General features: G+C 71.1%; 40 protein-coding genes. 17 read left to right on the top strand and 23 right to left on the bottom strand.

From position 1 onward, the window contains the following. Window positions 1-324: 324 nt before the first annotated feature. Window positions 325-1,599, bottom strand: a complete 1,275-nt coding sequence (gene tyrS / locus AB0F15_RS36460; RefSeq protein ID WP_360280794.1) for a tyrosine--tRNA ligase — start codon at window positions 1,597-1,599, stop codon at window positions 325-327. A gap of 32 nt (window positions 1,600-1,631) precedes the next feature. Next, entirely contained in the window at window positions 1,632-2,270 is a 639-nt protein-coding gene (locus AB0F15_RS36455; protein ID WP_360280791.1) for a DNA-3-methyladenine glycosylase, read from the bottom strand. Window positions 2,271-2,380: 110 nt separating this feature from the next. Here AB0F15_RS36455 and AB0F15_RS36450 point away from each other — a divergent pair, with 110 nt between their 5' ends. From AB0F15_RS36450 to AB0F15_RS36440, 3 genes are read left to right on the top strand one after another with little or no spacing between them, the layout of a single operon-like run. After that, window positions 2,381-2,935 (top strand): hypothetical protein, encoded by a 555-nt coding sequence (locus tag AB0F15_RS36450; protein ID WP_360280788.1) that lies wholly within the window; start codon window positions 2,381-2,383, stop codon window positions 2,933-2,935. Then, window positions 2,932-3,600 (top strand): DUF4166 domain-containing protein, encoded by a 669-nt coding sequence (locus AB0F15_RS36445; protein WP_360280785.1) that lies wholly within the window; start codon window positions 2,932-2,934, stop codon window positions 3,598-3,600. Before AB0F15_RS36450 ends, AB0F15_RS36445 begins: the two co-directional genes overlap by 4 nt. Beyond that, window positions 3,600-4,268 (top strand): TetR family transcriptional regulator, encoded by a 669-nt coding sequence (locus tag AB0F15_RS36440; RefSeq protein WP_360280782.1) that lies wholly within the window; start codon window positions 3,600-3,602, stop codon window positions 4,266-4,268. Before AB0F15_RS36445 ends, AB0F15_RS36440 begins: the two co-directional genes overlap by 1 nt. Window positions 4,269-4,280: 12 nt before the next feature. Here AB0F15_RS36440 and argH read toward each other — a convergent pair whose 3' ends face one another. The 7 genes from argH to argC are packed head-to-tail and all read right to left on the bottom strand — an operon-like array spanning window position 4,281 to window position 11,468. After that, entirely contained in the window at window positions 4,281-5,696 is a 1,416-nt protein-coding gene (gene argH / locus AB0F15_RS36435) for an argininosuccinate lyase (RefSeq protein WP_360280779.1), read from the bottom strand. Continuing rightward, window positions 5,693-6,238 (bottom strand): arginine repressor, encoded by a 546-nt coding sequence (locus AB0F15_RS36430; RefSeq protein ID WP_360280776.1) that lies wholly within the window; start codon window positions 6,236-6,238, stop codon window positions 5,693-5,695. Before AB0F15_RS36430 ends, argH begins: the two co-directional genes overlap by 4 nt. Continuing rightward, complete coding sequence (gene argF, locus AB0F15_RS36425; protein ID WP_360280773.1) at window positions 6,235-7,161, bottom strand: ornithine carbamoyltransferase; 927 nt, start codon at window positions 7,159-7,161, stop codon at window positions 6,235-6,237. Before argF ends, AB0F15_RS36430 begins: the two co-directional genes overlap by 4 nt. Continuing rightward, the gene (locus AB0F15_RS36420) at window positions 7,161-8,372 is read right to left on the bottom strand and encodes an acetylornithine transaminase (RefSeq protein ID WP_360280770.1); all 1,212 of its coding nucleotides are present in this window, start codon (window positions 8,370-8,372) and stop codon (window positions 7,161-7,163) included. Before AB0F15_RS36420 ends, argF begins: the two co-directional genes overlap by 1 nt. Then, window positions 8,369-9,286, bottom strand: a complete 918-nt coding sequence (gene argB / locus AB0F15_RS36415) for an acetylglutamate kinase (RefSeq protein ID WP_360280767.1) — start codon at window positions 9,284-9,286, stop codon at window positions 8,369-8,371. The genes AB0F15_RS36420 and argB overlap by 4 nt, the downstream gene beginning before the upstream one ends. Next, complete coding sequence (gene argJ / locus AB0F15_RS36410; protein WP_360280764.1) at window positions 9,283-10,443, bottom strand: bifunctional glutamate N-acetyltransferase/amino-acid acetyltransferase ArgJ; 1,161 nt, start codon at window positions 10,441-10,443, stop codon at window positions 9,283-9,285. The genes argB and argJ overlap by 4 nt, the downstream gene beginning before the upstream one ends. Then, window positions 10,440-11,468, bottom strand: a complete 1,029-nt coding sequence (gene argC, locus AB0F15_RS36405; RefSeq protein WP_360280761.1) for an N-acetyl-gamma-glutamyl-phosphate reductase — start codon at window positions 11,466-11,468, stop codon at window positions 10,440-10,442. Before argC ends, argJ begins: the two co-directional genes overlap by 4 nt. Before the next feature lie 84 nt (window positions 11,469-11,552). Here argC and AB0F15_RS36400 point away from each other — a divergent pair, with 84 nt between their 5' ends. Further along, window positions 11,553-12,536 (top strand): YafY family protein, encoded by a 984-nt coding sequence (locus AB0F15_RS36400; protein ID WP_360280759.1) that lies wholly within the window; start codon window positions 11,553-11,555, stop codon window positions 12,534-12,536. 251 nt (window positions 12,537-12,787) lie between these two features. Here the strand turns inward: AB0F15_RS36400 and AB0F15_RS36395 are convergent, their stop codons facing one another. After that, a complete protein-coding gene (locus tag AB0F15_RS36395; protein WP_360280757.1) occupies window positions 12,788-13,285 on the bottom strand; it encodes a helix-turn-helix domain containing protein in 498 nt (165 codons plus the stop codon). A gap of 203 nt (window positions 13,286-13,488) precedes the next feature. Next, window positions 13,489-15,072 (bottom strand): alpha/beta hydrolase, encoded by a 1,584-nt coding sequence (locus AB0F15_RS36390; RefSeq protein WP_360280754.1) that lies wholly within the window; start codon window positions 15,070-15,072, stop codon window positions 13,489-13,491. A 193-nt stretch (window positions 15,073-15,265) separates the two neighbouring features. On the opposite strand from AB0F15_RS36390, the gene AB0F15_RS36385 reads away from it, so the two are divergent. Next, the gene (locus AB0F15_RS36385; protein ID WP_360280751.1) at window positions 15,266-15,955 is read left to right on the top strand and encodes a DNA alkylation repair protein; all 690 of its coding nucleotides are present in this window, start codon (window positions 15,266-15,268) and stop codon (window positions 15,953-15,955) included. Between the two features lie 109 nt (window positions 15,956-16,064). Here AB0F15_RS36385 and pheT read toward each other — a convergent pair whose 3' ends face one another. The 7 genes from pheT to infC form a co-directional block, all read right to left on the bottom strand. After that, window positions 16,065-18,626, bottom strand: coding sequence for a phenylalanine--tRNA ligase subunit beta (gene pheT / locus AB0F15_RS36380; RefSeq protein WP_360280748.1), 2,562 nt, complete (start codon window positions 18,624-18,626; stop codon window positions 16,065-16,067). After that, window positions 18,626-19,687 (bottom strand): phenylalanine--tRNA ligase subunit alpha, encoded by a 1,062-nt coding sequence (gene pheS / locus AB0F15_RS36375; RefSeq protein ID WP_360280745.1) that lies wholly within the window; start codon window positions 19,685-19,687, stop codon window positions 18,626-18,628. Before pheS ends, pheT begins: the two co-directional genes overlap by 1 nt. Window positions 19,688-19,820: 133 nt before the next feature. Beyond that, window positions 19,821-20,654, bottom strand: a complete 834-nt coding sequence (locus AB0F15_RS36370) for a DUF6159 family protein (protein WP_360280742.1) — start codon at window positions 20,652-20,654, stop codon at window positions 19,821-19,823. 49 nt (window positions 20,655-20,703) lie between these two features. Continuing rightward, a complete protein-coding gene (locus AB0F15_RS36365; protein WP_360280803.1) occupies window positions 20,704-21,519 on the bottom strand; it encodes an RNA methyltransferase in 816 nt (271 codons plus the stop codon). Further along, window positions 21,516-21,893, bottom strand: coding sequence for a 50S ribosomal protein L20 (gene rplT / locus AB0F15_RS36360; protein ID WP_308673448.1), 378 nt, complete (start codon window positions 21,891-21,893; stop codon window positions 21,516-21,518). Before rplT ends, AB0F15_RS36365 begins: the two co-directional genes overlap by 4 nt. 68 nt (window positions 21,894-21,961) lie before the next feature. Continuing rightward, window positions 21,962-22,156, bottom strand: coding sequence for a 50S ribosomal protein L35 (rpmI, locus tag AB0F15_RS36355; protein ID WP_360280739.1), 195 nt, complete (start codon window positions 22,154-22,156; stop codon window positions 21,962-21,964). Window positions 22,157-22,224: 68 nt separating this feature from the next. Continuing rightward, on the bottom strand, window positions 22,225-22,839 hold the full coding sequence (gene infC, locus AB0F15_RS36350) for a translation initiation factor IF-3 (protein WP_360280800.1): 615 nt from the start codon (window positions 22,837-22,839) through the stop codon (window positions 22,225-22,227). 206 nt (window positions 22,840-23,045) lie between these two features. Here infC and AB0F15_RS36345 point away from each other — a divergent pair, with 206 nt between their 5' ends. From AB0F15_RS36345 to AB0F15_RS36335, 3 genes are all read left to right on the top strand, one after another. Further along, window positions 23,046-23,405, top strand: a complete 360-nt coding sequence (locus tag AB0F15_RS36345; RefSeq protein ID WP_360280736.1) for a DUF1844 domain-containing protein — start codon at window positions 23,046-23,048, stop codon at window positions 23,403-23,405. A gap of 117 nt (window positions 23,406-23,522) precedes the next feature. Then, window positions 23,523-24,158 (top strand): GntR family transcriptional regulator, encoded by a 636-nt coding sequence (locus tag AB0F15_RS36340; RefSeq protein ID WP_360280733.1) that lies wholly within the window; start codon window positions 23,523-23,525, stop codon window positions 24,156-24,158. Next, complete coding sequence (locus tag AB0F15_RS36335) at window positions 24,155-25,150, top strand: 1-aminocyclopropane-1-carboxylate deaminase (RefSeq protein WP_360280730.1); 996 nt, start codon at window positions 24,155-24,157, stop codon at window positions 25,148-25,150. The genes AB0F15_RS36340 and AB0F15_RS36335 overlap by 4 nt, the downstream gene beginning before the upstream one ends. 36 nt (window positions 25,151-25,186) lie before the next feature. Here AB0F15_RS36335 and AB0F15_RS36330 read toward each other — a convergent pair whose 3' ends face one another. Genes AB0F15_RS36330 through AB0F15_RS36320 form a run of 3 tightly spaced genes read right to left on the bottom strand, consistent with a single transcriptional unit; the run spans window position 25,187 to window position 27,296 of the window. Continuing rightward, on the bottom strand, window positions 25,187-25,570 hold the full coding sequence (locus tag AB0F15_RS36330; protein WP_360280727.1) for a RidA family protein: 384 nt from the start codon (window positions 25,568-25,570) through the stop codon (window positions 25,187-25,189). Beyond that, the gene (locus tag AB0F15_RS36325) at window positions 25,570-26,328 is read right to left on the bottom strand and encodes an IclR family transcriptional regulator (RefSeq protein WP_360280724.1); all 759 of its coding nucleotides are present in this window, start codon (window positions 26,326-26,328) and stop codon (window positions 25,570-25,572) included. Before AB0F15_RS36325 ends, AB0F15_RS36330 begins: the two co-directional genes overlap by 1 nt. After that, window positions 26,325-27,296: a sugar kinase gene (locus tag AB0F15_RS36320; protein ID WP_360280721.1), complete on the bottom strand. Its 972-nt coding sequence runs from the start codon at window positions 27,294-27,296 to the stop codon at window positions 26,325-26,327. Before AB0F15_RS36320 ends, AB0F15_RS36325 begins: the two co-directional genes overlap by 4 nt. Window positions 27,297-27,411: 115 nt before the next feature. Between AB0F15_RS36320 and AB0F15_RS36315 the strand changes: the two genes are divergently transcribed. The 8 genes from AB0F15_RS36315 to AB0F15_RS36280 are packed head-to-tail and all read left to right on the top strand — an operon-like array spanning window position 27,412 to window position 37,313. After that, window positions 27,412-28,710: an amino acid deaminase gene (locus tag AB0F15_RS36315; RefSeq protein ID WP_360280718.1), complete on the top strand. Its 1,299-nt coding sequence runs from the start codon at window positions 27,412-27,414 to the stop codon at window positions 28,708-28,710. Then, on the top strand, window positions 28,710-30,305 hold the full coding sequence (locus tag AB0F15_RS36310; RefSeq protein ID WP_360280797.1) for a D-aminoacylase: 1,596 nt from the start codon (window positions 28,710-28,712) through the stop codon (window positions 30,303-30,305). The genes AB0F15_RS36315 and AB0F15_RS36310 overlap by 1 nt, the downstream gene beginning before the upstream one ends. Beyond that, window positions 30,302-31,690 carry a gluconate:H+ symporter gene (locus AB0F15_RS36305; RefSeq protein ID WP_360280715.1) on the top strand — a complete coding sequence of 463 codons (1,389 nt, stop codon included), beginning with the start codon at window positions 30,302-30,304 and terminating at the stop codon, window positions 31,688-31,690. Before AB0F15_RS36310 ends, AB0F15_RS36305 begins: the two co-directional genes overlap by 4 nt. Window positions 31,691-31,736: 46 nt before the next feature. Then, window positions 31,737-32,858 carry a lactonase family protein gene (locus AB0F15_RS36300; RefSeq protein WP_360280712.1) on the top strand — a complete coding sequence of 374 codons (1,122 nt, stop codon included), beginning with the start codon at window positions 31,737-31,739 and terminating at the stop codon, window positions 32,856-32,858. A gap of 25 nt (window positions 32,859-32,883) precedes the next feature. Continuing rightward, on the top strand, window positions 32,884-34,158 hold the full coding sequence (locus AB0F15_RS36295) for an extracellular solute-binding protein (RefSeq protein WP_360280709.1): 1,275 nt from the start codon (window positions 32,884-32,886) through the stop codon (window positions 34,156-34,158). A gap of 2 nt (window positions 34,159-34,160) precedes the next feature. Further along, window positions 34,161-35,105, top strand: coding sequence for a sugar ABC transporter permease (locus AB0F15_RS36290; protein ID WP_360280706.1), 945 nt, complete (start codon window positions 34,161-34,163; stop codon window positions 35,103-35,105). Further along, the gene (locus tag AB0F15_RS36285) at window positions 35,096-35,944 is read left to right on the top strand and encodes a carbohydrate ABC transporter permease (RefSeq protein WP_360280703.1); all 849 of its coding nucleotides are present in this window, start codon (window positions 35,096-35,098) and stop codon (window positions 35,942-35,944) included. Before AB0F15_RS36290 ends, AB0F15_RS36285 begins: the two co-directional genes overlap by 10 nt. A gap of 1 nt (window position 35,945) precedes the next feature. Continuing rightward, window positions 35,946-37,313 (top strand): beta-N-acetylhexosaminidase, encoded by a 1,368-nt coding sequence (locus tag AB0F15_RS36280; RefSeq protein WP_360280700.1) that lies wholly within the window; start codon window positions 35,946-35,948, stop codon window positions 37,311-37,313. A gap of 97 nt (window positions 37,314-37,410) precedes the next feature. Here AB0F15_RS36280 and AB0F15_RS36275 read toward each other — a convergent pair whose 3' ends face one another. Next, the gene (locus AB0F15_RS36275) at window positions 37,411-38,079 is read right to left on the bottom strand and encodes a response regulator (protein ID WP_360280697.1); all 669 of its coding nucleotides are present in this window, start codon (window positions 38,077-38,079) and stop codon (window positions 37,411-37,413) included. Beyond that, window positions 38,076-39,650, bottom strand: coding sequence for a sensor histidine kinase (locus AB0F15_RS36270; RefSeq protein WP_360280695.1), 1,575 nt, complete (start codon window positions 39,648-39,650; stop codon window positions 38,076-38,078). Before AB0F15_RS36270 ends, AB0F15_RS36275 begins: the two co-directional genes overlap by 4 nt. 159 nt (window positions 39,651-39,809) lie before the next feature. Here AB0F15_RS36270 and AB0F15_RS36265 point away from each other — a divergent pair, with 159 nt between their 5' ends. Then, window positions 39,810-41,174 (top strand): cation:dicarboxylase symporter family transporter, encoded by a 1,365-nt coding sequence (locus AB0F15_RS36265; RefSeq protein ID WP_360280692.1) that lies wholly within the window; start codon window positions 39,810-39,812, stop codon window positions 41,172-41,174. Window positions 41,175-41,304: the final 130 nt, after the last annotated feature.

The following is a 41,304-nucleotide window of genomic DNA, read 5'->3' as shown; positions in this document are numbered from 1 at the left end:
AATTAATGCTCTCAAAGGAACCTCAAACGAGGTTCAATACATAAGCTCTACTGGCTTAGTTCACTAGCACACTGTTGAGTTCTCAAGCAACACACCCCGAACAACACCGCCGTCAAGCGGCCCCACCCGGAGCGAGTCATTCCTAGCAGTTTTGGTGGGACACCCACTCAATCGCGATCCGCGAGAGCTTGGTTCGTGTCCCGGTGGCCACCCGGTTTCCCTGGCGACTTGGAGAACTTTACACCCCTCCGGAGGGCCCGAAACAGGGGGGTACCTTAACCTTGTTTCCGCAGGTCAAGGCCCTGTTCCGGGCCCGGAGCCCGGTCAGCTGCCGAGCGCCACGCCGGCGACGTTGCGCCGCCCGCGACGGACCACCAGCCACCGGCCGTGCAGCGCGTCCTCGCGGGACGGCTTCCACTCCTCGTCGGCGACCTTCACGTTGTTCACGTACGCGCCGCCCTCCTTGATCGTGCGGCGCGCGGCGCCCTTGCTGTCCGCCAGTCCCCCGGCGAGCAGCAGGTCGACGATCGTCGGCTGGGCCGCCGGGTCGACCTTGCCGTTGGGCACCTCGGCCATCGCCGCGTCGAGGGTGCGTTCGTCCAGTTCGCCGAGCTCGCCGCGGCCGAACAGCGCCTGGCTGGCGTTGATCACGTGCCGGGTCTGCTCCTCGCCGTGCACGAGGTTCGTGAACTCCTCCGCCAGGCGTTTCTGCGCGGCCCGCAGGTGGGGACGCTGCTCGGTGTCCTCCGCCAGCGAAGCGATCTCCTCCTGGCTCAGGAACGTGAACATCCGCAGGTAGCGGATGACGTCCGCGTCGCCCACGTTCACGAAGTACTGGTACCAGGCGTACGGCGAGGTCATCTCCGGGTCGAGCCAGAGGTTCCCGCCGCCGGTGGACTTGCCGAACTTGCGGCCCTCGGCGTCGGTGACCAGCGGCGCGGTCAGCGCGTGCACGCCTGCTCCGTCGGTCCGCCGGATCAGGTCCACCCCGCCGAGGAGGTTGCCCCACTGGTCGGATCCGCCGACCTGCAGCTTGCAGCCGTACTGGCGGTGCAGCTGCAGGTAGTCCTGGGACTGCAGGAGCAGGTAGCTGAACTCGGTGTACGACATGCCATCGCCCTCGAGCCGGCGCTTCACCGTCTCCCGGTTGAGCATGACGTTGATCGAGAAGTGCTTCCCGACGTCGCGCAGGAACTCCAGGGCGGTCTGCTGCCCGGTCCAGTTGAGGTTGTTTTCGACGATCGCGCCGGTCGGCGAATCGTCGAAGTCGACGAACCGTTCGAGCTGGCCGCGGATGCGCCCGGCCCACTCCGCGACGACGTCCAGGGTGTTCAGCGTGCGCTCACCGGTGTCACGCGGGTCGCCGATCATCCCGGTCGCGCCGCCGGCCAGCACGATCGGCCGGTGCCCGGCGCGCTGGAACCGCTTGAGCATGAGCAGCGGGACCAGGTTGCCGGCGTGCAGGCTGGGCGCGGTCGGGTCGAAGCCGCAATAGAGCGTCACGGGACCTTGGTCGAGCTCGCGCCGGAGGGCGTCGATGTCGGTGGACTGCGCGATCAGGCCGCGCCAGGACAGCTCGTCGAGGATGTGTTCGCTCACGCCTGTAGATCCTCCCGCACCAGGTCAACCGACTAACTGGCGGGGCGGATCCGGCGCTTCCCGCCACGGCGGTAGGTGGACACGGCGGGCGAGCCGTCGACCCAGAATCGCCAGGGCGTGTCCATCGCCATCGCGACGCCGACGCGCGGACCGGTGCGGATCCGCTCGGCCGGGACCCGGGTACCGACGTGCAGCCGGACCGGCGATGCCGGATCGGTCAGGTCGACGCCGTTCTGCTCGCGGTCGATGCGGAGCACCGACGTCAGGATGGCCGGGCCCTTCGCCAGCTCCCCGGTCCCGCGCGCGTGCGGACGCCGCCGTCGCACGACGTCGACGCCCTCGACGACCTCACCGGCCCGCAGCAGGACCGCGCCGGCGACGCCGTCCTGCGAGCCGACGATGTTCGCGCAGAAGTGCATCCCGTAGACGAAGTAGACGTACAGGTGCCCGGCGGGACCCCACATGACGGCGTTGCGCGGCGTCTGACCGCGGTAGCAGTGCGACGCCGGGTCGTCCTCGCCGCGGTAGGCCTCGACCTCGACCAGCCGGACGGCGACGGTGCCGTCCGGGCCGTCGGCCTCGAGGACCGAGCCGAGCAGCAGCTGGGCCAGGTCGACCGGGTCCAGCGCCAGTTCGTCGCGGGTGAACAACCGGCCTGCGTCGCCGCTCAAACGGGTTCCTCTCCTCGGCTTCCTGGCGCGACCACCCTAGCCCTTGAGCGATCGCTCAAACTTCCCTACAGTCTTTTTGAGCAGTCGCTCAAACCGAGGGGAGACCGGAGATGAGACCGAAGGCGCTCTACGTGGAGACGGTGATCCGCACGGATCTCGACACCCTGTGGCGGCACACCCAGGACCCGGGCCTGCACCGGCGCTGGGACCTCCGCTTCGCCGAGATCGTTCCGATCGACGGGCTCGACGGCCACTTCCGCTACGTTTCGCGGTTCCTCGGCGTCACGGTCGCCGGCGTCGGGGTGAGCGCGGCGTCGCGGGACTGGCCAGACGGTTCCCGGACGTCCGTGCTGCGGTTCGCCTCGGCCGACCCGCTGTCGCTGATCAGCTCGGGCGCGGGGTTCTGGCGCTACACGCCGGTCGCCGATGGCGTCCGGTTCGTCACCGGGTTCGACTACGGAACCCGCTGGGGACGCTTCGGGCGCCTGGCCGACCGGGTGTTCCGGCCGGTGTTCGGCTGGCTGACGGCGTGGTCGTTCGACCGGCTGCGGCTCTGGCTGGAGACGGGCGTCACCCCGGAGGACCAGCCCCTGACCGCGCCCTCGGCCGCCCGCTGTGGCCGGACGCGGCCCCGCGACCAGGTGATTGCCGGAGTGTCGTCGTGAGCGGCGTCTTCGAGCGCGCGCTCGGCGCGGACTTCGCGAAGCTGCACCCGAAGGTGCGGGAGCGGCTCGCGCTGTCGGGGGGCCGCGGGATGATCGGCCACGGCGTGATGGACCGGATCTGGCGCGGGCCCGGCTTCACCCGGCCGTTCCTGTGGCTCGGGTCGGCGCGGCACATCCTGTTCCCCGACTGCGGCCGGAACGTGCCGTTCACCATCGAGAACTACCCGTACGTGGACGGGCACGGCCGCGAAACGGTGTCCTTCGTGCGGACCTTCGAGTTCCCGGACCGGCGCCGCCGGTTCGACGCCCAGATGGTGTTCAGCGCCACGCGCGGGCTCGTCGACTACCTGGGGACGCACCAGCACCTGGCGGTGGACCTCGCCGTGTCGGTCCGGCCGGACGGCGGGTTCCGGATCCGCTCCGGCGAGTTCCGGCTCCGGGAGGGGCCGGTGCGGGCGCGCCTGCCGCGCGGGCTCACCGGGACCGCCACTGTCGACGAGTGGTTCGACGACGGCTGCGGGCAGTTCCGGATCGCGGTGGCGGTGGTCCATCCCCGGTTCGGGCCGGTGTTCGGCTACGAGGGCAGCTTCGCCGCCCGGTACGTCGACGTCGGCGGCGGGGTGAGCGGCGCGGTGAAGCCCCTTCGTGAGAAGGTCATGGACTGATGGGCACCGGCCGGAACTCCAGTTCGCAGGACACGAAGCAGCGGCTCGTGGACGGCGTGCTGGAAGTCGTCCGGCTGCAGGGCATCACCGCCGTCTCCGCCCGGTCGGTCGCGAGCGCCGCGGGCGCGAACCAGGCGCTGGTCTTCTACCACTTCGGCAGCGTCGAGGAGCTCGTCGCGCAGGCGTGCGTCTCCGCGACGGAGGCCCGCGTCGCCCTCTACCGCGACCGCTTCGCCGCCGTGGCCACGGTCGGCGAGCTGCTGGCGCTCGGCCGGGAAATCCGGACCGCGGAACGCGCGGAAGGCAACCTGGCTCTCCTGGCCCAGACACTGGCCGGGGCCCAGGGCAGCGAACGGCTCGCCCAGGCGACCCGCGAGGGCCTGGACAAGTGGATCACCGAGGTCCGGACGGCTCTCGAGCGCGTGCTCGAGGCGTCGCCCCTGGCCGAGCTCGCGGACCCCGATGGACTGGCCCACGCCGTGTCCACCGGGTTCCTCGGGCTGACGCTGTTCGACACGGTCGACCCCGATGGCGCCGAGCAGGCCGTCGCCGCGCTGGAGCAGCTGGCCGTGCTGGTCGACGTCCTGGACGGCCTGGGACCGGTGGCCATGCGGGCGGTGCGGGCGAAGCTGCGGAAGACCGGCCGGGCGCGGGACGACCGCGCCTAGCCGGCCGTCACGTCAGTTGAGCCACTGGCGGGCCACGGTGACGCGCTCTTCGAGCCGCGCGCGCTGTTCGGCCACGCGTTCGGGGGCCGTGCCGCCCCGGGCGTTGCGGGAACTCACCGAACCTTCGACCGTGAGGACTTCGCGCACCGCGGGCGTGAGCGCCGGGTTGATCTTCTCGAACTCTTCGTCGGTCAGCTCGTCCAGGCCGACACCGCGGGCCTCGGCGACGCGGACGCTCTCGCCCGCCGCTTCGTGCGCGACACGGAACGGGACGCCCTGGCGCACCAGCCACTCGGCGATGTCGGTGGCCAGGGTGAAGCCGGCCGGGGCCAGCTCGGCGAGCCGGTCGGTGTGGAACGTGAGCGTTTCGAGCATGCCGGCGATCGCCGGGAAGAGGAGCTCGAGCTGTTCGACCGAGTCGAACACCGGCTCCTTGTCCTCCTGCAGGTCACGGTTGTAGGCCAGCGGCTGCGCCTTGAGGGTGGCCAGGAGGCCGGTGAGGTTGCCGATCAGCCGGCCCGCCTTGCCGCGCGTCAGCTCCGCGACGTCCGGGTTCTTCTTCTGCGGCATGATCGAGCTGCCGGTGGCCCAGGCGTCGTCGAGGGTCACGTAACCGAACTCGGCGGTGTTCCAGATGATCACCTCTTCGGCGATCCGGGACAGGTTCACCGCGAGCATCGCGACGGCGAAAGCGAACTCGGCGACGAAGTCGCGCGAAGCGGTGCCGTCGATGGAGTTCTCGACGCTGGTCACGAAGCCCAGTTCCTTGGCGACGGCCTCCGGGTCGAGCCCCAGCGACGAGCCGGCGAGGGCACCCGAGCCGTACGGCGACTCGGCGGTGCGGGTGTCCCAGTCCTGCAGCCGCGAGACGTCGCGCAGCAGGGCCTGGCCGTGCGCCAGCAGGTGGTGCGCCAGCAGCACCGGCTGGGCGTGCTGCAGGTGCGTGCGGCCGGGCAGGATCACGTCCGGGTGCCGCTTCGCCTGCGACACCAGCGCGTCGACGACCTCCAGGGTGCCGGCGACGACCCGGCGGGCCGCGTCCCGCAGCCACATCCGGAACAGCGTGGCGACCTGGTCGTTGCGCGACCGGCCGGCCCGCAGCTTGCCGCCGAGTTCGGTGCCCGCGCGCTCGAGCAGGCCGCGCTCGAGGGCCGTGTGCACGTCCTCGTCGGCGATCGTCGGCGTGAACTGCCCCGAGGCGACGTCCTGGGCGAGCGTGTCCAGCGCGGCCAGCATGCCCGTCAGCTCGGCTTCGGTCAGCAGGCCCGCCTTGCACAGCACGCGAGCGTGTGCACGGGAGCCGGCGATGTCGTAGGGCGCCAGTCGCCAGTCGAAATGGGTCGACGCGCTCAGCGCGGCCATGGCTTCCGCCGGACCGCTGGCGAACCGGCCGCCCCACAGCTGCACCGGCTGCTCGTTCCCGCTCACTGTTCTCGCTTCTCCTCGGTGTGTTCGTTCGGATTCAAGCCGGTATCTCCGTGTTCGGCCGACGAGCGCTGGGCGAGGACGGCGAAGCGCTCCGCCAGCTCCTTGCCCGTCAGGGGTTCGCGCGCGATCACGGCGACCGTGTCGTCGCCCGCGATCGAGCCGACGACCTCATCCAGCGCCGCGCGGTCGATGGCGCTGGCGAGGAACTGCGCCGCACCCGGCGGCGTCCGCAGCACCATCAGGTTGCCCGACGAGTCCGCCGAGACCATCAGTTCGGCCAGCAGCCGCGAGAGCCGGGACGTGCCGCCCTGCACCCCGCGGACCGGGCTGCCGTCCTCGGGGATGACGTAGACCGGCGCGCCCGAGTCCGGCCCGCGCAGCTTGACCGCGCCCAGCTCGTCGAGGTCGCGCGACAGCGTCGCCTGGGTGACCTCGATGCCTTCGGCGGCCAGCAGCTTGGCCAGCTCGGTCTGGCTGCGGATGGTCGTGGTGGCCACCAGTTCGGTGATCCTGGCCTGTCTGCCCACCCGGCTGCCGGTCATCGCCTGCTCTCCTCGAACAGCCAGACCAGCAGCGCCTTCTGGGCGTGCAGACGGTTCTCGGCTTCGTCCCACACCGCGCTGGCCGGGCCGTCGAGCACCTCGTCGGTGATCTCCCAGCCGCGGTGCGCCGGCAGGCAGTGCAGCACGATAGCGTCGTCCGCGGCCCTCTTCAGCAGCTCGGTGTTGACCTGGAGGGCGCGGAACGGGCCCACCCGGTCGAGCCCGTCGTTCTCCTGCCCCATCGACGTCCACGTGTCGGTGACGAGCACGTCCGCGCCATCGACCGCCGCGTACGGATCGGTGTAGACGGTCGCGCTGCCGCCGGTCTCGCTCGCCAGGTTCTTCGCGTCCAGCATGACGCCCTGGTCCGGCTGGAAGCCGACCGGCGAGACGACCCGGACGTGCATCCCCGCGGTGACCCCGCCGAGCAGCAGCGAGTGCGCCATGTTGTTGGCGCCGTCGCCGAGGTAGACGAGCGTGAGCCCCTCGAGTTTGCCCTTGCGCTCGCGGATCGTCATGAGGTCGGTGAGCACCTGGCACGGGTGGAACTCGTCGGTGAGCGCGTTGACCACGGGGATCGACGCGGCCGAAGCCATCGCTTCGATTCGCTTCTGCGCGAAGGTGCGCCACACGATCCCGTCGACGTAACGCGACAAGACCCGCGAAGTGTCCTCGATGGTCTCTTCGCGGCCGAGCTGCATCGAACGGCCGTCGACGATCACCGGGTGACCGCCGAGCTGACTGATGCCGACCTCGAACGAGAACCGGGTCCGCGTCGAGTTCTTCTCGAAGATCGCCGTGATGGACTTGCCGGCGAGCGTCTTGGTGCCCAGCGGGTCGGCCTTGAGCGCGTCGGCGAGGTCGAGGATGGCCTTCTGCTCGGCGGGGCTGACGTCATCGTCGCGGAGGAAGTGGCGCAGCATCAGTCGGAGTCCTTCGATTCGGGGGTGGCGGCGTCGAGGGCGTTCGGCAGCGCGGCGAGGAAGCCTTCGGCCTGGTCACCGTCGAGCACGAGCGGGGGCGCCAGCCGGACGGCGTCGGGCGCCACCGGGTTGACGAGGTAGCCCGCGTCCTGGGCGGCCTTGGCGACCGCCGCCGAGACGGGCTGCTTCAGGGCGATGCCGAGCAGCAGCCCGGCGCCGCGCACCCCGGCGACGAGCGGGTGGCCCAGCGCCTCGACACCCGCGGTGATGTCCTTGCCGAGCGAGGCGACGTGGTCGAGCAGGCCTTCGGCGGCGATGGTCTTCAGCACGGCCAGGCCGGCCGCGCAGCAGACCGGGTTGCCGCCGAAGGTGGTGCCGTGCTGGCCCGGCTTGAGCAGGTCGCCCGCCGCGCCGACACCGATCACCGCGCCCAGCGGCAGGCCGCCGCCGAGCCCCTTGGCCAGGGTGATGACGTCCGGCACGATGCCGGCCTGCTGGTAGCCGAACCAGGTCCCGAGCCTGCCGAGGCCGGTCTGCACCTCGTCGAGCACCAGCAGCGTGCCGGTGGCCTTGGTGATTTCGCGGGCGGCCTGGAGGTAGCCGTCCGGCGCCGGGATGACCCCCGCCTCCCCGAGCACCGGCTCCAGGAAGACGGCCGCGGTTTCGGTGTCGACGGCGGCCTTGAGCGCTCCCACGTCCCCGAACGGCACGTGCTCGACCCCGGGCACCAGCGGCTTGAAGGCGTCGCGCTTGGCGGGCTGGCCGGTGAGCGTCAGCGCGCCCATGGTCCGGCCGTGGAACGCGCCTTCGGCGGCGACCACCTTGGTGCGCCCGGTCAACCTGCTGATCTTCAGCGCGGCTTCGTTGGCCTCGGCACCGGAGTTGACGAACAGCACCTTGCCGTGGCCGGTGAGGCCGGCGACGTCGAGCAGCGCCTCGGCGAGCTCCACGGCCACCGGGTTGACGTACAGGTTCGAGGTGTGGCCGAGCCGCTTGATCTGCTCGGTGACGGCTTCGACGACCGCCGGGTGCGCGTGGCCGAGCGCGTTGACGGCGATCCCGCCGACGAGGTCGAGGTACTGGTTGCCGTCGGCGTCCCACACCTTCGCGCCTTCGCCGCGGACGAGCGTCAGCTTGGGCGTGCCGTAGTTGTCCATCAGGGCGGACTGCCAGTGCGCCTGGCCATCCACATTGGACTCGAGGTCGGTCACGAGAGCTCCGTTTCGGGAAAGACCATGGTGCCGATCCCGCGGGAGGTGAAGACCTCCAGCAGCACCGAGTGGGCGAGGCGGCCGTCGATCACGTGCGCCCGGCGCACGCCGCCGCGGATGGCGCGCACGCACGCCTCCATCTTCGGGATCATGCCGCTGGCCAGCGTGGGCAACATCGGCTCGAGGCGGTCGACGCGGATGCGGTCGATCAGCGACGACCGGTCCGGCCAGTTGGCGTACAGCCCTTCGACGTCGGTGAGCACCACGAGCTTTTCGGCACCCAGCGCGGCGGCCAGCGCACCGGCAGCCGTGTCGGCGTTGACGTTGTGCACGACGCCGTCGACGTCCGGGGCGACCGTGGACACCACCGGGATGCGCCCGGCGTTGACGATGTCGAGCACCGCGTCCGGGTTGACCTCGGCGACCTCACCGACGAGCCCGATGTCGACCTGTTCACCGTCCACAGTGGCCTGTTTGCGCTCGGCGGTGAACAGCCGGGCGTCCTCGCCGGAGATGCCGACCGCGTACGGCCCGTGGGCGTTCATCAGCCCGACGAGCTCGCGGCTGACCTGCCCGGTCAGCACCATGCGGACGATGTCCATCGTCTCGGGGGTGGTGACGCGCAGGCCGCCCTTGAACTCGCCTTCGACGCCGAGGCGCTTGAGCATCGCGGTGATCTGCGGGCCGCCGCCGTGCACGACCACCGGGCGCAGGCCGGCCAGCCGGAGGAACACCATGTCCTCGGCGAAGGCGGCCTTCAGCTCGTCGTCGATCATGGCGTTGCCGCCGTACTTCACCACCACGGTGGCCCCGTGGAACCGCTGCAGCCAGGGCAGCGCCTCGATGAGCACCCCGGCCTTCTCGGCCGCCGTCGCGAGTCGTTCGTCCGCGGAAATCAGAGCCTCCTGGGTCATGAGGAGTACGCGCTGTTCTCTTCGACGTAACCGTGCGAAAGGTCCGTGGTGTAGATGGTCGCCGCGCTCGCGCCGACGCCGAGGTCGACGACGATCTCGACGGCCCGGCCGGTGAGGTCCGCCTCGGACCGGTCGGCCGCGGGCATCCCCTTGGCGAACAGGGTCACGCCGTTGATCGCGATCGACACGACGTCCGGGTCGATGCGGGCCGGGACCCGGCCGAGCGCCATGGCGATCCGGCCCCAGTTCGGATCGGAACCGAACAGCGCCGTCTTGACCAGGTTGTCCTCGGCGATCGTGCGGGCCACCGCGATCGCGTCGGCTTCGGTGTCCGCGCCCTGCACGGTGACGTCGACGTCCTTGGTGGCGCCCTCGGAGTCCGCCCGCAGCTGGAGCACGAGGTCATGGCTCACCGCGGTGAGCAGCTCGGTGAGCTCCGCTTCGGTGGGCTCGACCCCGCTCGCGCCGGACGCGAGGACCAGGACGGTGTCGTTGGTGGACGTGCCGCCGTCGACGTCCAGCCGGTCGAAGGTGACGCGCGTGGCCGCACGCAGGGCGCGGTCGAGGGTTCCGGGGTCCACCACGGCGTCGGTGGTCAGGACCGAGAGCATGGTGGCGAGGTTCGGCGCGAGCATGCCCGCACCCTTGGCGAAGCCGCCGGCGCTCCAGCCGCTTTCGTGCTTCGCGAAGGCCTGCTTCGGTTTGCTGTCGGTGGTCATCACGCCGGTGGCGGCGTTCAGGCCGGCCTCGGGGCCCGTGTCGAGGGCCTTGACCGCGGTGTCCACCCCGGAGAGAACGGCGGCCATCGGCAGCCGCTCGCCGATCAGGCCGGTGGAGCAGACGGCGATCTCGATGGCGCCCACCTGGAGGACTTCGGCGACCTTCTCCGCCGTGGCGTGGGTGTCCTGGAAGCCGCCGGGCCCGGTGGCCGCGTTGGCGCCGCCCGAGTTGAGGACGACGGCCTTCAGCCGCTGTTGCTTGAGCACTTCCTGCGACCACAGCACCGGCGCGGCCTTGATGACGTTGCGGGTGAACACACCCGCCGCGACGTCCAGCGGGCCGTCGTTGACGACCAGGGTGAGGTCGAGCGCGCCGGAGGCCTTGATCCCGGCGGCGACGCCGGCGGCGCGGAAGCCCTGGGGGCCGGTGACGGTCACGGTGCCACTCCTACGGTGGGAAGCCCGGTCGTTTCCGGGAGGCCGAGGGCCAGGTTCATCGATTGGACGGCACCGCCGGCGGTGCCCTTGGTGAGGTTGTCGATCGCGGCGACGACGACCAGCCGGCGCGCGCCGGCGTCCACCGTGACCTGCAGCTGGGTGTTGTTCGAGCCGAGTGTCGACGCGGTCGCCGGCCAGGCACCGGCGGGCAGCAGCTGGACGAACGGTTCCGCGTCGTAGGCCTTCTCGTAGGCGGCCCGGGCAGCGGCCTCGTCGACGCCGTCCTTCAGCCGGGCGCTCGCCGTGGTGAGGATGCCGCGCGGCATCGGCGCGAGCACCGGCGTGAAGGACACGGTGACCTGCTCCCCCGCGACGGCCGAGAGGTTCTGCGTGAACTCCGGGGTGTGGCGGTGGGCGCCGCCCACGCCGTATGCGCTTGCCGAGCCCATCACCTCGGAGCCGAGCAGGTTCGGCTTGAGGCTCTTGCCCGCACCGGAGGTTCCGGTGACCGCGACGATCGTGACGTCGGGCTCGATCAGCCCGGCGGCGAGCGCGGGCGCCAGTGCCAGCGATCCGCCGGTCGGGAAGCAGCCGGGCACGGCGATGCGCTTGGTGCCGGCGAGCTTCTCGCGGGTGCCGGGCAGCTCCGGCAGGCCGTACGGCCACTGGCCGGCGTGGTCGCCGCCGTACCAGCGCTGCCAGTCACCGGCGTCGGCCAGGCGGTGGTCGGCGCCGAGGTCGACCACCAGGACGTCCGGGCCGAGCTGCGCCGCGATCTCCGCGGAGTGCCCGTGGGGCAGCGCGAGGAAGACGACGTCGTGGCCGGCGAGGGTCTCCGGCGTTGTCTCGGCCAGGACGCGATCGGCGAGGGGGACGAGGTGGGGCTGGTGGACGCCGAGCTTCGTGCCCGCGCTGCTGGCGGCCGTGAGCGCGCCGATTTCGACCTCGGGATGGGTCAGGAGCAGGCGCAGCAGCTCACCGCCCGCGTACCCGCTGGCCCCGGCCACCGCGATGTTCACCGTCATACGCATGATTATGCACGCCCTTGCAAGCTTAAACAAACAGGTTTCCCCGGAAGTGGTGGCCGCCACCTTGGGATGCTGGGGAGCATGACGGACACCCCGGCGCGGCTGCTCGGCCTGCTCTCGCTGCTCCAGACACCCCGGGAGTGGCCGGGCAGCGAGCTCGCCGAACGGCTGGGTGTCAGCCCACGCACCATCCGCCGGGACATCGACCGGCTGCGCGAACTCGGTTACCCGGTCGAGGCCAGCCGCGGTGCCGCGGGCGGGTACCGGCTGGTCGCCGGCACCGCGATGCCCCCGCTCGTGCTCGACGACGAAGAAGCCGTCGCGATCGCGGTGGGCCTGCGGACCGCGGCGGCCCAGCCGGTCGATGGCATGGAGGAAGCGTCCGTGCGGGCGCTGGCCAAGCTGGAGCAGGTCCTGCCGGCGCGGCTGCGCCGCCGAGTGGGCACGATCGGCACGGCGACGGTCGCCGTGCCGGCCACCGGGCCCGTCGTCGACCCGGTGCAGCTGACGGTGTTCGCCGGGGCGATCGCCAACCACGAGACCGTCCGGTTCCGCTACCGCGCGAACGACGGGGCCGAGACCCGGCGCCGGGCCGAGCCGCTCCGCCTGGTCGCCGCCGGCCGCCGCTGGTACCTGGTCGCCTACGACCTCGACCGGGCGGACTGGCGGGTCTTCCGCGCCGACCGCGTCCGCGAAGCCCAGGCCACCGGCGGCCGCGCGGTTCCGCGCGAACCGCCCACCACGGACCTGGCCGCCTACGTCCTCGACCGGCTCTACGACCTCGTTCCGACGCACCGGGCGGTGGCCATCCTGGCCGAACCGGCGTCGGAGATGGCACCCCGCCTCGGCGGAGCCGGCTCGCTGACCGCTCTGGAGGACGGCCGGTGCCGGTGGCGGAGTCACCCCGACACCCTGGACTGGCTCGCCTTCCGGCTGCTCGGGCTGGGGTGTGCGTTCACCGTCGAAGAACCGCCGGAGCTGGTGACCCGCCTGAAGGAACTCGCGACCCGCGCCGCCGCGGCAGCGGGCTCCGGCGTCGCGGCGGGTTCCGGCGCGCAGGTTTGAGCGGAGGCGCACCGCTGGTCTCCTCTCTGAGTCCGGTTGCCCGGCCGGAACCTTGGTTTCCGGCCGGAACCACTCGCCGCGCACGACCGCGGCCGACGTCTTGCGCGTGGCGGACCGGATGGGAGGACCCCCGCTCACCACGCACCGAGCCCGGCGGACCCGTCGATTCCCGCCGGGCAACCGATTGCGGCCCACCACGACGTCCGGCGCGCTTGGTGGCCGGTCCACTGTGGACCGGCCACCCCCGCGGCCTAGGCCGGCCCGCCCGCGTCCAGGTCCGTGCGCCTGCTCGGCGGGACCGGGAGGTAGCACCCCGGGTTCTCCGGGTCGCAGCCCACGCGCGGGAGGCGGGCGCGGATACCGCCGGGAGTGCGTTCGAAGTACGCCGCGATCTCCGCAACGCTCTCCCCGGCGATCCACCGGTTCTCCAGTTCCGCGTCCATCTCCTCGCTCCACGGGCGGCCCTGCTGGGGAGGACGGCCCGCGGATCTTCGCCGCGGCGCCCGGCCCGCGCCCGTTGCGGACAGCAACTCGTCCGAGACGAGTTCGGCCACCGTGGCCGCCACCGCGACGTCCAGGTCGAGGCTGCCCTCGGCGACCGGTTCACCGCCGGGGCCGCCGGCTTCCAGGGTGATCATCAGCCGGGGCGTGGGTTCGGCGCGGTCGACGTCCGTCCTGGTCGCGACCACGATCTGGTAGGTGTTCTCCTGTGCCCGGATCTCGGTCCGGCGCTCTTCGATGATCGACATGCCACGAAGCTAGCGCGCACCCCCGACAATTTTCGGTCACGCCCTGCTCACAGCCCGCTTCGCTCCGAAATTGTCGGACCCCTCCCCTAACGTCCCCGGTGACTGCGAACCGTCACGAGGAGGCGACGATGAGACACCGGCGGACAAGACACTGCCCCGGTCCGGGCGAACCGGACCGGGGCAGCGGGATGAGGCGGTTCAGCTCAGAAGTGCAGCAGCTGGGCCAGCGTGCGCTGCTTCTCCTGGGCGGCCTTCGCGGAGTTGTCCGACTTCTGCGCCACGGCGCCGTCGGGCACCGGCGGCGGCACCGGGCTGCACTGGACGTCCGAGTGGTTGCCGGGCAGGCGCTTCGGCAGGGTGCCGGTGGCCAGGTAGTCAGCGACCTTGTCGTCCACGCAGGACACCCCGGACAGCGAACCGGCGTGCGTCGTCCCGCCCGGCGCGCTGATCAGGCTCGAGTTCGGGAACCGCTTCCGCACCTCGAGGCTGCCGGCGTACGGCGTGGCGGCGTCGAGCTCTTCGCTGATCAGCAGCGCGCCTGCCACCTTGCTGCCGTCGATGGTCACCGGCTTGCCCGCCTTCGCCGGCCAGTACACGCAGGGCGCGTTGAACCAGGCGTTGCCCCAGGTCTCGAACGGGGCCTTGAAGTAGGTAAGCCAGTTGTCGATCCGCCACTTGCTCCAGTCGGTCGGCCACTGCACGTCGGTGCACTGCACGCCCAGGTACACCGCGAAGCCGTTGTCTTCGCCCGGCGCGTTCGAGTCGTCGTAGAGCGCCTTCAGCGTCTGCCAGTCACCCTTGTGCACGTAGCCGTCGAAGGCCTTCGCCACGTCGACCCAGCCGAAGACGTAGTAGCCGGCCTGCAGGAAGATGTCGGTCCACTCGTCACCACCGATGACGCCGCCCGCCGGGTTCTGGATGAGCTTGCGCTGCGTGGCGTACCACAGCTTCTCGACGGCGTCGCCGGTCTTGCCCAGGTGGTAGACGTCGTCGTACCCGGCCAGCCAGCCGAAATAGGTCTTGATGTTCTTGTCGAACGCGACGTCCTGGTCGAGGTTGGCCTGGTACCAGACCTTCCGCGGGTCGACGTTGCCGTCCAGCACCATCCGGCGGACGTTCTTCGGGTACAGCGTGCTGTACACCTGGCCGAGGTAGGTGCCGTAGGAGAAGCCGTAGAAGTTGATCTGCTTCTCGCCCAGCGCCTTGCGCAGGCTGTCCATGTCCTGCGCGACGTCGGTCGTCTTGAGGTGGTCGAGGATCGCGCCGTTCTTGCGGCACGCGTCGGCGTACCCCTTCGAGCGGGCGAGCCAGGTCTTCTCCAGCTGCGGCGTGGTCGGCACGTAGGCGGGCCGGTTGTAGCCGGCGTAGTTCCCGTCGCAGCTGATGGCGGGCTTGCTGGACCCGACGCCCCGCGGGTCGAAGCCGATCCAGTCGTAGCTGTCCCCGGCGTGGTTCGGCACGTACTTGCCGAGCACCGAGAGGCCGAGGCCGGAACCGCCGGGGCCGCCCGGGTTCACCAGCATGATCCCCTGGGACTTCGTGGTCTTGTGCTTGATCCGCGACACCGCGAGGGAGACCTTCGCCCCACCCGGCCGGGCGTAGTCCATCGGCACCTCGAGGAAGCCGCACTGGGCGCCGGCGGCCTTGAGGCTCGCCGACGTGCAGGCGCCCCAGGCGATCGGCGCGGGGGTGAACTGCACCCCGGGTTCAGCCGAGGCGGCGGGCGCGGCGGCCATCAAGCCGGCCGCGAGCCCCGCGGCGGCAATGGCGGCAACGATTCTTTTCACAGTCGTCCTTTTCGTCCGCATTCGACAGCGTTCGCCAGATTTCGACGAAACTACCGGCAACCTTGGTCAATCTCGCTGACCGACGCGGCTTCCGCCATCCGCCTTTCGTCGGGACCTGCCCCATCCGGGGAACGCCGGAACTGTCGGTGGCCGGAAGTACGCTGCGGATCACCGGAGGACGGCAGGAGGATGGATGAGCGCGGACGAACCGCTGGTCAGGGCGATCCGCTCCGGCTTGGCCGAGCTGGCCGACCCGGCGAAAGCCCCGGCGATGCAGGCGTACATGAAGTCGGCCATGGCGTTCCGCGGAGTGGCAAAACCGCAGCGCAGCGCCCTCCTCGAGCGGGTGCTGGCCGACCACAAATTGCCCGATCGGGTGACATTCTCGGCGACCGTCCTGACGCTGTGGCGAACTGCCGAATTCCGCGAGGAGCGGTACGCGGCCATCGATCTTTCCGGATACCGGGCGTACCGGCGGTGGCAGGACGCGGAGCTGGTCCCGATGTACGAGGAAATGATCGTCAGCGGGGCGTGGTGGGACCACGTGGACGAACTCGCCATCCGCCGGATCGGGCCGATCCTCCGAGCCGACCGCGCCGGGGTCACGCCGACGATGCTCGCGTGGGCGAACGACGGCGACCTCTGGCGGCGGCGCACGGCGATCATCTGCCAGGTCGGCGCCAAGGAGGACACCGACACCGACCTGCTCACCCGCGCGATCGAGCCGGCGATCGCCGAGGCGGAGTTCTTCCTGTGCAAGGGAATCGGCTGGGCACTGCGGGACTACGCGAAGACGGCGCCGGAGTGGGTGCGGTCCTTCGTGGACGATCACCCGGGGTTGTCCGGCCTGTCCAGGCGGGAAGCTCTCAAGCACATCGGCTGAGGTGCGGACCGGCGTACCTGGAGGGCCGGCGTGCGGGCTGTGCGCAAACGCCGGGAGGGGCCGGTCGACCGGCCCCTCCTCGTGCGCGTCTGCGTCGGCGCCGTGCCGGTCAGGCGCGAAGCGTTGCGTCGAAGCGCTCGCCCGCTGCCGCCACGGCCGCGTCGCGGGCCTTGGTGGCCTCGTCGACCGTCAACGTCCGGTCCGGTGCGCGGAAGCGCAGCTTGTACGCCAGCGAACGCTTGCCCTCGCCGACCTGTTCGCCCGCGTACACGTCGAACAGCGTGATGTCCTCCAGCAGCTCGCCCGCCCCCGTGCGCAGGACCTCGGCGAGGTCCGCCGACGGCACGTCCGCCGCCGCGACCAGGGCCACGTCCAGGAGCACCGGCGGATAGCCCGACACACTGGGGGCCGGACGGGAGTCCGGCAGCGGGATCGCGTCCAGGTCCAGCTCCATCGCCACCGTCCGCGGCGGCAGGCCGAGCGCCTCGACCACCTTGGGGTGCAGTTCACCGGCGTGGCCGACCGGCCAGTCGCCGACCCTCAGCTGGGCGCAGCGGCCCGGGTGCCACGGCGGCAGGTCGGCCGCCTGCACCGTCAGCTCCACCCCCGCGGCCTCGGCGACCGTCCGGGCGGCCTGCACCGCGTCGGCCCAGTTCGCCTGCTCGCCGGCGCCCCACCAGCCGGCGCGGCGGCGGTTTCCGGCGAGGACCACGGCGACGTGCAGCGGCTGCTGCGGCACGGAAGCTTCCAGCAGGGCCAGCTCTTCGTCGCTCGGCCGCCGGTCGACGCCGAGGGCCGGGACCTTCAGCGGGTTCGGCGCCGGGAGCACCACCTGGCCGATGTGGTACAGCGAGACGTCCTTCGTGCCGCGGGAAACGTTGCGCTGCATCGTGTCCAGCAGGCCCGGCAGCAACGTCGTCGCCAGCCGGTTGCGGTCGGCTTCCAGGGGGTTGCGGACCACGACCGCGTTGCGGCGGACGTCGTCGGCGGGCAGGCCGAAGGCGTCCCACACCGCGTTGTCGACGAACGGGAACGGCCGCACCTCGACGTACCCGGCCTCGGCCAGGGCACGGGCGACGCTGCGGGTGCGCCGCTGGCCGTCGGTCAGGCCGCGGCCGGCCGGGGCGGCGGGCAGCGTCGACGGGATGCTTTCGTAGCCTTCCAGCCGCAGCACTTCTTCGACGAGGTCGGCCGGCTGACGGAGGTCGCCGCGCCAGCTCGGCGGGATCGCCGTGACCCGGCCCGTGCCGTCGTCGCCCGTGCCGACCGAGACCTTGCAGCCGATCTGGGTGAGCCGGCGGACGGTCACGCCACGCTGGTAGTTCACGCCCGCGACCTTGTCGGGCAGGTTGATCGGCATCACGACCGCGGGATTCGGCTGGACCGCGCCTTCGTCGGTGCGGCCGGGCTGGATGGCGGCGTCGCCGTACTGGCGCAGCAGCCGGGCGGCCAGCTCGACGGCGGCCGCGCACAGCTGCGGATCGGTGAAGCGCTCGAACCGCTTGGCGGCCTCGGAGAACAGCTTGTGCCGCCGCGCGGTGCGGCTGATCGCGGCCGGGTTCCAGTGCGCCGCCTCGAGCAGCACGTCGGTGCTCTCGGCGGTGATCTCGGTGCTCGCGCCGCCCATCGTGCCGGCGAGCGAGATGACGCCGCTGTCGTCGGCGATGACGACGTCGTCCGGGTCGAGAGTGCGCTCGACGTCGTCCAAAGTGGTCAGTTTCTCGCCCGGCTTCGCCCGGCGCACCACCAGATCGCCCTGGATGGCCTTGGTGGCGAACGCGTGCAGCGGGTGCCCGAGCTCGAGCATCACGTAGTTCGTGACGTCCACGGCCAGGGAGATGGAGCGGATGCCGGCCAGCATCAGCCGCCGCCGCATCCGCCACGGGGTCGGCGCGGTCGCGTCCAGGCCGGTGACCCGGCGCAGCACGAACCGCGGGCAGCCTTCCGGGTCCTCGATGCGGACCGGCCAGGCGTCGCCCTCGGCCGCCGGGACCTCCAGCAGCGCCGGGTCGCCGAAGGGCACGTCGAGTGCGTTCGACAGCTCACGCGCCAGCCCGCGGATGGACAGCGCGTAGCCGCGGTCCGGGGTCGGGGTCAGCTCGATCACCGAGTCGTCGAGGCCGAGCAGCTCCTGGGCGTCGTCGCCCGGGCTCGCGGTGCCCGGCGGCAGCACGAGGATGCCGGCGTGGTCGTCGCCGAGGCCGAGCTCGCGCGCCGAGCAGATCATGCCGTCGCTGACCCGGCCGTAGGTCTTGCGGGCGGCGATGGCGAAGTCGCCGGGCAGGACGGCGCCGGGCAGCGCGACGACGACCAGGTCACCCTCGACGAAGTTGCGCGCACCGCAGATGATGCCGCGGGTCTTGATGCCGTGCGGGCCCTCGTCGAACTCGCCCTCTTCGTCGTCGTCCTCTTCGTCCTCGTCGTCGAAGTCCTCGGCTTCGTCGGCGGGCTCGCCGACGTCGACGCGGCAGAAGCGGACCGGCTTCTTGAACTCGGTGAGCTCCTCGATCTCGGCCACCCGGCCGACGACCAGCGGGCCGGTCACGGGACCGAGCTCGCTCAGGTCGTCGACCTCGATGCCGATCCGGACGAACGCGTCGGCCAGGTCCTGCGGCGTGACCTCTTCGGTGAGATCGAGGTGTTCGGTCAGCCAGCTGACTGGGACTCGCACTACGCCTCCGTTCCGAAGGGAAGGGTGAAGCGGACGTCGCCCTCCACCATGTCGCGCATGTCCGGGATCCCGTTGCGGAATTGCAGGGTGCGCTCGATACCCATGCCGAAGGCGAAGCCGGAGTACACGTCCGGGTCGACGCCGCAGGCGCGCAGCACGTTCGGGTTGACCATGCCGCAGCCGCCCCACTCGACCCAGCCGGGGCCGCCCTTCTTCTCCTCGAACCAGACGTCCACCTCGGCGGACGGCTCGGTGAAGGGGAAGAAGTGCGGGCGCAGCCGCGTCTTCGAGCTCTCGCCGAACATCGCGCGGGCGAAGGCGTCCAGCGTGCCCTTGAGGTGGGCCATGGTGATGCCCTTGTCCACCGCGAGGCCTTCGACCTGGGTGAACACCGGGGTGTGCGTCGAGTCGAGCTCGTCGGTGCGGTACGTCCGGCCCGGGCAGACGACGTACACCGGCAGGTCGCGGTGCAGCAGGGTGCGGGCCTGGACCGGCGAGGTGTGCGTGCGCAGCACCAGGCCGGAGTCCTCCTCGCCGACGTAGAACGTGTCCTGCAGCTGGCGGGCCGGGTGGTCCTTGCCGAAGTTCAGCGCGTCGAAGTTGAACCACTCGGCTTCGAGCTCCGGGCCCTCGGCGACCTCGTAGCCCATCGCGACGAAGGCGTCCGCGACGCGTTCGGAGAGGGTGCTGATCGGGTGCCGGGCACCGCGCGGCACGCGGTCCCACGGCAGGGTGACGTCGACGGCTTCTTCGCGCAGCACGCGCTCGTCGCGCTCCACCTGGAGCTCGGCGCGGCGCGTGTCGAAGGCCGCCTGGACGGCCTGCCGGGCCTCGTTGACGCGCTTGCCCGCCTCGGCCTTCTCCTGCTTGGGCAGGGCACCGATCTCGCGGCGGGCCAGCATCAGCGGCGCGTGGTCGCCGAGGTGGGCCGGTTTGACCTCGGCCAGCCCTTCGAGCCCGGTCGCGGCGGCGAACGCCGCCCGGGCGGCCTCGACCGCCTCCTGCAGCGTCTCGGGGGCGAGTACCGCGCCCTGGGCTTGCTTTTCCGTGGCTCCGGACATAACTCCTCGGCGTCCGCTGGGACTGGTCGTTCGCGCTCCGCCGCACACGGCACGCGAGAGTTCAAAGGCGAGAAAAGTCTATGGGATCGGCTCCGCACGCCCCCGGTCGCCCCGGGAGCGTGCGGACGCACGGTCAGCGCTCGCGGAACGCCTCGGCGAAGTCGACCGACGCGAACTCGCCGGGCACGACGCCGTCGGCCGCGTAGCGGTACAGCGCCGTCTGGTAGATGCCGGTCAGCGTCGTGGTGAAGACCGCGATCAGCAGCGTCCAGACGATCGCCAGCCCGACGCAGACGAACAGCGTCGCCGTGCCGCCGAGCAGGAAGCCGGCGAGCAGCAGCAGCGCGTAGCCGGCGAGGCTGAGGATGAAGCCGACCAAGCCGATGCCCGCGGTACCCGCAACGTTCTCGCCCCAGGTCCGGCGGAACAGCTCGACCGACCGCTTGACACCGGCCTTCACCCCGGCAGCTTCGAGCATGACGACCGGCAGTACGAGGAACGTCGTGAGCCGCCAGGCCAGGCCGACCAGGCTGCTGATGATGGTGCCGAGGAAGCCGAGCCGCTGTTCGATCGTGCGCAGCACCACGCTGACCGTCGCGGTCAGACCGGCCCAGCCGAGCAGCGTCGGCCAGCGGCGGCCGGCCGCGGCGAGGCCGGCGCCGACGCCCGGCATGCCGCCGTCGCCGCGCAGCGCGACGTCCGCCTGGGAGATCAGGGCGGCGTTGAAGAAGATCGTGACGAACGCCGAGACGAGGTAGAACGCCCCGAGCAGCACGTATGTGCCGGGCGTGGGCTGGAAGTGCTCGGCCTCGAGGTGGACGGTGAAGAACGCGGGTGTCAGGAACACCCCGGCGACCAGCAGCCCGCCGATCCCGGCGAGCACCGGGAACCACGCCAGGCCCTTGTGGGCACGCAGCACCTTGAACGAAGCGGAGAACAGCGCGAACGAACGAGCAAGCCTGCCCATGGATCCCCCCAGTTGGCCACAATGGATACCGCGGCAGCTTACTCGCTGGTCAGCTACGCGCCGCCATCGCGCTCGTGTACACGCAGACGGCCGCCGCGGTGGCGAGGTTGAGGCTCTCGGCGCGGCCGTAGAGGGGGATCCGGACCGCGAGATCGGTCCGGTCGAGGACGTCGGCGGGCAGGCCGTGGGCCTCGTTGCCGAACACCCACGCCGTCGGCGCGGCGAGGTCCACTCGATCGAGTTCGGTGTCGGCGTAGCCGTGGGCGGCGAACGTCCGCAGGCCCGCGGCCGAGCAGGCGGCCAGCGCGGCGGGGACGTCGCGGACGCGCGCGATCGGCAGGTGGAACAGGCTGCCGGCGGCCGCTCGGACGCACTTGCCGTTGTGGGGGTCGACGGTGTCGCCCGCCAGGATCACGGCGTCGGCACCGGCCGCGTCGGCGACGCGGATCACCGTGCCCGCGTTGCCGGGGTCGGCGACGTCGACGAGCACCACCACGAGCCGGGCGGCCGGCGTCACGGCCTCGTCGAGGGGCCGGTCCAGCAGCGCGCAGACGGCCACGATGCCCTGGGGCGTCACGGTTTCACTCAGCCCGGCCGCGGCGCGGTCGGTGATCGGCGAGACGCCGACGCCGGCCGCGCGGGCGGCGTCGAGCAAGCCGGCGTGCTGCTCCGCAGCACGAGAAGTGACGAACAGCTCGTACACCGTGCCGTCGGCCAGCGCGGCCTCGACGGCGTTGGCGCCTTCGGCCAGGAAGCGGCCGGTCTTGTCGCGTTCCGCGCGCCGCGTCAGCTTGCGCGCAGCAACGACCCGGGGGGTCCGTTCGGTGAACGGATCCGCCCCGGGTCGGGAAAAGCTGCCGGTCAGGCCGACTTCGCTTCGCCGGTGTTCACGTTGGCCTTGGCGAGCTCGGCCAGCGCGGTGAAGGCAACGGCGTCGTTGACGGCCAGGTCCGCGAGGATCTTGCGGTCGACCTCGACACCCGCGGCCTTGATGCCCTGGATGAACCGGTTGTAGGTGACGCCGTTCGCACGGGCGGCCGCGTTGATGCGGGTGACCCACAGGCGACGGAAGTCACCCTTGCGGGCACGGCGGTCCCGGTAGGCGTAGTTCAGCGAGTGAAGCGTCTGCTCCTTGGCCTTGCGGTACAGCCGCGAACGCTGGCCGCGGTAACCGCTGGCCAGTTCGAGAGTTGCGCGACGCTTCTTCTGGGCGTTTACCGCCCGCTTGACGCGTGCCACGGGTCCATCCTGTCGATCTCGGGGGGCGAAGGGGAACGCCCCGGGTGGTTACTGCAAGTTCTGCGGGATCAGATGCCGAGAAGGCGCTTGACGCGGCCGACCTCGGTCTGCGACACCTCGTTGGTGCCCTCCAGACGGCGGGTCACGCGGCTGGACTTCTTCTCCATCCGGTGCCGGCGGCCGGTCATCTGGCGACGCAGCTTGCCCGTGCCCGTGATGCGGATCCGCTTGGACGTCCCCTTGTGGGTCTTCATCTTCGGCATTTCAATCCTCTTTCGTGCGGCGGCTCACCGGAGAATCCGGTGAGCCGCTGGCATGTGCTGGTCGGCGCCTACGCCTCGGGGACCGGCTCGGGGGCCGTCTCTGCCTTGGCCTTCGGCTTCACGTTCTTGTGCGGGGCCAGCACCATGATCATGTTGCGGCCGTCCTGCTTGGCCGACGACTCGACGAAGCCCAGCTCCGTGACGTCCTCGGCAAGCTTCTGCAACAGCCGGTAGCCGAGCTCCGGCCGGGACTGCTCGCGACCGCGGAACATGATCGTGACCTTGACCTTGTTGCCCGCCGCCAGGAAGCGCGACACGTGACCCTTCTTGGTCTCGTAGTCGTGCTGATCGATCTTGGGGCGCAGCTTCTGTTCCTTGATGACGGTCAGCTGCTGGTTGCGACGCGACTCGCGGGCCTTCTGCGCGCTCTCGTACTTGAACTTGCCGAAGTCCATGAGCTTGCACACCGGCGGGCGGGCCTGCGGTGCGACCTCGACGAGGTCGAGGTCGTTCTCCTGCGCCAGGCGCAGCGCATCCTCGATCCGGACGATGCCGACCTGTTCGCCGGCGGGTCCGACGAGGCGGACTTCCGGCACCCGGATTCGGTCGTTGATGCGTGTCTCGGAGCTGATGGGGCCTCCTTGGTCCGAGGAATGTTTCCTGTTCTTCGACCTGGTGCCCACATAGCGAAGGCCCCGACACCTATTCGGTGCGCGGGGCCCACTCTGTTTCCGATCGCACCCGGCCGCGAAGCCGGGCACTTCACCCTGGACTTCACGCCCGGGCGAGACCGGACCCGGCCACCTGTACGGTGACGCGGGTGGGAGCGGGGCTCCACTTGCCGCCCCCGATCACTCGGGGGCTGGTCGCTCGTGGAAGGGTACCAGACGTGTCGGAACAACCTTCGCAACAGCCCCCGTATTCCCCGGACTCGCGCCACCTCGAGGACATCCCCAGCGTGGAGGTGATCAGCCGCGCCGCCGTCATGCTGCTGTCGGCCGGCGCCGAACGGCTCGGTCTCGCCGACGCCGACCCCGCCACCTCCCCGCACCGCGACCTCGACGAAGCGCGCCGCCTGATCACCGCGCTCGCCGGGCTCGTGACGGCGTCGGCGGAGTACCTCGGCCTGCACGCCGGACCGCTGCGCGACGGCCTTCAGTCCCTCCAGAAGGCCTTCCGTGAGGCTTCGGTCGTGCCCGACGCGCCCGGCCAGGGCCCCGGGGAAAAGTACACAGGCCCCGTCTACTGACCTTTCAGTCGCTCGCCACTGGCCTTCCGCCGCACTGACCTTTCAGTCGTCCGGCACTGACCTTTCACTCGCTCGGGTTGTTGCCGAGCGAGTTCACCGTCATCTAACATGTTAGATGTGAGTCTCTCAAAGGTCACCCGACCGCTGTTGCGCGACGAGGCGTACGACCGCATCCGGCAGGCGATCGTCGACGGTTCGCTGCCGCCCGGCGCCCCACTGCGGGACGCCGACCTGGCGGACCAGCTCGGGCTGTCGAAAGCCCCCGTCCGCCAAGCCCTTCTCCGCCTGGCCGACGACGGCCTCGTCGACTCGAAACCGCAGAGCTACACCCGGGTCTCGGAGGTCATGTCCGCCGACGTCCTCGACGCGCGGCAGATCGTCCGCCTGTTGCACGAGTTCGCCGTCCGCCAGGCGGTGCCCCGCTGCCGCCCGGCCGACGTCGCCGCGATGCGCGCGGCCAACGACCGGTTCGCCGCGGCCATCGAGGCCCGTGACATCGCGGCCGCCGTCGCGGCGGACGACGAACTGCACGACGTCCCGGTCCGGCTCGCCGGCAACAGCGCGGTGGCCGCGACCCTCGACCGCTACACGCCGCTGCTGCGCCGCCTCGAGCACTCGCGGTTCAGCTCGGCGCTGGCCTGGAACTCGGTCGAGCGCCACACGAAGCTCATCGACGCCTTCGAAAAGCGGGACACCGCAACCGCGGTTTCGGTGATCTCGACCATCTGGACCGAACTGCTGGAGGACCGATGACCCTGGCCGACTTCCCCCGCTTCCCGCTGTTGTTCGGCCCGTCGCCGGTGCACCCGCTGGAGCGGCTCACCGCACACCTGGGCGGCGCGAAGATCTGGGCCAAGCGCGAGGACGTCAACTCCGGCCTCGCCTTCGGCGGGAACAAGACGCGCAAGCTGGAGTACCTCGTCGCCGACGCGCTCGCCCAGGGTGCCGACACGCTCGTCTCCATCGGCGGCGTCCAGTCCAACCACACCCGCCAGGTCGCCGCGGCCGCGGCCCGCGCCGGGCTGAAAGCCGTGCTGGTGCAGGAGAGCTGGGTCGACTGGCACGACCCGCTCTACGACAAGGCCGGCAACATCCAGCTCTCCCGGATCCTCGGCGCGGACGTCCGGCTCGTCGACGCCGGGTTCGGCATCGGCTTCAAAGAGGCCTGGGAGGACGCGGTCGCCGAGATCGAGGCCGGCGGCGGGAAGCCGTACGCCATCCCCGCCGGCGCTTCGGACCACCGGCTCGGCGGGCTGGGGTTCGCGAACTGGATCGTCGAGCTGGAGCAGCAGGAGCGGGAGCTGGGCGTCTTCTTCGACACCGTGGTCGTCTGCTCGGTCACCGGCAGCACGCAGGGCGGGATGGTCGCCGGGACCGCGCTCGGCCGGGAGCGCCGGATCCTCGGCATCGACGCCTCGGCCAAGCCGGCCGAGACCCGCGAGCAGATCACGCGCATCGCGCGGAACACCGCGGAACTGATCGGCGCCGGGCAGCTCCCCGAGGTCGAGCTGGACGACCGCTACCACGCCGGGATCTACGGCATCCCCGACAAGTCCACTGTGGACGCCATCGAAACGTGCGCCCGGCTGGAGGGGATGATCACGGACCCGGTGTACGAAGGCAAGTCGATGTCCGCGCTGATCGACCTGGTCGGGACCGGCGAAATCGAGCGCGGCTCGAACGTCCTGTACGCCCACCTCGGCGGGCAGCCCGCGCTCAACGGCTACACGAGCGTCCTCGGCTGAGGTCCCGGGGCCGGGAAGCCGGCCCCGGGAAAGACCTCAGTCCAGGACGCAGAGCACGTCGATCTCGACGAGCAGCGCACCCGGGAGGCCGACGTACACCGTCGTGCGCGCGGCGTGCGGGGCGTCGCCGATCAGTTCGTTGTACACCTCGTTGAACGGCGCGAAGTGCGCGGTGTCGGTCAGGTACACCCGGACCATGATCGCGTCGGCGAGGCTCGAGCCCGCCTCCGCCAGCACGGCCTCGATGTTCTTGAACGTCTGCCGGGTCTGGCCCACGACGTCGTCGCCGACGATCTCGTTCGTGGCCGGGTCGAACGCGACCTGGCCGGCGACCTGCAGCAGGTTCCCCTTGCGGACGGCCTGCGAGAACTTCGCCGGCGGCTTCGGCGCGTTCTCGGTGGAAACTGCCGTCTTGCTCATCAGTGCCCCTTTCCGTTCTCCGTCCATCCACTGTGGACGGAAGCTTCCTTCGTGGCGGCCCGCAGTTCGGGCACCAGCGCCAGCAGGCCTTCGTAGTCGAGCAGCACCTTCGGCACCGACATCGACGCGGCGGCCAGCACCTCGCCGTCCGCGCCGCGCACCGGCGCCGCGACGCAGTGGATGAAGTCCTCGTGCTCGGCGTTGTCCACGGCGTATCCGGCCTGAGCCACCCGTTCCAGCTCGGCGAGGTACGCCTCCGGCGTCGTGATGGTGTTCGGGGTCAGCACCGGGTACTCGATGGACCGCGCGATCTCCTCGCGCCGCGCCGACGGCATGGCCGCGACCAGCACCTTCCCCACCGCCGTGCAGTGCAGTGGCGCGCGCTTGCCGATGCGCGAGTACATCCGCACCGAGTGCCGGCCTTCGTACTTGTCGATGTAGACGACCTCGCCGTCGTCGTAGCTGGCCAGGTGCACGGTGTGCCCGGTGCTCGCGTTGAGCGCGGCCAGCGCGGGCTGGGCGCTGCGCCGGACGTCGATCGAGTCGAGCGCCTGGTTGGCGAGGTCGAACATCGCGCTGCCCAGGCGGTAGTGGCGGACGCCTTCCCGGCGGACGAAGTGGTGCTGCTCGAGGGTGCGCAGCAGCCGCAGCACCGTCGACTTGTGCACGCCGATCTCGTCGGCGAGGTCGTCGAGGGTGCGGGCGTCCTTCGCGATCGAGCTCAGCAACGTCAGCGCGCGGTCCAAGCTCTGGCTCATGTGAGCACCACGCCCTCTCCGGTCAGCCGCGCCGAACGCCACTCGTCCGGGTCCGCGTGCAGCAGGGTATCCACGACCCCGCGCGGCAGCGGCACCCCGACGTCGTCCGAGGTGAGCAGGGTGGCGGCGGCCTGCAGGTGCCCCTGCCGCAGCCGTTCCAGTGGCGCGGCGCCGCGCAGCGTCGCGGCGAGGAATCCGGCGGCGAACGCGTCGCCGGCGCCGACCGGCTCGACGACGTCGACCCTCAGCGCGGGCGCGAACAGCGGTTCACCCTCGACCAGCGTCGCGCCGCGCTCGCCGTGCTTGACGACGAGGGTGCGCGGCCCCGGCAGCAGCGCCCGCAGCGCCGCCGGGTCACCTGTCCCCCACACCTGCTGGGCTTCGTCGTCGCCGGTCAGGACGATGTCGGCCTGACCGGCCAGGTGGGCGAGCAGACCGGGGTCCCGGCCGGCCCAGAGCGCGGGCCGCAGGTTGACGTCGAAGGAGATCAGCCGGTCGCCGCGGGGCATCTCCAGCAGCGCGCGCACCAGCGCGAGGCAGCTGTCCGACAGCGCGGGCGTGATCCCCGACAGGTGCAGCACGCGGACGCCGCCGAGGTCCAGCCGATCGAGCAGCGACGGGCCCATCCCGGACGCCGCCGAGCCCGTCCGGTAGTAGCGCACGGGACTGCCGCCCGCGCCGCTTTCCTTGATGTAGAGCCCGGTCGGGCGCACCGGATCGACGTAACACGCGCTGACGTCGACGCCGGCCGCGGTGATTTCGCGCAGCATCGCCCGGCCGAACGGGTCGTCACCGACCGCGCTCACCCAGCCGCTGCGCACCCCCAGCGCGGGCAGGTTGCAGGCCACGTTCGATTCGGCGCCGCCGATGGTGCGCAGCCACCGCTTCACTTCGTCCGGCGGGCCGGGTTCGGCGGGCACGAACAGCGCCATCGACTCGCCCACGCACAACACCTCGGGCCCGCTCATCACTTTCCGTCTCCCTGCCCTTCACCCCGTTGACCTGTGGCGACCCGGATGCTACACCTATGACACTCAAAATGCGCAACAGTCGTTGCAACATACGCAACCGAGGTCGCCGCCGATGAACCCTTGCCTGATCGACCCTGCCGCGCTCGACGCCCTCCGCCGAGAGCGGATCGACTGGCGCTTCCGCTCGGCCGCACCCGCCCTGACCGGGCTCACCCTCGCCGAAGCCGCGGACCGCCGGCTCAACCTGTTCACCGACGGGTTCTTCGCCCCCTTCGTCGTCCTCGACGAGGAAGCGCTCGAACACAACCTGCGGACGATGGCCGCCTGGTGCGCCGCACGGGGTGTGGTGCTCGCCCCGCACGGCAAGACGACCATGGCGCCCCAGCTGTTCGCGCGCCAGATCGAGCACGGTGCCTGGGGCGTGACCTGCGCGAACGCCGGTCACCTGCGGATCTACCGCGCGTTCGGGGTGTCCCGGATCCTGCTGGCCAACCAGTTCCTCGACCCGGCGGGCCTGCGCTGGCTGGCTGCCGAACTGGCGGCCGACCCGGGCTTCGAGTTCTTCTGCTGGGTCGACTCGGTCCGCGGGGTCGAGCTGATGACCGCGGCCCTCGAAGACGCCCAGCGCCCGGTGGACGTCCTGGTCGAGCTGGGCGCCGACGGCGGCCGCACCGGCGTCCGCGATCCGGCGACCGCACTGGCGATCGCCGAGGCGGTCCAGGCGAGCCCGGTGCTGCGGCTGCGCGGCACCGGCGGGTACGAAGGCGCGCTGTCCCACGGCACCGACGAAGCCGCCCTCGCCAAGATCAGCTCCTATGTGGACGGCCTGCGCGACCTCGCGATCTCCTTCGCGGGCAAGGGACTCCTCGACGGGCAGATCGTCGTCACCGCCGGCGGCAGCGCCTACTTCGACCAGGTCGCGAACGAACTCACGAAGCCGTGGCCGGACGGTCTCGACGTGCTGCCGGTGCTGCGCAGCGGCGCCTACGTCACCCACGACGACGGCTTCTACCGCGAGATCTCGCCGCTGGGCGACCACCCGCGCATCGACGGCGTCGACTCCTTCCGCCCCGCGCTCCGGGCGTGGGCGCAGGTGACGTCGAAGCCGTCGGCCGAGCTCGCCCTGCTCACCATCGGCAAGCGCGACGCGTCGTTCGACGAAGGCATGCCCGAGCCGCAGCTGCGCCGGACGCCGGGCGGGCCCGCCGAGCCACTCGAAGGCCACGTCGTCACGAAGCTGAACGACCAGCACGCGTTCCTCGCGCTGCCGCCGGGCTCCCCGGTCGAGGTCGGCGACTGGATCGGGCTCGGCCTGTCCCACCCGTGCACGGTGTTCGACAAGTGGCCGCTGCTGCCGGTGACCGCGGCCGACGGCGAAACCGTCGTCGATTACGTCCGGACGTGGTTCTGATGGACGTCGTCCTGCGGGGCGCCCTGGTCGCCGACGGCACCGGTGACCCGATCACGCGGCACGACGTCGGGATCACCGGCGCGAAGATCGCGAGCGTCGCCGAAGCGGGCTCGCTCGCCGGGCGGCGGCACATCGACGCCGACGGCCTGGTGCTCGCGCCCGGGTTCATCGACATGCACTCGCACTCCGACCTGCAGCTGCTGGCCAATCCGGACCACCCGGCGAAGATCACCCAGGGCGTGACGACCGAGGTGCTCGGCCAGGACGGGCTGTCGTACGCGCCCGTCGACGACGTGGTGCTCGAAGCCCTGCGGCAGCAGCTCGCGGGCTGGAACGACGACCCACCGGGGTTCGACTGGAACTGGCGTTCGGTCGGCGAGTACCTCGACCGGCTCGACCGGGGCATCGCCGTCAACGCCGCCTACCTGGTGCCGCAGGGCACGGTCCGGATGCTCGCTGTCGGCTGGGACAACCGGCCCGCCACGGACGCCGAGCTGGACCGGATGAAGGAACTGGTCGCGACCGGCCTGGCCGAAGGCGCGATGGGGATGTCGTCCGGCCTCACCTACACGCCCGGGATGTACGCGGAGACCGACGAGCTGGTCGAGCTGTGCCGGGTGGTCGGCGAGCTGGGTGGGTTCTACAGCCCGCACCACCGCAGCTACGGCCAGGGCGCGCTGGAGGCGTTCGCCGAGATGATCGACGTCTCGCGACGGTCCGGCTGTCCCCTGCACCTGGCGCACGCGACGATGAACTTCTCGGTCAACAAGGGCAAGGCCCCCGACCTGCTGAAGCTGCTGGACGACGCGCTCGACGACGGCTGCGACGTCTCCCTCGACACCTACCCGTACCTGCCGGGCGCGACGTACCTCTCGGCGCTGCTGCCGAGCTGGGCCACCGAAGGCGGCCTCGACGCCACCCTCGCCCGACTGTCCGATGTGGACGAACGGGAGCGGATCCGCGCCGCGATCGAGGAGTCCGGTTCGGACGGTGCGCACGGCGTGCCGATCGACTGGCACGCCATCGAAATCAACGGCGTCCGGCACGACCGCAACGCCCACCTCGTCGGGCGCAGCGTCGCCGCGTCGGCGCTCGAACAAGCTACGGAACCGGCGAAGCTCTACTTCGACACCCTGCTCGACGAACGGCTCGGCACGTCGTGCCTGATGCACGTCGGGCACGAGGAGAACGTCCAGGCGATCATGCGGCACCGGACGCACACCGGCGGCAGCGACGGCCTGCTCGTCGGCGCCCGGCCGCACCCGCGCGCCTGGGGCACGTTCCCGCGCTACCTCGCCCGGTACGTCCGCGAACTGGACGTGCTGGACCTCGCCGAGTGCGTCGCCCACCTGACCGGGCGGGCCGCGCGGCGCCTGCGGCTGACCGACCGCGGGCTGGTCCGCGCCGGCTACGCCGCGGACCTGGTGCTCTTCGACCCCGAAACGATCACCGACACCGCCACCTTCGAGGACCCGCGGCAACCCGCCACGGGCCTCACCCACGTGTTCGTCAACGGCGTCGCCGCCCTCGACGACGGTCGTCCCACCGGCGCCCTCGCCGGTGCGTCCCTGCGCAATCCCGGGAGAACCCGATGATCCACTGGCTGCAACACACCACAGGTGGCCTGCTCACGCTCGCCGCCATCTCGATCGCCGTCCTGCTGGTGCTGATCATCAAGCTGAAGCTGGAACCGTTCATCGCCCTGATCGTGGTCGGCCTGCTGACGGCCCTGGCCGCGGGCCTGCCGGTCGGCACCATCGTCGGCTCGGCCCAGAAGGCGTCGGACTCCCTGCTGGAAAAGGGGTTCGGCAGCATCCTCGGGCACATCACGGCGATCATCGGGCTGGGCACGATCCTCGGGTCGATCCTGGAACGCTCGGGCGGCGCGAAGGTGCTCACCGGGGCGCTGCTGCGGTCGTTCGGGGAGAAGCGGGCGCCGCTGGCGATGGGCGTCGCCGGGTTCGTCTTCGGCATCCCGGTGTTCTTCGACATCGGCATCTTCGTGCTGGCCCCGCTCGTCTACGTCGCCGCGAAGCAGGGCGGCAAGTCGCTGGTGCTGTACGCGATGCCACTGCTGGCCGGCCTCTCGATCACGCACGCCTTCCTGCCGCCGCACCCGGGTCCGGTGGCCGCGGCCGGGCTGCTGCACGTCGAACTCGGCTGGATCATCCTGATGGGCCTGGCCTGCGGCATTCCCGCGTTCCTCATCGGCGGCGTGCTGTACTCGACGTGGATCGGCAAGCGGATCGTGGTCGACGTGCCCGAGGACATGGTCTTCGCCGAGGAGGAGGGCGAGCGCGAGGAGAACCCGCCGTCACTGGGGCTGGTCGCCGCCATCATCGCGGTGCCGCTGGTGCTGATCCTGGCCGGCACGTTCGGCAGCATCTGGCTGCCGAAGGGCTCCGCGCTCGCCGGTGTCGCCGCGTTCATCGGCACCCCGGCCGTCGCGCTGACCGTCGCCGTCCTGCTCGCGTCCTGGCTGCTGGGTCTGCGGCGCGGGTTCACCGGCAAGGACCTCAACGAGCTGGCCGCGAAGTCGCTGCGGCCGGTGGCGATGATCCTGCTGGTCGTCGGCGCGGGCGCGTTCTTCGGCGCGGTGCTCTCGGCGACCGGGATCGGCAAGGCCGTGGCCGACTCGCTGCACGACGCCGGGCTCCCGGTGCTGCTCGCGGCGTACGTGATCAGCTGCGGCATGCGGATCGCGCAGGGTTCGGCGACCGTCGCCATCGTGACCACGAGCGGGATCATCGCCCCCACCGTGGCCCAGCTCGGGTATTCGCAGATCCAGCTGGCCCTGCTGGTGATGGCGATCTCCGCCGGCTCGATCATCGCCTCGCACGTCAACGACGGCGGGTTCTGGATCGTCCAGCGGTACTTCAACCTCACCGTGCCGCAGACGCTGAAGTCCTGGACCGCGCTGGAAACCGTGCTTTCCCTGTCGGGATTCGGGGTTGCGGCATTGCTCATGGCCGTGGTCTAAACCATACTGGAGCTGTCACCGCCGAAACCCGTTGGGAGACAAGACGATGACCGGACTTTCCCGTCGTACGTTCCTCGGCGCCGCCGGAGCCGCGGGCGCTGCCACCGTGCTCGGCGCGCAGGCCGCCGGCGCGGCCACCACGGAGAAGGGGTGCTTCGCCGGAACCACCGCGTACATCGGCAGCTACACCACCGGGGCGACCGGGCACGGCCTCGACGTCGCCACCCGTTCGGGCGCGGCACTGTCCCCGCTCCGGACCATCCCGGGGATCACCGACACGTCGTGGTTCGACCGCAGCGCCGACGGCAAGACGCTGTACGTCACCAACGAAGGCGACCCGGCCGGGTACGTCTCGGCGCTGAGCCTCGCCGACCCGGGGAAACCGAAGCTGCTCAACAGGGTCTCGTCGAAGGGCGGCGCGCCGACGCACCTGAGCGTGCACTCGAGCCAGAAGTACGTGCTGGCCGCGAACTACAGCTCGGGCAGCGTCGTCGTGCTGCCGATCCTGGCCGGTGGCAAGCTCGGCGCGGCCACCGACCTGGTCACCCACCACGGCGCCGAGCGGGACGCGCACGCCCACCAGGTCGTCAACGACCCGACCGGCCGCTGGGTCCTGGCGATCGACCTGGGCGCCGACTCGGTGTACGTCTACGGCTTCACCGCCGGGAAGCTTTCGCTGCACCAGCAGCTGAAGCTGCCGTCCGGCGCCGGGCCGCGGCACCTCGCGTTCGACCGCACCGGGAAGTTCGCCTACATCCTGCAGGAACTGCGGGCCGAGGTGACGGTCGCGAGCTGGGACGCGGCGGCGGGGAAACTTAAAGCGCTCTCCGTCGTCCCGGCCGTGCCCGCCGGCAGCACCGGCGAGCTGTACCCGGGCGAAATCATCCTGTCGAGGGACGGGAAGTTCGCCTACGCCACCGTCCGCGGGCCCAACACGCTGGCCACGTTCGCCGTTTCCGGCGCCACGCTGAAGCTGGTGTCCACCGTGCCCACCGGCGGAAACTGGCCGCGGCACGTGACCCTCGACCCGGGTGAGAACTGGTTCTACGTCTCGAACCAGCGCTCCGGCACCGTCACCTGGCTGCCGCGCGACCCGGCCACCGGCCTGCCCGGCGCCGTCGCCGGCCAACTGGCCGTCGGCAGCGTCAACTCCGTCTACTTCGCCTGAGTTCAGCTCCCTCTGGAGGCACCCCATGAGACTGCTGCCGTTGGTCGCCGGGCTGGCCCTGCTGGCCGGCTGCGCGCCCACCCAGTCCACGCCCGCGGGCAGCGGCGCGGACGACCAGACCGGCACCGTCCGCGTCTGGCTGTTCGACGAAGCCAACCGCGCCCCGAAGGAGGCCGCGGTCAAGGACGCGATCACCGAGTTCAAGGCAGCTCACCAAGGCGTCGAGGTCGACGTCCAGTGGGTGCCCGTCGAGGGCCGCGCGGACAAGTTCTCGGGCGCCTTCAACGACCCGGCCAACGCCCCGGACGTCGCCGAATTCGGCAACACCGACGTCTCCAGCTACGCGGCCACCGGGGCGCTGGCCGACCTGACCGGCGACCTCGCGGCGTGGCCCGAGGGCAAGGACCTCATCCCGACCGTGCTGGACACCGCCAAGTCCGGCGGCCAGACCTACGGCCTGCCCTGGTACACCGGCGTCCGCGCGCTGTACTACCGCACCGACGTCTTCACCGAGCTGGGCCTCAAGCCGCCCGCGACGCTCGCCGAGCTGACCGAGGACGCCCGCCGGATCCGCGCCGCCAAGCCGGACCTCTACGGCATCGCCGTCGGCGGCAAGTACACCTACGCGATGCTGCCCTTCCTCTGGGCCAACGGCGGGGAGCTGGCGCGGGACAACGGCGGCAAGTGGACGTCGACGATCGCCGGTGACCAGGCCAAGGCCGGAGTCACGCAGTACGCGGACCTGCTCAAGGACGACATCTGCCCACCCGCCCAGTGCGCCAACCTGACCGGCACGCAGAGCGTCACGGCGTTCGCCGGTGGCAAGGCCGGCATGACGATCGGCGGCGACTTCAACCGCAAGGCCGTCGAGCGGGGCGCGGTGCAGGGCAAGTACGCCGTCGTACCGATCCCCGGCACGACCGCGGGCAGCATCGCGCCCGCGTTCGCCGGCGGCAACCTGCTGGGCGTGTTCAAGGCGAGCAAGCACCGCAGCCTGGCGCTGCAGTTCGTCGAACTGCTCGGCGGCGCGAAGTACCAGGAGAAGATGTACGCCGCGATGGGCAACCTGCCCACGCTGAGCAGTGTGCAGCAGAAGCTCGCCGCGAACGACCCGTTCCTCAAGCCGTTCGTCGACACCCTCAAGGCGGGCACGAAGTTCGTCCCGGCGACGCCGGCGTGGTCGAAGATCGACAGCCAGAACGTGCTGCCGACGGCCGTGCAGCAGATCGCGACCGGCGGGAAGGACCCGGCGGCGGCCCTGGCGGACGCGGCCGCGGCGATGAACAAGGCCTTCGGCTAGTGGTGACGGTCCAGGAAGCCCCTTCCGTCACGGCGCCCGCGCGGCGGCCGAGGCGGAAGGGGGACGGCCGGGCCGCCGCGCTCTACCTCGCCCCGGCGGGGATCCTGCTCGCCGCACTGCTGGCCTACCCGATCTACCAGCTGGTCCTGATCTCGTTCTACGACTACGGCCAGCCGCAGGCCGCGGGGAACGCGCCGCTGGTGTTCCTCGGCTTCGCGAACTACGCCGATCTGCTGTCCCAGGCGCAGTTCTGGACGGTGCTCGGCAAGACGGTGGGGTTCGCCGCGGCCTGCGTCGTGGGCAGCCTGGTCGTCGGCACGGGACTCGCGGTGCTGGCGAGCCGGGTGCGCTCGCTCCCCCGGATGCTGCTGTTCCTGGCCGCGCTGGGCGCCTGGTCGACCCCGGCGATCGCCGGTTCCTACGTCTGGCTGTTCCTCTTCGACACCGACTTCGGCCTGGTCAACGAGGTGCTGTCCGGACTGGGCCTGCCGTTCGAGCACCACTCGTGGACCTTCGGCACGCTCGGCGCGTTCGGGCTGGTCGCCGCCGAGGTGATCTGGTGCTCGTTCCCGTTCGTGCTGGTCACGATGTACGCCGGGATCAAGGGCGTGCCGGACGAAGTGCTCGAAGCCGCGTCGCTCGACGGCGCGTCGACGTGGCGCACGACGTGGACGATCGTCCTGCCGATGGTGCGGCCGCTGCTGATGATCGCGACCGTCCAGTCGATCATCTGGGACTTCAAGGTGTTCACCCAGATCTACGTGATGACCAACGGCGGCGGCGTGGCCGGGCGCAACCTCGTGCTCAACGTCTACGCCTACCAGCAGGCCTTCGCCGGGCAGGAGTACGGCCTCGGCTCGGCGATCGGAGTCGTCATGACGCTGTTGCTGCTGTCGGTCACCGGGCTGTACGTCCGGGCGCAGCGCCGGAGCGCGGCATGGCTGTGAAGCACCCTGGACGGCTGGTCGCCGAGATCGTCACCGTCGTGATCGCCGTCGTCGTGGCCTTCCCGCTGTACTGGATGCTGCTGTCGGCGGTCAAGCCGCCGGGCGAAATCCAGTCGGCGAACCCGAAGCCGTGGACGTTCAGCCCGTCGTTCGACAGCTTCTCGCGCGTCCTCACGGTGTCGGGTTTCGGGCGGTTCTTCCTCAACAGCCTGCTGGTCGCGCTGGTCGTCGTGGCGTTGTCCCTGCTGCTGTCGTTCCTCTCGGCGGTCGCGCTGACGCGGTTCTCGTTCAAGGGCCGGACCGTGCTGCTGGTGATGACGCTGGTCGCGCAGATGGTGCCGGTGGAGGCGCTGACCATCCCGCTGTTCTTCCTGATGCGCCAGCTCGGCGGCGTCGTGCCGGCGTTCGGCCTGAACGAGCTGGGCTCGCTGGTGCTGGTGCACCTGGCGTTCAGCCTGCCGTTCGCGATCTGGATGCTGCGCGGGTTCGTCGCGGCGGTGCCGGTGGAACTCGAGGAAGCCGCGAAACTCGACGGTGCCTCGCGGATGCGGTTCACCTGGCAGATCCTCTTTCCGCTGGTGGCGCCCGGGCTGGTCGCGGTCAGCGTGCTCGCGTTCATCCACGCCTGGAACGACTTCCTGTTCGCCAAGACGTTCATCATCTCCAAGACCGAGAACCAGACGCTGCCGCAGGCGATCCTGGTGTTCTTCAAGCCGGAGGACACCGACTGGGGCGCGGTGATGGCGTCCTCGACGCTGATGACGATCCCGGTGCTGGTGTTCTTCGTCCTGGTCCAACGACGGCTGGTGTCCGGCATGGCCGGCGCCGTGAAGGGCTGACATGTCGTTCGCCACCTTGCTGCCCCGCCCGGTTTCGGTGACACCGGCGCCGGGCGTGTGCCCGTTTCCGTTCACCGTGGACGTCCGGTCCGCTTCCCTGCCGCCGGAGGGGTACCGGCTGGAGATTTCCCCTGCCGGTGTGGTTCTGCACGCGGCCGATTCCGCCGGGGAGTGCTACGGCCGGGAGACGGTGCGGCAGCTCGCGGGACCGTCCGCGTTCCGGGTCGCCGGGTTCGCGCCGTCGCCGCTGCCGTGCGGGGTCGTCGAGGACCACCCGCGGTTCGGCTGGCGCGGGTGCCTGCTGGACGTCGCCCGCCACTTCCGGACCAAGGCGGAGGTGCTGCGGTTCGTCGACCTCCTCGCCGCGCACAAGCTGAACGTGCTGAACCTGCACCTCACCGACGACCAGGGCTGGCGGTTCGAGGTCCCGTCGTTTCCCCGGTTGACGTCGGTGGGTGGCTGGCGGCCGTCGTCGATGGTGGGCAGCGGGGGCGCGCAGGACGGTCGTCCGCACGGCGGGTTCTACACCGGTGACGACCTGCGCGAGATCGTCGCCTACGCCGCTTCACGGGCCATCACGGTGGTGCCGGAGATCGACATCCCCGGCCACGCGCGGGCCGCTTTGGCGGCTTACCCTTCCTTGGGGACAGCGTCTTCGTACGAAGTCTGGACCGGCTGGGGCATCAGCACTTCACTGCTGTCGCCCGCTGAGTCCACTTTGGACTTCTTCCGGCAGGTGTTCGACCACCTGCTGGACATCTTCCCGTCCCCGGTGATCGCACTGGGCGGCGACGAGACACCGGGCGCGACCGACGAGCACCGCGCGTTCGTCCGGCGGCTGGCCGAGCACCTGGTGGCCCGCGGCCGGACCCCGATGGGCTGGGACGAGGTCCTCGACATCGACGGACTCCCGCCGATGGTCGTCGCGGCCTGGCGGAACGAGGAGGCCGGCCGGCGAGCGGCCGAGGCCGGGCACGACGTGGTGCTGTGCCCCGAGCAGCACGTGTACCTCGACCACCGCCAGTCTCCGGACCCGGACGAGCCGATCCCGGTCGGCGAGGTCCACACGCTGGAGGACGTGTACGCGTACGAGCCGGCGTCGACCGGCCCGCGGCTGCGCGGCGTGCAGGCGCAGGTGTGGACCGAGCACCTGGACAGCGCCCGGCGGGTCGACTACATGGCCTTCCCGCGGCTGTCGGCGTTCGCGGAGGTGGCGTGGAGCAGCGGGCCCCGGGACTACGCGGAGTTCCTGCCCCGGCTGCGCGACCACCACCTGCCGCGGCTGGACGCGCTCGGCGTCGAATACCGGCCGCTGGACGGGCCCCACCCCTGGCAGACGCGGCCCGGGGTGCCGGGCCGGCCGCGCTGATCAAGGCGAGGCTCGGTTGGCGGACAGCGACCTCAGACCCAACCGGACCGAGGTGTACGCAAGGTCGCCCAGCTCCTCCCCGCCCGGCTGTAAGTCGTTATACGCGAGTGAGCCGGTACCAGACCTCCGGCCGCCCCACCTGGCCGTAGTGCGGCTCCCGGTGCGCCATCCCGTTGTCCGCCAAGTACTCCAGGTACCTGCGCGCCGTCACGCGGGACGCGCCGATCGCGCTCGCCGCCGCGCCTGCCGAAAGGCCTTCCGCCGCGCCGGAAAGCGCGTCGGTGATCGCCTCGAGGGTCGGGACGCTCATGCCCTTCGGCAGCGGGGGCTGCTCGGTCGTGCGCAGCGCGCCCAGTGCCCGGTCGATCTCGGCCTGGCCGGTGACCTCGCCCGACGCGTCGCGGAACTCCGCGTAGCGTTCAAGCTTCTCGCGCAGCGTCGCGAACGTGAACGGCTTGAGCAGGTACTGCACCACGCCGACCGACACCGCCGCCTTGACCAGGCCGAGGTCGCGCGCCGACGTGACGGCGATGACGTCGATCGGCAGCGCGGCCGCGCGCAGCGAACGGCACACCGCCAGGCCGTGGGTGTCCGGCAGGTAGAAGTCCAGCAGCACCAGGTCGACCGGCTCGCGTTCGCAGAACCGCAGCGCCTCGCCGCCGGAGTGGACCACGCCGGCCACGGCGAAGCCGGGGAGCCGCTCGACGTAGACGCGGTGCGCCTCGGCGGCCACCGGCTCGTCCTCCACCACCAGCACCCGGATCACCGGCCCGCCTCCTGCCGCGGCAGCCGCACGGTGAACACCGCGCCGCCGTCCCGCCCGACCTCGACCGTACCGCCGTAGCGGCGCACCGCCTGCCCGACGAGCGCCAGCCCGAGGCCGTGACCGTCCTCCGCCTTCGTCGACCAGCCGCGGCGGAACACGTCGGCGCCCTCGGGCACGCCCGGCCCGGTGTCGGCGACGCGCAGCAGCAGCTCGCCGTCGCCGGAACGGGCGGTGACGACGACCGAGGGTTTGCCGCCGCCGCGCACGGCCGCGTCGAGGCCGTTGTCGATCAGGTTGCCGAGGATGGTCACCAGGTCGCGGGCCTCGATGCCGAGCGAAACGTCGTCGATCACCGTGTCGGGGGTGACCGTCAGTTCGACGCCGCGTTCGCTCGCCTCGGCGGCCTTGCCGAGGAGCAGCGCGGCGAGCACCGGCTCGGCGACGGCACCGACGACCCGGTCGGTCAGCTCCTGGGCGAGCGCGAGCTCGGCGGTGGCGAACTCGACGGCCTGCTCCGGTTTGCCGATCTCCACCAGGGAAACGACCGTGTGCAGCCGGTTCGCCGCCTCGTGCGCCTGTGACCGCAGCGCCTCCGCGAGGCCGCGGGCGGTGGTCAGCTCGCCGGTCAGCGTCTGCAGTTCGGTGTGGTCGCGCAGGACGACGACGGTGCCCTGCGCGTGGCCGCCCGAGCGGACGGCGGTCGTGCTGACCAGCAGGACGCGCGAGTCCGTCAGGTGCAGTTCCTCGGCCCGGTTCTCCGCCGACGTGAACGCCTCGGCCAGCCCGGCCGGCAGGCCCAGTGCCGCCAGTTCGCGGCCGACCGGGTCGGCGTCGAGGCCGAGGAGGGTGCGCGCGCCGTCGTTGCAGAGGCCGATCCGCCCGTCCCGGCCGACGAGCAGCACGCCTTCGCGGACCGAGTGCAGCACGGCCTCGTGGTACTCGAAGAGGTTGCTCAGCTCGTCCGGCGCGACGCCGCGGGTCTGGCGCCGCAGCCGGGCGCTGATCAGCCAGCCGCCCAGCGCCCCGACCAGCAGGACCGCGCCGGCCACGCCGAACAGCGGCCACAGCCGTTCGCGCAGCTCGGCCGAGATCGCCACGACCGTGATCCCGACCGCGACCAGCGCGACGACCCGGTGGCGGGCGTCGAACACCGGCACGACCGTGCGGACCGACGGGCCGAGCGAACCGGTGTAGGTCTCGGTGAGGGGCTCGCCGCGCTGGGCCTTGTCGATGGTTCCGAGGTAGTGCTGCCCGATCAGCGCCGGCGTCGGGTGCGTGTAGCGGATCCCGGCCGGGCTCATGATCGTGATGAAGTCGACGTGGGTGTCGGCCTTCACGCGCTCCGCGAACGGCTGCAGGGTCTCGCTCGGCTTCGGCGTGGTCACCGCGGCGACGACACTGGGCGCGTCGGCCACCGTCGCGGCGACCGCGCGGACCTGGTCGACGGCGTTCTCGCCGACCGCCCGCTGCGCGTCCAGGTAGGCGAAGGTGATCCCGGCGCCGGCGAGCACGCACAGCACCACCAGCTGCAGCACGAGCAGCTGGCGGGCCAGGCTCCAGTGGGACCGCACCGTCGGGGGCACCTCCTCATACCAGCACACGCGCTCCCCGGGGTGTCCGAAGGGGACGGTGCGATCGTCACGCGAACACAATGAACACAAGTGAGCCGGGTCACCGAACTGCGCCTACAGTGTGCCGCAACCTGGAACACCCCCGAGCTGGAGGCAACGGTGCCGACACCGACCCCCGAAGTGGCCACCGCCACACCGCGCCGCGACAAGACCCGCTACCTCTACCTGGCCGTGATCGTCGCGGTCGCCCTGGGAATCGCGGTCGGCTTTCTCTTCCCCGGCTTCGCCAAGGGCTTGAAGCCGCTGGGCGACGGTTTCGTCAACCTCATCAAGATGATGATCTCGCCGATCATCTTCTGCACCATCGTGATCGGCGTCGGCTCCGTCGCCAAGGCGGCGAAGGTCGGCAAGATCGGCCTGATGGCGCTCGTCTACTTCATCGCGATGTCGACGTTCGCGCTGGCGATCGGCCTGGTCGTGGGCAACCTGCTGCACCCCGGCGCCGGCCTGCACCTGAACCCCGCCGACGTGAAGACCGCCCAGAAGTCGGCCACCGGCGCCGCCGGTCCGGTCGAGTTCGCGTTGAGCATCATCCCGAAGACCCTCGTCTCGGCGTTCACCGAAGGCCAGGTGCTGCAGACGCTGCTGGTCGCGCTGCTCGTCGGCTTCGCGCTGCAGAAGCTGGGCCCGAAGGGCGCGCCGATCCTGCGCGGTATCGAGCACATCCAGCGGCTGGTGTTCCGGATCCTGGCGATGATCATGTGGGCCGCCCCGATCGGCGCTTTCGGCGCCATCGCCGCGGTGGTCGGCGCGACCGGGGTCAACGCGCTGAAGAGCCTCGCGGTGATCATGATCGGCTTCTACCTGACCTGCCTGGTGTTCGTCTTCGGCGTCCTCGGCACCGTGCTGTGGCTCGGCGCGCGGGTGAGCATCCTGAAGCTGCTCAACTACCTGCGCCGCGAGTTCCTGCTGATCCTGTCGACGTCGTCGTCCGAGTCGGCGCTGCCGCGGCTCATCGCGAAGATGGAGCACCTGGGCGTCGGCAAGTCGGTCGTCGGCATCACCGTGCCGACCGGGTACTCGTTCAACCTGGACGGCACCGCGATCTACCTGACCATGGCGACGCTGTTCATCGCCTCCGCCCAGGACGCGCCGCTGTCGATCGGTTCGCAGATCGTCCTGCTGCTGTTCATGATCATCGCTTCGAAGGGCGCCGCCGGCGTCAGCGGCTCGGGCATCGCGGTGCTCGCCAGCGGCCTGCAGTCGCACCGGCCCGACCTGGTCAACGGCGTCGGCTTCATCCTCGGCATCGACCGGTTCATGTCGGAGGCCCGCGCGCTGACGAACTTCGCCGGCAACGCCGTCGCGACCGTCCTCATCGGAAACTGGACGAAGGAGTTCGACCGCACGCAGGCGGAACGGGTGTTCGCCGGTGACGAGCCGTTCGACGAAGCCACCATGCTCGACGAAGACGAGCACGAACAGGCGAAAACCGAGCCGGAGAGCGAAAAGGTCCCGGCTTGACCCCTTGACGTTCGTGCTCACTGCCCCCGCTGAGCACGAACCACCGCGGGCCGCGGTGTGAGACCCCCGACCTCGCACCGCGGCCCGTTCCACTCCGCCGAAGGCGGCACTTTCATAGTGAAAGTGCCGC

Origin of the sequence: Amycolatopsis sp. NPDC026612, from assembly GCF_040638285.1 — a bacterium.
In the GTDB taxonomy this organism is placed as follows: domain Bacteria; phylum Actinomycetota; class Actinomycetes; order Mycobacteriales; family Pseudonocardiaceae; genus Amycolatopsis.
Note: the sequence above shows the minus strand (reverse complement) of the source record. Positions and strands in the feature narration are given on the sequence as shown.

Coding starts and splice junctions, on each gene's coding strand:
- AB0F15_RS36450 (WP_360280788.1), top strand. CDS start 2,381: ATGAGACCGAAGGCGCTCTACGTGGAGACGGTGATCCGCACGGATCTC.
- AB0F15_RS36440 (WP_360280782.1), top strand. CDS start 3,600: ATGGGCACCGGCCGGAACTCCAGTTCGCAGGACACGAAGCAGCGGCTC.
- AB0F15_RS36430 (WP_360280776.1), bottom strand. CDS start 6,238: ATGACCGGCAGCCGGGTGGGCAGACAGGCCAGGATCACCGAACTGGTG.
- argF (WP_360280773.1), bottom strand. CDS start 7,161: ATGCTGCGCCACTTCCTCCGCGACGATGACGTCAGCCCCGCCGAGCAG.
- argB (WP_360280767.1), bottom strand. CDS start 9,286: ATGACCCAGGAGGCTCTGATTTCCGCGGACGAACGACTCGCGACGGCG.
- argC (WP_360280761.1), bottom strand. CDS start 11,468: ATGACGGTGAACATCGCGGTGGCCGGGGCCAGCGGGTACGCGGGCGGT.
- AB0F15_RS36400 (WP_360280759.1), top strand. CDS start 11,553: ATGACGGACACCCCGGCGCGGCTGCTCGGCCTGCTCTCGCTGCTCCAG.
- AB0F15_RS36395 (WP_360280757.1), bottom strand. CDS start 13,285: ATGTCGATCATCGAAGAGCGCCGGACCGAGATCCGGGCACAGGAGAAC.
- AB0F15_RS36385 (WP_360280751.1), top strand. CDS start 15,266: ATGAGCGCGGACGAACCGCTGGTCAGGGCGATCCGCTCCGGCTTGGCC.
- pheS (WP_360280745.1), bottom strand. CDS start 19,687: ATGTCCGGAGCCACGGAAAAGCAAGCCCAGGGCGCGGTACTCGCCCCC.
- AB0F15_RS36370 (WP_360280742.1), bottom strand. CDS start 20,654: ATGGGCAGGCTTGCTCGTTCGTTCGCGCTGTTCTCCGCTTCGTTCAAG.
- rpmI (WP_360280739.1), bottom strand. CDS start 22,156: ATGCCGAAGATGAAGACCCACAAGGGGACGTCCAAGCGGATCCGCATC.
- AB0F15_RS36335 (WP_360280730.1), top strand. CDS start 24,155: ATGACCCTGGCCGACTTCCCCCGCTTCCCGCTGTTGTTCGGCCCGTCG.
- AB0F15_RS36330 (WP_360280727.1), bottom strand. CDS start 25,570: ATGAGCAAGACGGCAGTTTCCACCGAGAACGCGCCGAAGCCGCCGGCG.
- AB0F15_RS36325 (WP_360280724.1), bottom strand. CDS start 26,328: ATGAGCCAGAGCTTGGACCGCGCGCTGACGTTGCTGAGCTCGATCGCG.
- AB0F15_RS36320 (WP_360280721.1), bottom strand. CDS start 27,296: ATGAGCGGGCCCGAGGTGTTGTGCGTGGGCGAGTCGATGGCGCTGTTC.
- AB0F15_RS36315 (WP_360280718.1), top strand. CDS start 27,412: ATGAACCCTTGCCTGATCGACCCTGCCGCGCTCGACGCCCTCCGCCGA.
- AB0F15_RS36310 (WP_360280797.1), top strand. CDS start 28,710: ATGGACGTCGTCCTGCGGGGCGCCCTGGTCGCCGACGGCACCGGTGAC.
- AB0F15_RS36305 (WP_360280715.1), top strand. CDS start 30,302: ATGATCCACTGGCTGCAACACACCACAGGTGGCCTGCTCACGCTCGCC.
- AB0F15_RS36300 (WP_360280712.1), top strand. CDS start 31,737: ATGACCGGACTTTCCCGTCGTACGTTCCTCGGCGCCGCCGGAGCCGCG.
- AB0F15_RS36295 (WP_360280709.1), top strand. CDS start 32,884: ATGAGACTGCTGCCGTTGGTCGCCGGGCTGGCCCTGCTGGCCGGCTGC.
- AB0F15_RS36285 (WP_360280703.1), top strand. CDS start 35,096: ATGGCTGTGAAGCACCCTGGACGGCTGGTCGCCGAGATCGTCACCGTC.
- AB0F15_RS36280 (WP_360280700.1), top strand. CDS start 35,946: ATGTCGTTCGCCACCTTGCTGCCCCGCCCGGTTTCGGTGACACCGGCG.